The following is a 53,475-nucleotide window of genomic DNA, read 5'->3' as shown; positions in this document are numbered from 1 at the left end:
ACTCAGGCTACAAATAAAGGAGGGCAGTGCTTGGGTAAGCGGAGGTGTTCACGCTTACCAGAATTAGCGTTCACGTTTACCAGAATATGCAGATACCACAATCCATTCTTGATGAATATGTTCCTTACCAGAATGAGTATGAACACGTTAAAAATCCATTATTACTAACACCAGGTACTCCCTTTCAGCAGCTAATAATGTGGGACGAGCTTGAAATTAGAGAGCACACAACAGCGAATCATACAAATTCAGGTTTACAGTTAACTAATCTTCCTGCCGGAATTCATAGTTCACAAGATTTACGGCCAGTTGCTGTCGTTAATCCGTTATACATGCACCAGGCTACACGTGATAACCAGACAACCCGGGCAGAAGTTAATGTTGATGGCCGTTCTTCACTTGCCGAGCGCAAAAGAAAGCGCCAAAGGGAACTTCGCAAAGATCCCGCTTACGTCGAGCGCGAAAGGGAGCGCCGAAGGGAGCGCTACCAGACAGATCCCGTTTACGCCGAGCGTATAAGGGAGCGCGAAAGGGAGCGCCAAAGGGAGCGCTACCAGACAGATCCCGCTTACGCCGAGCGTAAAAGGGAGAACGAAAGGAAGCGCTACCTGACAGATCTCGCTTACGCCGAGGGACAAAAGATCTATAAAAAGATCTACCAAAGAATCAAAATACAAACCTCCAACAAGGAAGAAGCTAAAGAGCAGGCTGTGATCGCCAGAGCGCGTTATCTTCAGTCATTCCATTCAGCTAATGAAGTGGTTTAATGACTTAGGACACCTTGTTAAGCACAATAGTGCCATTGATGACGAGGTAGAAAGTGACAAAGCAGCGTAAGAATTATTCTCCGGAATTTAAGCGTAAAGCCATTGCTATTGTGGTTGAGCAGGCCAGGTGCAGGACAAAAGACATTGATCAAAGCACCTGTTTTATCCGGGCAAATTTCACTAACGTGGCGATCAGTGCATTGTTAAAATCATGCCCCACATGCATACGTTGCAGGGCAAAATGGTGGGCGACAACGGATGAGCCGTCCAGGCAATCATGAATATATTCAACCAATGCATCCACTGAGGGGTTAGTGGCCGCCAGTAGTGCCACCCTTTCCAGGGTGCCGAGGCGCTTTTGCACCCCTTTTTTCAGCAGGCTCCGGACGGTGACGGCAGAAATGGCCTGATGCTGTTGGTCATTGATAAATCGCAAATCGGCCAGGGCTGTTTTATGGTCATCCAGATAGTCCATCGCCTCCTGATAATGCCCGTGGCAAATCAGTGAATAGACCTCTTGCAAAAGCTGCTGTTCCGTTTCGTTTATCCTGAGTTTATAGGAAAGAGCCTCAATTTTCAGCGCCTCAAGGGGATACCCCATATCCTGTGGAATCGGGGTTTCACCATCAGGCAGTGTGGACAAATAGGGGTGGCCTGTTTGCAAAAGAAAGGATGTGGTATTGGCTCCCTCGGTCAATACAGGCAGATCGGAAGCCGTGATCAGATGATGAAACACCGGTTTTGGCAGGTCTGGCAGCAAACAGATGGCAACGGCTTTATGTTTGCTGAACTGTCCCAGCTGTGCCTCAACCTCTTCCGACTCAGAATCAATAATCACCAGTGTTTTGGCCATGCCCGGGTTATCAGGCAGTTCGTTGGGTATCTGGGATTTACCCGTCAAAATCAGCGTGGGTTTGCTCTCTTGGGTGACTTTTTGCAGGGCATCGATCCATCGACCTAGCAGCTGTTCTCTTCTGGGTAAAACGTCCTGATGCTTTAACCCATAAATGACATTCAAATGGATATGCCCTTGTCGGCACAAAGTACAGATTCTGCCCAGGGTTTTCGCCTGTAAGGGACTGTTTATGGGTGAGGCATTCAAGGCTTCTCTGATCCACTGTCGTTCATCCCGGTCGCATGTAAAAGTTCTGATGGTGCCAGGCTCCGGAAGCAGGCTGTTGGGTGGCAGGTGCAGGGGGATTTTTCGCAGGTTCAAACCATCAAAATCGGTGTACAACACCCGACCATCCGGTGATGTACTGTCAAATCGGTAGGGTTTTACCACCATGTAATGATCGCAATGGACAGTGTGTTGCTGGTGTTTTTCGGGCAGATCCAGAAATGAAAACACCACAGCAGGTTCTGGTACTCCATCATCGCACTGTACGATGGATAGTGTACTTTGCCCCATACGGAAACATTGCGGGAGGCGTCTGTCAGGATCAAAGCCGGGCAATAACAGCGCCAGCTTATTGAGCTCCACCCGCTTTAATCGTTCTGTTTTCAGCCCTTCAGCAGATTCCGGGTCGGCATTATTGTCTGATTGACCTGTTGCTTCCGACTGCCGGGTAGCGGTGGGTTGATGCCATGGGGGCGATAATCGCAGTTGAATTTTTGGAGCGCCCAATCCAACCAGCTGGTTGACCAGTTGTACGCTGACATTTTCATCACCCAGAGCGATAAAGCTGTGCGCTTGCTCCCTCTTCATGCAGAAAAAGGTGCCATACACCCCCACCTCTCCAAGCCACTGAAGCACCTGTTTTGCCCTATGGCGTAATGCCCGGCTACCGGATGAAACCGTCGACGATAAATCCATGGCCTGAATGAATGTACTGCCCAGAGGATTGTCTTTTTGGGCAAATAGGAATTGTCCCTGAGTAACTGTCTCTTTTTGCCACGGAGACACGGAGTCACAGAGGCAAAGATTTTTTCTTTTCTCCGTTTCTCCGTGACTCTGTGGCAAGGTTTTTTCTTTGCTGGCCAACATCGGAAGTGTGGAAGTTACTTCAGGACAGTTCCATAGAGGGGCAAACAGCTCCCCGACAGGTGAGCACCGGAATGTCCCGGAACCCGTTTTTGAGATGGCTGTTTCTTTATTCGGCCTATAAGCAATAACAGGCCTGAAGGCTGGCAAAACCGATGTTCTTAACTGCTGGATTCTTTTTTCACATTGGGCATCGGTGCTGTGTAAATTGAGAAAGAACAGCAGGTGATTCAGTCTCTCACGGACACAGGGCTTCTCTATGGCAACTTTGAGAAATGCCAGCTGCGCCCGCTCTGACGCCTGGGTAAATTCCAGGCAGTGCAGCGGCGTTTTATGACTGTTATCCATGGTTATCAAGGTTTCTGGTACACAGTTCATCATCTTGATGCTGCTGCTGATATACCCCCGTAAAACAGCAATATGCAGCGGTAACAATCCTTCTTTATTTTGTTCGAGCAAAGACTGTGCACCGGCACCGGAGGCAATGATCACATCAAGACTTCCGGATGTTTTAGCCCGTGCTGCATGGTGTAATACCGTGTCGCCATTATGATCTTTTGTACACAATGCATGTTTACCTTGCTCAGTGTTGAGCGCTTTACGGAGCAAAAGTGTATAATCTGACGCTCCCATCCGATGAACCAATGTCTTGCCTTCTTCGTCTGCCAACAAAAGACAGGCCGGATACTGCTCAATAAGCGACGGATGCCGGGCAACTAGACGTAGTAACTGTTCCGGATTTTTTTCCTCAATGGCCCGCTCAAAAGCAGCAGCAATGGGATGTTCAACACAGGGTAATTTCCGGACAGTTCGCTCAAGAGTGGCGGTTGTGATGAGAGGGCGCTCTGTTACTGTGCAATGGCTGGTACCAACACTAATACGAGAATTTACTGCAACCACGGTATCGGGTTTAGCGATATGAGACGGATCAGGAGACTCCAGTTTCCCATGGTTCGCAGAGGCAGATGATCTATCTGAATAAACTGGCTGGCATGGTGGAATCATATATCGATTATCCAGGGCATTGTGAGTTTTTATTACTATCGTTCCTGGTTTGCTTCTTCAGAGAGCAGACCATCCTGAAAGTTCTTGTTCCGATAAAATCTTTCAACTCCAAATGTTTGGATTAACTTGCAATAAGCCTTTTTTTTAATGTGTTTATTACAATGACAGACCCGGGCAGAGGGATAATCGCTCTTTCGTTTATCGGAACCGGCGGTGGTCTGAAACCATCAAAATTGCCTTAAGCGGAACTGGTCCCGACGTTGGTAGATGGCTGCGAACTCTCGGCAAAGTACTGGCTGACTCCGGTGGACTCTGGCCCTGATCCCGGAACGAAAGCCAGGCTATTATTTTGGTCAGATAAATCGTTGTGTTTACTTGGCTATTAAATCTCCGTACCCCCAAATCAGGGTACCGATGATACTTGCCAGCAGGATCACCCAGTCGCACTCACTGGCTGTTCTTTTTACTTTCCTTTCGGTGATGCTGGCATTGCCGATCTGTTCAGCCAGGTCCTTTAATTTCACGTCCCCTTCCCGGGGTAATTTATGGTTGGGTGCTTCAATCATCAGCTCGCGGCTTGGCAGTTTTTCACTTCTCTTTCTCAGGGTAATAAATGTCACCAACATGGCCCAGCAGACGACGACGGACCCTGATCGCTGGAAAAGTGCCTGATCATCATCGCGGGTTATGTCTGAAATCAGCGAAGCGGTCACTGTTGTTGCGGTGGCCAGCGTGCTGAGGATAAAGGTGCTATTCCACTTTTTATTGCGTTCCCACCAGTTATTATGCTTCAGGCAGGCAGGTTCTGCGCCTTCACGAGGTAATGCGTCGTTTTCCAGCCTTAAGGTGTGCATATTGATAATGTAGGCATCCCGATTATCCTGCCGGGATGAAGATGATGGGCCCGGGAGGGGGGCAGTCAGCCGATTCTGGCGCACAGCACTTTTATCATCCGCCATTTTTGACTGGGTTGAGGTTAAGCAGGAAAGGGAGGCAACGTGTTCTTTTCGTGCGGCAAAAGTTCGGTCATTAATCAATGCCTGGCCAGGATCTACGGTTTCATCTCTGAACGTTGACATGTTAACCGGTTCAAGAAGCTCTCTGGTACTTCTGCCATGGAACAGAGAATCTTTTGAACTTCGTGTTTTTTGGGCTTGATACCGACTGTCATCAAGTTGGCCGGTGTTAATATCATACGCAGGTCTGCTGATCGGTGTACTCATCATTACCCCCCTTGGCTAACCTATAAGTCGCTGAACTGGATAGAGACCTGCTAAGTGTAATTGCTTGTTGATGACTGGTTTTCAGTTATGCCGATTTTTTTACTCAGGCAGCAAGTTCGCCATTATCAAAAACCACCATGTCGCCGGGCTGAATAGGGTGCCAAGTCTCATTAATGGTTAACGGGTCAGTAGCTATTATAGAAACGATGTCGTTTTCTGTGGTTTCTTTGGCAAAATCCACCGTAATGTCGTCATCTTTGAGACTGGCCTGATTAAACGGCGCTCTGCGGGTTATCCAGTGCAACCGGGTACTGCAGTAGCAATAGAGATAGCGGGAGTCGCTCAGCAACATATTGAATACGCCCAGCCCACGCAGTTCGTCACAGAGCTGGCGGATAAAGCGTTGCAGCGTACTCACCCTTTTGGGTGGTTTGGGGAAGCGCTCACGCGCCTGGTCCATGATCCAGCAAAAAGCGTACTCACTGTCCGTGGTTCCCACCGGCAAGTAGTGTTTCAGGGGGAACTTCTTAATGCCTTTCAATTGGCCGTTGTGAGCAAAGGTCCAGTGTTTGCCCCAGAGTTCCCGGGTAAATGGGTGGGTGTTTTCCAGGGCAATTCTGCCTGCATTTGCCTGGCGGATATGACTGATCACGATGGTGCTTTTGATCGGGTAGCGGCAGACCAGGTTGGCAATTTCAGAATCACAGCTTGGGTTGGGATCACGAAATTCCCGTAACCCTTTGCCTTCATAGAACGCGATTCCCCAGCCATCACTGTGGGGGCCGGTCTTGCCCCCGCGCTGCATCAGGCCACGGAAGCTGAACACAATATCCGTAGGCGTGTTGGCGCTCATTCCAAGAAGTTCACACATTATTTGATAAATCGCGGTTAAGTTCAGGATTTCTGGTTTGAAGCAGGGCCCAGGGCGGGTTCTTTGCGTTGATGTTTAGCGTGGCTTGTGTTGGGCTTTTGCCTTTTGTCAGAAGCTGCTTTTTTTGCCTTGCCGACGGGTAATAACAAGCCTGCAATCACTGCAACACCAGCGGCAATTGCCACAGTCCGCCCCGTTCGCCACATGGCGTCAACTCCCAGGCTAAGGCCATCATAAAGGCTGATAAGGAAGGCCGGGCCAAGATAGCTCTGCTCAGGGTGAACAGTACCGGGCAGGAAAAACAGTACAGCAAAAGCCAGCATCAGAGGCCGCTTTAGCCGCGGATGCCAATTACCAACAATAAACCACAGGCTCAGCAGGCAGCCGAAGGCTCCTGCCAGGTAAACTGCCCAGCCCCAAAAATACTGCAATTCCGTCATTGACTCTCCAACAACCGCCATTGAACCAATGGCGGTTAATGTTATTTACCGCCATCCTTTGGTGTTGTCAGGAGGTGGCGCTGGTAGGTAGTTAACCAAATAACCAAGGGTGCATTTTGCATCAATTGACCACCATATGAAAACAGCCGCTGATGATAAAATGAAATTTAATAACCAAAGACCGAAAGAGGGTTGAAATCTCCACCACTGCCCATATCTCCTGACTATCAAAATACTCAATGTGTTGATTAACCTGGATTGAGGTTCTAATGGCAGTCGAAACGAAAAAAGAAACGCTGGGCTTTCAGACTGAGGTGAAACAGCTTCTGCACCTGATGATTCACTCTCTCTATTCCAATCGGGAGATTTTTTTACGGGAGCTGATCTCCAACGCTTCCGATGCTGCAGACAAGCTGCGTTACCTGGCACTCAAGAACAGTGAGTTGCTGGAACGTGACCCAAATCTTGACGTCAGGGTGGATTACGATAAGGACGCCAACACCGTCACCATCGCCGATAACGGCATTGGCATGAACCGTGACGATGTGATTACCCATCTGGGTACCATCGCCAAATCCGGTACTTCGGACTTCCTGAAAACACTGACCGGTGACCAGAAGAAAGATTCCCAGCTGATCGGTCAGTTTGGTGTTGGTTTCTATTCCGCATTTATTGTTGCTGACAAGGTGACCGTTGAAACCCGCAAGGTAGACACAGAAGAAGCCGTGCGCTGGGTGTCCGATGGTTCCGGTGAGTTTACCGTTGAGCCAATAACGAAGGACAAACGGGGTACCACCATTATTCTGCATCTGAAGCCTGAGGCTGAAGAGTATGCGGATGGCTGGCGCCTGCGTAATATCATCCGCAAATACTCTGACCATATCTCCATGCCAATCCTGATGCGCAAGGAAGAGATGCCAGCGACGGAGGAAGAAAACGAAGAAGAGAAAGACAAAGACAAAGCGCCCGAGTGGGAAACGGTGAATACGGCGAAAGCCCTGTGGACCCGTTCCCGCAGCGACATCACGGATGAAGAGTATAAAGAGTTTTACAAACACATCAGTCATGACCATACCGACCCACTCAAGTGGAGCCACAACCGGGTAGAAGGCAAGCTGGAATACAACAGCCTGCTTTATATTCCCGCCAAAGCTCCCTTTGACCTGTATAACCGTGATATGCAGAAAGGGTTGAAACTCTATGTTCAGCGTGTCTTTATCATGGATCAGGCAGAGGAATTCCTGCCCATGTACCTGCGCTTTATCAAGGGAGTGGTGGACTCTAACGATCTGTCCCTGAACGTTTCCCGGGAAATCCTTCAGAAAGACCCGGCCGTTGACAGCATGAAAACCGCGCTGACCAAACGAGTGCTGGATATGCTGGAGAAACTGGCTAAGAAAGAACCTGAACAATACGCCAGTTTCTGGCAAGAGTTTGGCCAGGTGCTCAAAGAGGGGCCAGCGGAAGATTATGCCAACCGTGAGCGGATTGCCAAACTTCTGCGCTTCTCATCCACTGAGAGCCAGGGACTTGAGCAGGATCAATCCCTGGAAGGCTACGTTTCCCGGATGAAAGAGGGTCAGGACAAGATCTACTACATTACCGCAGAGACGCCCAAAGCGGCGGCCAACAGCCCACATCTTGAGGTATTCCGCAAGAAAGGGCTGGAAGTTCTGCTGCTTTCTGACCGCGTCGATGAGTGGCTGATGTCCCATCTTTTCGAGTTTGACGGCAAATCGTTCGTGGATATTGGCCGTGGTGATCTCGATCTTGGTAAGCTGGACTCTGAAGAAGAGAAGCAGGCCCAGGAAGAGGCGGCTAAAGAGCATGAAGATCTGGTCAAGCGCATCAGTGATGTGCTGGGTGCTGATGTCGAATCGGTTCGGGTGACCCATCGCCTGACGGACTCTCCAGCCTGTCTGGTGGTTGGGCAGAACGATATGGGGATGCAGATGCGCCGCATTATGGAAGCTGCCGGCCAGAGCATGCCAGAATCCAAACCGATCTTTGAGATTAACCCGGAACACCCATTGATTGGCCGACTGGATAAAGAAGTGGACGAAGATCGCTTTGCCGACCTGACCCGGGTGGTATTTGATCAGGCCAGCCTGGCGGCGGGTGGTCAACTGGACGATCCGGCGGCTTATGTTCAGCGTCTTAACAAGCTGTTGCTGGAAATGGCTGTCTGAAAATAGTGGATTAAGCAGCAAAAAGGCGAAGTCATGACTTCGCCTTTTTTGACTATCAAGCGGATGACATGTTGACAATTTTGATGGGTCATCTCTGCCTGAATTTTCAAGATTCTAAATTCCTCCCAGTCCTCTTCAACTTGATACTTTCGAGTACATGCTTAGACATTTGAAATTGTTGAGGGGGGGATAATTTAGATCCCATCACCACCGGTTTTGGTGCTATTGCCGGTTTTTTGTCGCTTTTTATCACCTTCTTACCCGATAAAACAGCAGGAAGAGGGGGTGGTGGAGGAATTATACCAGGACCCACAGGAACCGTTTCAATTTGCTTTGGAGCAACCCCGGCAGGTTCCACGGACTGGGATTCTGACTTTCGTGGTTTGGACTCCAGAACCCTTTCCGTTCCTTCTGTTTCTTTTCTGCGTTCTTTCAGTCTTTCAAAAAGCTCTTCTGTAAATTCTTTATTTGATTTTTCGTGTTTTTTATTCTTTCCCTTTTGTTCAGCACTAATGTTGCGTTTAATCTGCGCCCATGTGTCAGGTTGTTTCATTATTGGTGGCGGCGGCGGTGCAGCGGGAGGGGTTGATGGTTTTTTGACAGAAAGTGCAATATTCGGCATGCTCTTATACGTTCGGGAGTAACTGCCGAATTTGGAGATATCTGAACTGGCAGGCATATAAATAGTATTTGCACAACAAGCTATTAAATGGTCTTTAAAGCTTCCTTTTTTAGGCTCAGTATTTTTATTTTCTGATTTATTCGCAATATGTAAAGCCTGGGTGATTTTCGATGCAGTTATCATGGCAACTTCTCCGTTCGAGTACTTAAGCTCTTCCATGGTTGATTGTTTTTATTGCGCCAATTTCTAATTCATTTAATTATTGGTCTTTTTAATGATTATTATAAATAAAACTTTTGGATAAGAAGGTGACTTACGATAGATATCCTGGCCCGGAAACATCATAATTAACTTCTTGCTAATGCCCTGAGCCCAGTGCTGTTACACTTCCTGCCTTGGGGGCGGATCCGGTAAATTTCCAGCAGCAGCGGTTATTTGCGATGATGATGAACTGTAATTCATTGATATGCAGGAAGTTTCAGACCGAATCCGGCTTTTTTGGCAAAGTCGTTGCCTTTCATGTCGATAAGTTGCTCTATCAGGGCAACTAAACTTTACAGGCAATGAAACCACTCAACCCTTCTGCCTCAACTCCTTCCACTATCAACTCTGAAAAGGAGGGGAGTGAAGCCCATACCGACCAGGCTGACCGGCTGCCCACGAATACAACCAAAACCCCACCTGTCACAAAACACATCCCCACAACCGAAAATGACGTTGGCTATGAAAGTCGCAGCACCTCCTTGTCCAGTCGCTCCGGGTCATCAGTCGAAGATACCGGAATACTCCTGACCCCAAGCTCTGAGGTTTCGGAAGATTCAGTTTTCTGGGAAAACAGTGACCACTCAATACTGAGCGAACAGGCTTCAATCACTAAAACACTTGGACACGGTGCCACTGCGATTGTTGACCTGGTCGAACAAATGGATGTTCATGGAATCTCTGAAAAGTTTGCCCTGAAAAGGCCAATAACAAACTCCCGTCACGAAGCGGCTATAGAGTCTCTGAATCGGGAAGCAGAGATAATGAAAAAAGTAGGCGACCATCCAAACATTGTAAATTGCTATGGTTTTGTGGAGGTCGATAACCGGTCAGGATTACTTTTTGAGTTCATAGATGGGCAAAATCTTCAAACGCTGACCATCACACTCATACACCAACTGAAAACTGGGATTATCACGCCTGACGAATTTTTTAATGCCTATGCCCATCTGCAAGAACAGCAACTGTTTGCCCTGGCGCATCTTGAAAAACAAGGCATTGTTCACTCTGATGTTAAACCATTTAACTGTATGTTTGACCAGAATACCCAAAGCGTTAAACAGCTGGACTTCGGACAAGCGGCAGTAGCCGGAGAAAGTTCGCATTTTGGCAGTGAGGATTTCGCCGCACCGGATACGTTCAAATTACTGCAAGACCTGAACGCACATATCCCGGCAAAAACAGCAGACGATGCGTTTGCTTATGGTCAAAGTCTCTACAGAGTTCTGAAAGAGCTGGAAACCGGAACAGCCGTCAGCTTCTGTCACGATGCCGAACTATGCACCTTTTTTCCCTCAGAGCGTCAAGCCCGGGCTCTGGCACTTTCCCACGCCATGCAGAGATACGAAACCGTAAAGCCTGATAACACTTACCATAAGGCCATACCCAATGATAAAAAAAGCCTGGAGCAACTGTGCTTGAGAGTAGCTTCGGTAAGCCATCCAAATATCCAGGATTTCAATACATTGACCCAAACGGCTGAGGCCTTAAAAAGCTACCTTGAGCCGATGGTTTGCTTAATCAATGATCTTTTACACCCAAACCCGTCATTACGCGTTCTCCCTTCCCAAGCATTGCATTATCAGTGGTTTGAAAAATGTATCTCCAGTGCTGAGGAAGCGAAAAAGACCCAGGTTTTCGCGGTTAACAACAGAGCATGAACTAGGAGGCTGTCCTAACGATTTTGATCGGTTGTGCCCTGGCATACACGGCCAGGCCACCCAATGAGGTTTCCCGGTATTTGGCCTGAAGATCCAACCCTGTCCGATACATGGTTTCAATGCAGCTGTCCAGCGACACCGCATGGTCACCATCGCCACGCATGGCCAGACGGGACGCAGTGATGGCCTTGATGGCGGCCATGCCATTGCGCTCAATGCAGGGAATCTGCACTAACCCTGCGATGGGGTCGCAGGTCATGCCCAGATGATGTTCCATGCCGATTTCAGCGGCATTCTCCACCTGTTCCATGGTGGCACCTTGAATGGCAGCCAACGCTGCGGCAGCCATTGAGCATGCAGAGCCTACTTCAGCCTGACAGCCCGCTTCGGCTCCGGAAATCGACGCATTCATCTTGATCAGCGAGCCAATGGCAGCGGCTGTGGCAATAAAATCACGAATTCCCTGCTGATTATTTCGCGAGATAAAGCGGGTGTAATAGGCCAGCGTCGCCGGGATAACGCCAGCAGCACCGTTGGTCGGAGCCGTGACCACACGGCCCCCGCAGGCATTTTCTTCGTTAACGGCCATGGCAAACAGGGTTACCCAGTCCATGATGGCAAAGTGATCCATCAGCATGGCTTCAGGGTTGCTGGTCAGCTTTTTATGCATATTCGCGGCACGGCGCTTCAGGCCACTGACCGGAAGGGTTCCTTCCATACGCAGGCCCCGTTCGATGCAGGCGTGCATGACTGCCCAAATGGCATCAATCCTGTCATTTACCAGGTCTCCATCACCCTGATGCCGGGCAACTTCATTGGCAATAGTCAACTGGGCAATGGTCAGGTTATGCTCATGGCAAAGGTCAAGAAGCTCTGCGGCGGTTCTGAAAGGATAAGGGATCTGACAGGAGTCTTCCGAGCTGTTGGCCGCCTCTGGCTGATTGTACCCATCGGCACAGACCACAAAGCCACCGCCAATGGAAAGATAAGACTTGTAATAAATCACCACACCATTGTTGTCGGAAGCGAAAATGCGCATGCCATTGGGGTGCTCAGGCAGCGTTTCTCCGTTATGGAAAATCAGATGCTTGTGGTAATCAAAGTCAATGGCGTGTTTACAGGCCAGCTTGAGGGCTTTATTGGTTTTGATATGTGCAAAAATCTGATCAGCTTCATCGGGATCAATAGTGTCCGGGCGATAACCGGCCAGGCCGAGCAGGGTGGCTTTATCGGTGCCATGGCCAACACCAGTGAGCGCCAGTGAGCCATAAAGACCAACACGAATGGATGAGATACTGGACAGGATGCCTTTTTCTTCAAGCTCGTTCAGAAAGCGGTGTCCTGCCCACATTGGACCCACTGTGTGTGAGCTGGATGGGCCAATGCCTGTTTTGAAAATATCAAAAATACTGAGCATAGTTTGCTGGTTCGGTAAAAAGGTTAAAGTAAGCGGCGGATTTCTGATGCCTGTCAGGGTATTGCTGCTTTGAAGCACATGGCTGTTTCGGGCACTTTTACCTGAAGTACCTGAAGAGTTCTTGTCCTATTGTGCCGTCATTTGTTTGGGACTGATATTGCGGGAGTGCCATCGGCTCTGCCGGTATTCCGAATGATGATTGTGACTGTTCCGGGGCCGCAGGGCCCCGGCGGGGGATCACATCAACTGGGAAGTAATAAAGCCAGTAATGGCAATCAAGCCCATCACCACGGTGAAGATGTTGGCCCTTGAGCGGTATTTGGCCATTGCTGGTACTTTATGGGTTGCGTATACCGGCAGGATGAACAGAATCATGGCCAGAATTGGGGCAACCAGTGATTCGATCATGCCCATGACGCTGACATTGGCATAAGCAACAGCCCATACTGACAAAGTGATAAAGACGATAACCCCTTTATCGATGGCTTTAAGGTTTACCTGCTTCCCCTGTGCCCTGGCACGATTAACGATCATGCCCTGCAGGCCTTCGCGGGTTCCCATGTAGTGCCCGAAAAAGGATGAAGAGATGGCAATAATCGCCACAACCTGAGCGAGCCAGGCAAAGATCTGGTTGTCAGTGCGCTCGGCAAAAATGGACAGAATTGGCAGGTTTGCAGCCTTGGCCTGAAGCAGCTCTGCTGGCGACAGGGTAAGAACGCAGCTGTAAACAAAGAACATGGTAAAACCGACCAGCATCATGGTGGTGCGCTTCAGTGTCTTGCTGGTCTGCTGTTCGGCGTTATCTCCCAGCTCGCTGCGATAGGTTGAGGCAAAAGAAGAGATGGCAGGAGAGTGGTTAAAGGCAAATACCAGCACCGGAATGGTCAGGAAAACGGTTTTCAGAAAGTCGCCAGCGGAAACAGAAACATCAAACTGGGCAGTATTCCACTGGGGAATCAGATACACAGAGGTCCCAAAAAGCACAATGATCAGCGGGTATACGATGGCATTGGTGACTTTCAGTACGGTCTTCTGACCGGCGACCATAACGCTGACCATGGCGGCCACAAGCACAAAGCTCAGGATTGCACGGTTTGGCTCTGCCATCCCCAGCTGATTAACCATCAGTGAATTGACAGTGTTGGTAATACCAATGCCATAGATCAGAAGGATAGGGTAGATGGAAGCAAAGTAGCCCAGAGTGATCAGGCTTCCAGCCTTTTGACCAAAATGTTCGGTAACGGTTTCGGTAATATCGGCCCGGGGATTTTTGGAGGACAGGCACAGGCGATTGAGACCGCGATGGGCCAAAAATGTCATGGGGCCGATAAGGATGGTCATCAGAATCAGGGGCCAGATGCCACCAAGACCTGCGTTAATGGGTAAAAATAGAACGCCGGCACCAATAGCTGTGCCAAACAGTGTCAGCATCCATTGTGTATCACGTTTCTCCCAACCGCCCGTCGAGGCATTATTTATAGCAATGGATTGAGTGAAGGTTTGTGACATTTTGTGTTATCCAGTCATTATTTAATGAGTTGCGCGGACTGTACAGAATTAATGCATTGTGTGTTTTGATGTATGTCAAAATGATTATTTTTGTTTTGTAGTGTGGTGGTGTGTTTTAGGGGCTTTATGATCTGATGTTCTACGTTATTGTCCGGCTCCCCCCGTCACCTTCATCAAGGCTACCGGGAGTTCGACGCTTGTAGCATCGCAGCAACTCTATATCCTTTCGGTATATACGGATTTAGAAGCGGGCAATTTCAGTTAAGCGACAGAATCTGGCAGATCAATAAAAGTGGAACTAATCTGTCTTCTAATTTATTGAAAATGACCAGCATGTTTCTGCAATGAAAGGGTTGTTATCTGTCGAGCAGTTTGATGCCTTTCTGGTGCCTCTGTCGGAGGAGTCACCGGGGGGAGAATACCTGAAAAGCAATCGTGAACTGTATCGTCCCCTGCGCAATGCCTACAACATCGCCCAAACCAGTCTGCAGAAACTCTCCCTGAATCCGGATCCCACAGAGCTGGATATTCTGGAGATCGAAAACCGGGAGAACTGGTTGCAATTGCGCACCCTGTTGCTGGAGGTTCTGGAGAAATCTTCCCGGGACCTGGAGTGCCTGGCATGGCTGGCCATGGCTCAGCTGTTTACCAGCCGTCCCTTTGCGCAACTGGCCCTGGTGATTCAGCTGATTGACCTCTGTATCAATCAATTTGGCGAGCAGATACAGCCTTTTCTGCCGGTGGAAAAGCTTCGCTCAGCAGACCCGGATAACGCCGGTATGGAGCGGGCTGAGGTTCAGGGGCGGGCCCTGAAGCTGCTGTTCGGTGAATCAGAGGACAGTTGCCAGATTGCCGTGCCCCTGCGCATGTTGCCCCTGGTCAGTGATATTGACTATGTCTGCTACCAGCATGAAGAGGCCAGCCGCAACGAGCTGAAACAGAAGGTTAAGATAGCGTTTTCATCTTCCCAGCAAAACGACACAGACGACATTAACGTTGTTGTTACGCAAATAAACGACATTCAGGATGTTCTTGATGGGCTTGATGCCCTGGATAAGACCCTGATAGAGCATTTCAAAAAAATAAATATGCCCGCGCCGGGCAGCCGGTTTCTGCGTCAGGCCCTGGAGGCCAACCTGCAGGCCATTGCTGACCTCACCGAGGGGTTGATTACCCCCTGGCCACCGGATGTTCGCAAGGCTGCCCGGGATAACCACGGTATCACAGATTTCCCCAGGGACACTGCCGAGCCAGACGCGAGTGTGCAGGAAACTGTCGTCCAGAATGAAACAGGCAACGCTGGCGAGCAGCAGGCCGCCGGGACTGATCCATCGTTTAACCGCAACCAGGCATTCCAGCAGCTCAGGCTGTTGTCCGATTATTTTCAGCGTACCGAACCTCAGAGTCCGGTGTCGTATTTATTGGAGAAAGCGATCCGCTGGGGATATACGCCGTTGCCTGAATTAATGAATGAGCTGCTGCAGGATAACAATAACCTTATGGGCCGGATTATGGAGTTAACCGGCATGAATACCAGCCATCAGGTCCCCATTCCCGGCCCCGGTGTAGCAGGGCTCAGCCATATTCCTGCGGTCCTGACCGAAACACTGGCCCCTGAGCAGGCCGCTGCGGAACCTGAGCCTCCGACATCACCACCTGACTATGCAGACAACGTAAGTCGTCAACAAGAGGTTATTACTGAACCTGTCCCTTCCGTTTCCGATCCCCCCGGAGGGCTCAATATCAGTAATCTGGATGACCTTGTGTAACCAGCACCGTTTCTGAGGAAAAAGTTATGGCCAATATGTACATGAAGCTGGGCGAAGCCACGAGTAAAGGTGATGCTACGGCTGAATATACCGGTGGAGACAGTGTCGCTGGCAAGGGCTGGTTTGCCATTCGCTCCTTCAACTGGGGTGCCGCCCGGTCGGTAAGTATGGATATTGGCAATGGTATGAATCGTGATGCCGGCATGGTGGCCATGAGTGAAATCACTGTCAGCAAGGAGATGGATGGTGCCTCGGAAAATATTCTCTCACGGATGTATGTGCCCGGGGATACAGGCGACACCGTTGATATTATTGTGACCAAGCCTGATCGCTCCGGTCAGGGGGCACAGGTTTACCTGCAGCTGCAGTTAACCAATGCCCGGATTGTCAATTACAGCCTCAGTGCGTCCGACGGTGCTACCCCGTTTGAGAGCATTGCCCTGGCCTACAGCAAGGTCAAGGTGAAACACTGGAATGAAGGCGAAGGCGGTAAGCTGGAACCTGGTGGCGATGTCACCTACGACCTGCCTACCGGCAAGGCGGAATCCCATTCCAGTAAAGGTTAGGGCCAGTTGAGGAATAACAGGGGCAAAGATTATGGCGTTGAATACACAGCATAAACGCATCAGTAAAAACCGGGTCAGCATTACCTACGATGTGGAAACCAACGGTGCCCTGGAAAAACGGGAGCTGCCTTTTGTGGTCGGGGTTATTGGTGAGTTTTCCGGCGATAAGCCGGACAGCCACAAAGAAGAAGTGGACTTCCGGAACTTCACTGATATCGATCAGGATAACTTTGACTCGGTCATGGCCACCATTGGTCCCCAGTTGAATTTGAAAGTGGCCAATAAACTGGCCAGTGCCGGTGATGAAGGCAGCGAGGATGATACTGAGTTTGCCGTCAACCTGTCGTTTGCCTCCATGAAAGACTTTGAGCCGGCCAATGTGGTCCAGCAGATTGAACCCCTGCGCAAACTGATGGCAGTACGGAATCAGCTGAGGGAGTTACTGGCCCATGCGGACCGTTCCCGGGATCTGGAGGCCCTGCTGAAGGAAGTACTGCAGAGTACCGATGCCCTGACCGGGCTATCCGGCGAGCTGGGTATTGATGCTAATGACCTCGGTGCCTCTGGTGATGCCGGTGAGGGTAAGGATTGAACCGGTCACCGGGAACAGCAGGAAACAGGAAAATGTGAGATTTTTTCCTTTTCCATAGAGGTCTTTGCAATCTCTGTGGTGCAAAACATGGTGAACTGATATGAGCGATGAACAGGCTGAGGCGTCTGCCACTGAGGCAACCCCGGAACTGGCAGAAAGCTTTCTGGACCGGGCCATAGCCGCTACCGGGCAAACGGCACCGGATACCACCAGGAATCTGCTGGCTACCCTGACCCGCCAGGCCCTGGAAGGGACGGTGGTCTGGAGCAAAAACCTGACCAAAACCATTGAAGAGGCGGTGGCGGCCCTGGACGATAAGATATCCCGGCAACTCAGTGAGGTACTGCATCAGGAGGGATTTCAGAAGCTGGAAGGCTCCTGGCGTGGTCTTAATAAGCTGATCCGTAACAGCGACCTGGGTTCCCGGTTGAAGGTCAGGGTGCTGGATATCACCCGGGATGAGTTACTGGAGCAGTTTGAAGAGGCCCCAGCTATTGACCGCAGTCGTCTGTTCAATATGGTTTATCAGCATGAGTTTGGTACCGCAGGGGGGGAACCTTACGGTGTCCTGCTGGCTGACTATACCTTCAGCCACAATGATGAAGATGTCGCTTTGCTGCGCTACCTGGGGGTGGTGGCTGCCGCTTCCCATTCACCCTTAATTGCCGCCGCATCGCCCGGACTGTTTGAATTTGATGATATCCGCAAGCTGGGGGCAGGCAGGCCGGTGGCCGCAGGGTTTGATGCTTCTGCCTACGCCAGCTGGAATGCCTTCCGGGACAGCGATGATGCCCGTTATGTTGCCCTGACCATGCCCCGGACCCTGGCCCGTTTGCCCTATGGCGAGGCTGCCAGTCCGGTCAGGGGGTTTAACTTCGAGGAGTTTCCCAAAGGCCGGGATGGTGTGCATCGGCCACGCTCCAACCGCGATTTCACCTGGAGTAATGCTGCCTATGATATGGGGCTGCTGATCAACAATGCCTTTACCGCTTTTGGCTGGTGCACCGCCATTCGTGGGCTGGAAAATGGTGGCAAGGTGGAGAACCTGCCCAATTACACCTATGTCTCTGAAGCCGGTGACCGGGTACAACAGTGTCCTACCGAAGTTAACCTGACCGATGAACGGGAAAAGGAGCTGTCGGACCTGGGGCTGCTGCCCATGGTGCATTACAAAAATGCCAACTACGCGGTGTTTATGGGCGCTCAGACCCTGAATCGGCCGAAGGAATATACCAATCCTGATGCCACGGCCAATGCGGCCATTTCGGCCCGGTTACCTTATATGATGGCCAGTTCCCGGATTGCCCACTATCTCAAGGTGATGGGCCGGGACAAAATCGGTTCGGCCATGGACCCGGTGGATGTGGAGAAAGACCTGTCCACCTGGATCGGTCTCTACACCAACCCCAACGCCGTGGGTAATGAAGCCCGGGCCAGAACGCCGCTGCGGGAAGCCAGAATAATGGTACAGGAACAGGCAGGCCGCCCCGGCTGTTATTCTGCCATCGCCTGGTTGCGCCCCTGGTTGCAGATGGAAGAGCTGACCACCTCTTTGCGGATGGTGGCCAATATTCCGGGCTAATGAATGGTTCGCTACAGGCCGAGGCACTGGTACAAAAACTGGTGGCCGCTATTGATGAAGAGGTGGCCGAACAGCTCTGTACTATCATTCAGCACCCTCGTTTTAAAGCACTGGAGTCATTGTGGCGTGGTCTGCTGTATATGATGGATGCGGTACCCGGTGTGGCTCCGGTACGGGTGCGGCTCCTGAGTATGAGCTGGGCTGAACTGTCCCATGATCTGAATTTAAGTACCAGTATACAGACGTCAGTGCTGTTCCGGCTGGTTAACCGGCAGGAGCTCAATACCCTTGGCGGCCATCCGTTTGGGCTGCTGGTGGTGGACCAGGCGATTACCACGGAGGTGGATGAGGTCACTGGTTACGATGATCTGTATACCCTGCAGCTGCTGGCGGAGCTGGGCCAGGAATCCCTCTGTCCGGTGGTGATGACAGTGTCAGAAAACTTTCTCGGCACCAGCGATATTGATGTCTGGACCGATCCGGAACGGGTTCAGCGTATTCTCAACAGTCAGGATTTTGCCGGTTGGCGTCGACTGCGCAGCCTGGGTTGCAGTCGTTTTCTCGGGCTGGCCTTTCCCAAAGTGCTGCTCAGGACACCCTGGCAGCACTGTTACCAGGGAATCCTTTTTAATGAGCACCCGGTATACGGCGTTGGCAGTGATTACCTGTGGGGCAATAGCGCTTTTGCCTTTGCTGGTAATGTCCTGCAGGAGTTTAACCGGATTCGCTGGTTTGGCTTCCTCAGGGTACCGGGTGAGCGGGGTGGGGCACTGGTGAAAAAACGTGCGACAGTGTCCGCCGCCGCCTGGCTGCGGCTCACTGACTCTCTGGAAGAGTTTTACAGCGGTCAGGGTTTTATCCCCCTGACCACCGTTTATCTCAGTGGCGATCTGGCCTTTTTCAGCAATTGCTCGCTCCATCAGTCCGGCTGGGAAGGCGATGATTTACGGATTATTAATATGTTGCAGACGACACTGATCGGCTGCCGTTTCGGGCACTATCTGAAAGTGCTGATCCGAGAGCATATTGGCAGCTACGATAGCGCCGTATCCTGCCAGCGGGAGCTGAACACCTGGCTGCAGGGCTACACCTCCAATGCCGATTACGCCGACGACTCGGTACTGGCCAGTTATCCATTGAAAAAATCCAGGGTGACGATTCATGGCAATGAGAGCCTGGGTATCTATTACTGTGAAGTTGAGCTGCAGCCCCAGTACCAGTTCGATGTCATTAACAGCAGTCTGCTATTGAAAACCGATACCAGCGAGTTGAGGGAGACGGAATGAGCGTCAGTCTGCTGGAGCTGTTGCTGGCCCGAGAGCCATCCGGTGAGCGCACCACAGACCTGCGCCTGTCGGTGCTGGAAAATATCCGGTTTCTGCTGGAATCCCGCCAGCCGCTGCTGGCTCCGGGTGATGATTATCCGCTCGCCCGGCGGTCGCTGCTGCGCTATGGCCTGTCGGTTGATCATCTCGGTCGCAGCTACTTTCAGGCCAGTCGGTTATCGCGAGAGATTGAGGTGCTGCTGCGGTATTACGAACCACGGCTCACGGAGGTTGTGGTGGAGATGGTGGCCCTCAATGAGCGGGTCAACAGTATCCGTTTTCATATTGAAGGCGTACTGGTGGATCGGCAGCAGCGGGTCCCGGTGGGTTTCGATTCAGTGTTGAACCTGACGGATGCCCGGGTGGATATTGTCAACACTGAGGAGTTGGGTATGGGGGTTATTTCGGGTCAAGAGGAGAACGGCATTGCCTGATTCATTGCTGGCCTGGTACGAACGGGAACTGACCCTGCTCTGGGAGGGGGCCCGGCACTTTGCCGAACAGCATCCCCAGCAGGCCCAGAGCCTCGGGATCAGCTATGACACGGTGGATGATCCCCATGTGGCCAGGGTGATGGAATCGTTTGCCCTGCTGACCGCCAGAATGGCACGTCAGGCAGCCCGGGAGTCCGGTAAGATTTCCATTGACCTGCTCCAGGTGGTTTTTCCCCTGTGTGTGCAGCCATTGCCTTCCGTCAGTATGATCCGGGTTGCTCCCGATATTGACCAGTCATCCGTGAAGACCCTGCCACAGGGCACCCGCTTCCGGGCTTATATCGATGATGATCGCTACTGCCAGTTCCGGACTACCCGCCAGCTGGAGCTTTGCCCGTTTGATATTGTCAGTACCCATATTGAGCGTCGCCCCTTTGGCCGGGACAACATTCCCTGCCCGGAACTGGCGGTGGCCATGCTCGGGCTGGATCTTGCCATGATTGATGAGTCCCGGCGATTCAATGAACTGGCGGATGACTACGGGCTGACCATCTATTTTCGGGGTACCGCCCGCCTGCAGACGCTGATGTATGACCTGCTATGCCGGGATCTGTGCAGGATTCTGCTGGTGGACCGGCAGGGCCGCTACCATGAGCTACCCCTGGCATCATTTGCACCGGTGGGTTTTGGCGAAGGCGACCGGCTGTTAAGCCAGGAACATACTTTTTTTTCTGACTACCAGATGGTGACTGAACTGCTCTCGCTGCCGGAGCTGTTTTTCGGGTTCCGGCTGAACGGGATCGGGACACAACTGCAACAGTTCGACAGCCGTGAGGTCAGCCTGCTGTTCTGCCTGGAAAATATGCCCGATGAAATGCTGCTGGGAGTAGACCAGCTTCGCTTTCTGCAGGGCTGCGCCCCTCTGGTCAACCTGTTTGACCATATTGCCGAACCGGTGGTGGTTGATCACCGGCAGCTGGACTATCCCCTGATCCCCGATAGCTATAGTCCCAATACGGTGGAGATCCAGGCGGTCACAGAGGTATTGGATATTACCGGTGAGCAGCCGGTGGTTCTGCCGCCGTTATATGGCCTGAAACATAACGACGGTGAGCATCACTGCTTCTGGCTGCACCGGCCGGTGGATGTGGATACCGGGCGTTATGGTCATCTGGAGATTAGCCACACGGATATGGACCCCGGCCGGAATCAGGTGATGGTGCTGTCTCCCCATGTGACTTGCAGCAACGGTAATCAGGTGCTGGACCTGCCGGCCAATCCCGGGCTTGAGTGTCTGGATAATATTATTCTGCCCACCGACGTCAGGCTGCTGATGCGGCCTACGGCACCCGTCGCTCGCAAGCTGGATATTCAGACCCGGCTCAATCTGCTGGTGCTGCTCAGCGAAAACATTGTCTCAATATTTCAGGCCCGGGACCCGGCCAGACAATTCCGTAACCTGTTGTCCATGTACGCGCAGCGGAAAACAACGACAGGGGTCGCCTGGCTGGAATCCATGTCAGCCATTCGGGTAGAGCCACAGGTGGCGCAGATTCGTATTGATGGCCACCAGTGCCTGTTGCAGGGCAGTGAAGTGGTGTTTGAGCTGGACCCGATCAAACTGAAACAATCCAGCATCATGATGTTCAGCAACCTGCTGGACTATCTGGCCGTTCGTTTTGCCGGCTTCCACAGTTTTATCCAGGTGGTCATTCAGCTGAAAGGGCATCAGGGAGAATATATTCGATGTACACGCCGTCATGGTTATCAGATCAATCGCTGATTACCTCCCTGCAGCAGGAACCCTGGCGCTGGCAGGCCGCCCAGGCCCTGCGGGTGCTGGGGCAGATTCCCCAGCCCATTGAACACCGTGGCGATGGTCTGGCGCAGGTGTCGCTGCGCTTTGCCTGTGATCCGGCTTATCGCTTTCCCTGTGGGGAATTGTACCAGGTGTGTCGAGTTGCCAGCGGCTGGCGTCTGCTATCTACCCAGCCGGCATTGCACGGTTATTACGGCACACTGCCTTATGTTTACCAGGATCTGGAAAAGCAGATGCGGCTGAGTGGAGGCCGGGAGGACACGCCTGAGAGCATATCAGGCTTTTTTTCCCTCTTTAATGACCAGATCCTCAGACACACCAGCCAGATTACCCTGGATTCCAGCCTGTCCGTGCTGTTTGAACAGAAACCGGGGAGTGCCCAGAGCCCGAGACAACGGCTGCTGGCACTGGGCGGATTGCCCTCACCGAAAACTATCCCGGTGAATAACCTGGTGCGCTACATCGCCGTTATTGGCCGGAAAACCTCCAACCTGAAATTACTGTCGTTAATCCTGGAGGACTATTTTTCGTTGAAATTCCGTCTGGAGTCACCCCCCCCGATGAGAATACCAGTGGCACCAGACTGTCGTACACAATTGCACTCCCGGGTGGGTTATCGCAGCCGTTGTGTGGGCCGGTTGGGAGCGAGCTGCCTGCTGGGCCATTCCGGCTATCTGCTGTATTCCTGCGTTTACGTGGTGATTGTGATCAATACCGGGGCAGAGTACCAGGCGATCACCCGGGACCGACAGCTGGCACCGGCCATTATGGAGATGTGCGGCATCTATTTTGCCAACCTGGTTCGCTTCCGACTGCAGATTAATTGCCCGCGTCACTGCCTGTCTGCACCGCAATTGTCTGCCAGACCGGCTATCCACACTGCCCGTCTTGGGCGTCTCAGCTGTCTGCTATCGAAATTGTATCCAGAGCAGAGAGTCACGGTGGATTTCCCGGAACATCAATCCAGTAAGTGGGGCAGCCGTTTTTTTTAAGCTGGAGTACAGCCAAGGAATTGTCTTTTAATAAGTTCCCGATTTCCGTTCACCCTGAGCTTGTCGAAGGGTCGTGCCACCGAACTTCGACAAGCTCAGTCCGAACGGAGTCAGGCAATGAAAATAGGGAAGTTATTTCCAGACAACTCCCAAGGGTTCGATTTATGCAACAGGTGGAACTGAAAACCCTGGTTGGTCATTTATCACCGGAGCTGCGCCAGGCTCTGGAAATGGCTGCCGGACTCTGTGTTCACCGTGGGCATCAGACGGTTGAACCGGATCACTGGCTGCTGCAACTGTTCCGGGAACCGGGCCGTGATATGGATCGGATTATCCATAGCCAGCAGCTGGCCCGGGAAGTGATCGTGGATGATCTGGAGCAACGGCTGGATCGACTTAACACAGGCTATCAGGCCACCCCGGCCCTGGCCCAAACCACGGTGAGCCTGATTCAGGATACCTGGCTGCTGGCGTCGGTGAATTTCCAGCAGAATACCATGACCTCTTACCACCTGATTCTGGCGCTATTGGCCAAAGATAGTTTTACCCTGACAGAGACCCAGTTCACCCGGGAGCTGGGGAAAATTTCCAGGGAAAAACTGCAAAGCCTGGCCCGGCAACCGGAAGTGCCGGATAAACAGGGAAGGGCACCGCCTGGCAGTCAGTCAGCACTGGATAAATACACCATCAATATGACCGATGCCGCCCGTGTGGCTCTGGAAGAATCCGGTTCATTAAGCAATAGGTCCCCCACCATTATTGGCCGTGACCGGGAAATACGGCAGATCATTGATATTCTCTGTCGTCACCGGCAGAACAATCCGATCCTGGTGGGCGATGCCGGCGTCGGTAAAACCGCTGTGGTGGAAGGGCTGGCCCAGCAGGTCGTGCTGGGTGATGTGCCGGAAACTATGCAGGGAGTGACAATTCTCAGTCTTGACCTGGGGTTGCTTCAGGCTGGTGCCAGTATTAAAGGGGAGTTTGAAAACCGGCTTAAGGATGTCATTAATGAAGTCAAGCAGTCCGATCATCCCATTGTTGTCTTTATTGATGAAGCCCATACCCTGGTGGGGGCCGGTGGTGCTGCCGGTCAGAATGATGCGGCGAATCTGCTGAAACCGGCCCTGGCGCGGGGGGAGTTTAAAACCATTGCGGCCACCACCTGGTCGGAATACAAACAATATTTTGACAAGGATGCGGCCCTGGCCCGCCGATTTCAGCCGGTGAAAATACTTGAGCCGGACGAAACCAGTGCCATCCGGATGACCCGTGGGATGGCCCGACTGCTGGAAAAACATCACCTGGTGCGTATTCATGAGGACGCGGTGCAGGCCGCTGTGCAACTGTCGATCCGCTACCTGCCTGAACGACAGTTACCCGATAAAGCCATCAGCCTGCTGGATACTGCCTGCTCCCGGGTGAGTCTTTCCCGCCATACCACCCCCGCTGAATTGCAGCGCCTGCGCCAGCATCAGCAGGCCCTGACCAGTGAACTCCGGGAGCTGCAACGAGACCGGGTGATCGGGGCAGCGGTGGCTGAACGCATTGCCCTGCTGGAGGAGGAAATAGCAACCGCAAAAACCGAGGGTGAGGTGCTGGAACAACGCTGGCGGCAGGAACAGGGGATAGTGGCAAAAATACTTCCCCTGTCGGCCCGGGTGGATCAGCAGTTGTTAACCAACGAGGTGCCGGTGGCAACAGAAGAGTTGAATAAACTCAGTGCGTTACAGCAGGAACTTGAGGCCTGCCGTAAGGATCGGCCGCTGGTGTTTGCCCGGGTGGATGCCGACAGCGTGGCGGAAGTGGTATCCGGTTGGACTGGCATTCCCGCAGGCGACATGCTCAGGGATGAAATTGAACGACTGATGTTGTTGGAACAGAACCTGTGCCAGCGGGTGGTTGGTCAGGACGATGCCATTTCAGGGATCAGCCAAAGTGTCCGTATTGGCCGGGCCGGATTATCAGATCCACGCAAGCCGGTGGGGGTTTTCCTGATGTGCGGTCCTTCTGGTGTGGGAAAAACAGAAACAGCCCTGGCCCTGGCCGATCAGCTCTACGGCGGTGAACAGAATCTGACCGTACTGAATATGACCGAGTTCAAGGAGGAACATAAAGTCTCAATGTTATTGGGAGCCCCGGCAGGTTATGTGGGCTATGGTGAAGGTGGTGTACTGACCGAAGCCGTACGACGATGTCCATATTCAGTATTGTTACTGGATGAAATGGAAAAAGCTCATCCCGGTGTCCACGATATTTTCTACCAGGTCTTTGATAAGGGCCGTGTGACGGACAGTGAGGGGCGGGAAGTGAATTTTTGCCAGACCATTATCATTATGACTGCCAATGCCGCTGACGGGTTAATCTGCGACCTGGTGGCTCAGTTTCAGCGGCAGGGTAAAGGTATTCCGGATAGGGATACCATTCTGGCGGCCATCAATGATGAACTGCTGCGCTATTTCAAACCGGCCTTTCTGGGCAGGGTAACCATTATTCCCTATCTGCCCCTGAGCGAACCTGATCTGACCAGAATCTGTCGTCTGGCCCTGGGGAGGATAGAGCACAACCTGGCCAGCCGATATGGTGCCAGTTTGCGTGTGGATGATGCCGTGGTTCAGCAGCTGGTGCAATGGCACAGCAATCCACAGATCGGTGCGCGGGCTATCGAGCAACAGATCAACAGGAACCTGATGCCGCAGCTGGCGGCGGAATGTCTGGCCTTTATGGCAGAGGGTAAACACATTGCTTCAGTTACCGTTGGGCTGGATAACCAGCGGATTGTTTATACCATTGGTTAGGCGTGAGTAAGGTACAGCCACCATGAGATTCACCGAATTGCTGGAACTGGGTCCCACCAGAAAGCTGATTAATATCAATGATTCACTCTTTGAGCAGCTGGTTGACGGCTGGACCCGGGAGATGGGCGAGAAAAAGCTGTTTGGCTATCAGAAAGCTACCCGTGTCGAACACTTTCAGGAAGCGGTTGATACTGTTTATACGACATTGGAAGGTGAACTCCAGACCACGGACCCCAGAAAAATACTGGCGCACCCCAAATGGAAAATCCTGGTGGGTTGTGCCAGTCGAAATTTTCCTGAACATCTGGCCGCTTACCAGCCATCGCCCGTGGAACAGACCAGGGTCAAGCGCATGATCCGCAATACCCTGGCAACCCGGATTATCACCAATAAAATTGATCTTCTGGACATTATCAAAAAAGACAAAACCGACCACTCCTGGACATTGGCGGAACTGGCGGTTTCCCGGCTCCGCTACGAGCTGCTGGCGGCCAGTGCCGCAAGGGTCCATGACCAGTATATGACGGAGGTGGATACGGACTGGACCACCTGGTATGAATGGAACTCCAACACGGTGGGGATGTACCAGGGCAGCACCTCGGTAGCACGCAGTGCCGGGAGCACCACCACCGGCTTTGGCAAGGGGATTATCGGGCTGGCCGAGGGCAGTGCACAAAGTGAGGCATCGGTATCGGCCGCTGGCAGTGCTGATTTGTCTGTTGAAAAGGAGTGGCAGCAGGGCCGGTTGAAACAATCCCTGAAAGGTAACCTGCAAGCCAGTGGTCAGGCCTCCGGTCATGCGTCTGGCGCAGCCCGAATGGATGAGCTGAGGGCCAGTGCGGCAGCAGGCATTGGCGCTGAGGCCAGTCTGCGGGCAGATATTGATTATGAACTGACCTACTCCTGTAAGGTCAAAGGAGAATACCTTCGTCGTCTGCTGGGTGGTGAGTTGGACATGGTAAAAGTCCACGCCAGTGGCAGTGCTGAAGTTCACGCCAGGGCCGGGGGCAGTGCAGGGACAACCGCAGGAGTGGTGAACAATTATCAGGAATCGGCTGTGGAGACCGACCTGATCGAAAATTCTACGTCAGCTACCCGGGGATTTCATGGACTTAAAGCCGATCTTGAAGGGGAGGTTTCCCTCGCTGTCGTGATGAATGGACAGGGCAGTGTGACCGTTGGCCAGATGGCGGAAGTGGAACTGGGTGGCGACCTGTTTGCCGGTGGTATTGCCGCGGGCAACCTGCAGTGCTTCGTCAATGGTCAGGGGGTAGGGATGGATATCGGGGGCAAACTGTTTGCCGGCTTTGAGTTTGGTTCTGAGCAGAAAGTAGCTTTGCAACACCCCGGCAGGGGGGTGAATATCTTTACCCTGCAGGCCAGGGAGTCGATGTCATTCGGGGTCGGCATAGCCGCAAAACTGGCAGCAAAGGCGTCCATCGATGAAGTCAGCTTTGACACCTCAGCCGGGGCCACGCTGGGGGTAGGTTCCAGTATCAGCGCCAGCTGCATCATTTCTCCCAGAGGCCTTCTGCTGGTCGGGTATGACGCCATTGCCATGCCGGCCCTGATGAAACTGGCAAAAACCATGAAGCACTACAACCCCGGTTCTGTGCATACCCGGCGGCTGATCACCTTTGCTCAATTTCTGAATGACAGGGCTTCAGATGCCGAGTTGAGTCAGGTCTATATGGACTGTCGTGGTCGTATGGTAGCCCTGGTCAGCAATCTTGACCTGGAGGCCGATGCGGTACAGAAACGGGCAGCACGGGTGCCCGGTTTTAATGGTTACGGGGATGTTATGGGGATCAATGAGATCAATGTCGTTGAGGGATTTGTCGGCAATGCCCAGTCGAAATATTTTCAATACGCCACGGAACAGATAACCAAGGATGACGGGACGGTATTGCAGAGTAAAACAGTCCGGGGAGAGCGTAAGAAACAGGTTGTGGCAGAGGATATGACGGCTCTTTTGCGGGCGGCAAAGGATTATGCCGGACTGAAAAAGACTCTGCAGACCGGGGAATGCATTGCTTTTGACGTTATTAAAAGGGATATCAAGACCGGGCAGCTTGCTTATGCCTGAATCTTTCGGACAGTTAGCCAATGAAAGACCTTGAGATACATGCCCGGCCTTTGACTGCCCGCTCGGAACAGGGAGATGAGTGGATTGTCTCAGAGCTGCACAGCAGCGAACAGCTGGATGACCTTTTTCAGCACCGCGCGGTGATTCTGGCCAGGAAACTGTCAGAAACTGCGTTGCTGGGGCAGCAAATCACGTTCTGCTATCAGCCCGGCAGGGGTTCAGACCGTGTCCGGCAGAGGTATTTTCATGGGTATTGTGTCCAGGTTCGCCAGGTAGGCCTGATGGCCAGTCGGGGCTACCTTCACTATGAATTGCTGGTTTCCCCCTGGTGCTGGTTTCTCCAGCAGCGGACCAATTGTCGTATTTTTCAACAAAAGAAGACCGGTGACATTATTACTTCGATCTGTCGTGAACATGATTTTCAATCGGATCTTCAGTTGAAAACCAACAACGACAGTCGCCTTGAGTACTGTGTTCAGTTCAATGAAAGTGACTGGGATTTTATCTGTCGGCTGATCGCTGCGCGGGGCTGGTTCTATTATTTCAGGCAGGATAATGGCCGACATCAGCTGGTTGTCGGAGAAACGAACCGGGTGTTCAGTGACTGCGGGGAGAGTGATATTGAATATTTTGTGGACAGTACCCGGCTGGAGCGGGCCATTACCCGCTGGGTCCACGGTTATTGGATGGTGGCGGGCTCGGTACAGTCAGCAGATTACAATATGACCACGGGGTGGCCAATATTGACTGATGAAGTCAAAAGCCAGCAAAGCATGCCCCATCGCCGACGGTTGCAGCAGTATTTTTACCCCGGCGCTTTTGCCAGCCGGGAACAGGGCGGGGCAGTGGTGGAGAAACGTCAGGAGGCGCTGGATACCCGGCTCAGTGAAGTGGAGGGAGAAAGTACCCTGACCGGGTTTGCGGCAGGGACAACCTTTGCCCTGAAACATCACCCGGACAGTCAGGAACAGCAACACTACCTGCTCAGGCTGGTCAATCATGTCATGGTGACGGCAGAAGACGGGCGCAGTTTGGAGTACAGCAACGGTTTTTCCTGTATTCCCCTGAAAACCCCCTGGCAAACCAGGCAGGCTGTAACAAAGCCGCCTATGCCCGGACTGCACAGTGCCACTGTCGTTGGGCCTGAAAAGGATGAAGTCTACCTGGATGAGTTTCACCGGATAAAAGTCCAGTTCCACTGGGACCGGGAGGGGCAGGCCAATCAGAATAGCTCCTGCTGGATAAGGGTTGCCCAGGTTCTGGCCGGGGATGGTTTTGGTTGCCAGTTTACCCCCAGGGTGGGTGATGAGGTGCTGGTAAGTTTTCTGGATCATGATCCGGACCGGCCTGTGGTTGTGGGCACAGTTTATAATGGTCAGCGACGTCAGCCCTACAAATCCGGTATGGAACAGGGGATAAAACTCAAATCATTGCCAAAAGGGGGAGCCGATAATTTCAGTGAGTTGCGCTTCAATTGCCACAAGGGTGAAGAACTGATGTATGTTCAGGCGGAAAAAGATCGTTCCATCCTGATCAAAAACGACAATAGCCGTGTGATCAAAGGTAAAGATACGACACTTGTGGAGAAAACATCGGAAAGAACCGTCAAGGAAAACGACAGCCATAAGATAGAGGGCGAGCAACTCACGGAAGTCACCGGGAATATCACCACCCGGACCCGGGCAGACTGCATGCTGGATACTGCCGGTAATTACCAGCAGAAAACGGATGGTAGCTACAGCCTTGAGGTTCGGGGTGCAACGGATACCCGAAGTACCGGCGATGTGAATATCACCAGCAAGGGAAGTATCTCAGAAAGCGCCACCGGCAGTCTTGATATGGATGCCGGCAATATCAGTGCCACAGGCAAAACCGCCATCAAGCTCAGTGTCGGGGCCAGCAGTATCAGCCTGTCTGGCAGTTCGGTGCAGATCAAATGTGGTCCCAGCACGGTCACCCTGTCACCATCGGGGGTAGAGATCTCGGGGGTACAGGTGAACATAGACGGCAAAGTTTCAGCAACGGTGAAGGGCGGGGTCAGCGCAGCGGTGGAAGGTGTTGTCAATGCTGAGCTTAAGGGCACGCTGGTTAATATCAAGGGCAACGGTATGACCGCTGTAAAAGCCGGGGCGATGGTCGATCTTTCCGGTGCCATTGTGAAAATTAATTGACTATGTTAGTGACCAAACCGAGCCTGAAAAAAATCCCTCAACCCCTGGCCACAGACATTCTACAGCGCTATGAACAGGATCGTGCTTTTCAGAAATGGGTAGATCCTTCCCTGACACCGGTGGCGTTTATCAATCGTCTGGCCGGGGAAACAATGCATCAGGAACTGGTCATCTTTCTGAGCCACAGTCTGCTGGCCGTTGAGTGTATCTGGTGGGGATATTTATGCATTGAAAAGGCCGGTATCCCGCTATCGGAAACGGAGCAGAAGGCACTCGATGTGGTCAGGCGATGGCTTCAGGAACCGATAGAAACTCATCGTCGTCTGGCAGACATCATGGCGCAACAGGCCGGGTTGGATAATGCCTGTGGCTGGCTGGCCCAGGGTGTGTTCTGGAGTGGCGGCAGCCTGACCCCGGTGAACGGGCCACAAAGTCCCGCTCCGCCCTGGCTTTATGCCCATGCGGTGGCCGGGGCTATCTGCCTGGCAGCAGTGCTGCCCGATGGCCGGAAAGGTAATAAACGTTACCGGCAGTTTATTGCCATGGGTATTGATATTGCCGATGGCGGCAAGGGGAGGTAATTATGGGGCCAGCAGCAAGGGCCGGGGATATGCATATCTGTCCGATGCAGACGCCTGCAGTCGTGCCTGTTCCCCATGTGGGCGGGCCAATTCTGCCACTGCCCTCAACGGTACTGATTGGCGGCCTGCCAGCTGCGACCCTGGGGCAGCCATGTATCTGTGCAGGTCCGCCAGATAGCATAGTAAAAGGCAGTTTGACGGTATTGATTAATGGTCGGCCTGCGGTACGTATGGGGGATACCACGGCTCATGGGGGAACGGTAATTTTGGGCTGGCCAACGGTTTTGATTGGGGGGTGAGCACCTTGATGGCGCTGGATATTGTCCGGTTCCCACCCCGGGAAACAGACCTCTTTTCAAATGGCTACCGAAATATGGCTGTTAATCGTCGTGCGAAATAAACCAAGGCAACTACACTTGATTGTCAAACGACCATATCAGATCGCTTATGCAACTTATGGTTCTCAGTATCCCCGCAGGGGAGACCCTTGGTTCACTGTCTTATGTTATTGATGGTGAAGTGCTGATTGGCCGGGGTCACCGTTGTCAGATTATTCTGCCTGATCGCCAGCAATCCATCGCTGAGTGTCACATCCGTATCTTCCGGGATGATAATCAATGGTACCTGGAAAATATGTCATCCGGTGAGCTGATGGTGAATACCACACCGATACAGCCCAGGCAGAGCAGGCATTATTTGTTGAGCGATGGCGATATGATCTACTGTGGCAATTACTGTCTGATGGCCAGTGATTTTTCTCCCTGGCAGAGGGACGGCATGGCATCCCTGGCCACTGAGCAAACGGATCTGGCGCTTGAGAATAACGGGCTGGAGTCTTCCCCTCAGAGTTGGGATTTTGAGGGCCCTTTGCCCGCGGAAGACACTATGTCCGTTGAAGAAGCTTCCCGGACAGAGCATCTTGATGATCCGTTTTTACCACCCGAGGCACAACGACAGGAATCTTCGCTATCTATCGGACCTGATGGCCCAGAGCTGCAAATTGAATCACCGTTTTCCGACTTCGTCGTTGATACGGCTGACACAGCCCCGATCAGCTGTCATCCAGTGCCGCTTATTGATGTTCTGGCCAGTGATGATGAAGAGAGTGAGTGGAGCATAAACCGGAATCTCAGAATGCTACCGGTGCCGCAGGCGGAAGCCATTGAACAGGATCCCCCCAATTTAACGGGAGCTGAGCCATCCGAACCGCATCAGCCTGAACTGTCGCAGGCAGAAGCATGGCAACTCTTGGAACTTATGCAACAGCCGGCAGTGCTGGATGCCATATTGGTGGCGGTTGATTTAATGATGGCTGACTTCTGTCCGGATAACCTCGAGCAGCTGTTATCTCCGATGAATTACCGGCAGGAGCCAGCTTCCGGGAGTGCAAAAGAAACATCAGAAACAGCCTGTGCCGACTTCTGGCAACAGTATCAGAATTTCTATCGCTGCCTGATGCATGGCAGACATTATCAGGCGCTGTTTCTTCAGCGGCTGAAAGAGGCGGTGAACCGGTAGGACTTGATTCAATGTATGCTATTTCAGGCTCATTTCTTCTCCTGCTGGCCCTGGTATTAACTGGCTGTTCTGGCAGCGAAGTTCGGCCAGAGCCTGAGACCATGCTATCGCTGGAGATCGTGGCAGACAGTGATAGCAATAACGGCACCGGTATGAACAGCGGTCAGCAGGTTGATGCGGCACCTTTACAGCTGCGCATGTATGAACTGCAAAGTGCCGAACTATTTGCCAATGCTGACTTCCTGGATATCTACCTGCAGGATGTGGCCATTCTCCAGGGGACGCTGGTCAAGAAACACCGGTTGCCCACGGTATGGCCGGATACCGGCAGCCAGCTGACCTTGCAGCTGGACAGGACAACACGGTTTATCGCTATTTTTGCCGAGTTTGCCAGTTATCAGTCAGCTATCTGGTGGGTGCTGGAATCCATTGTTCCTGCCAGTCAGAATTCGATGGTATTACAGATCAACGGTAACCATCTTCGTCTTGTTGGCAGGCTACCCCATGGATCATAGCGTTGACAGAGCCGTCTGGCTTGAGGGGATGTTTCTCAGCCCCCAGCATTTCCAGCAACAGGAGCGCTACCTGGAATGGTATAACCGGCAGTTGTTTAATATTTATGCGCCGGGCAAGGCTGGCTTTACCTCCCTGGGTATTGACAGTGAACAACTCCGGGCTGGCAAACTGTTTATTCGTGAAGCCAGCGGCCTGTTTCCCGATGGAACGCCTTTTCAACTGACGGTCTCACTGTCCATGGATCTGGACAGCAGCCATTGTGGCAGGACGGTCTATCTGGCCATTCCCCTGAATAAGCCCGGTTGTGTTAACACGGCACCGGAAGAGAAAAAGACGAGAGCAGTTCGATATATCAGTTCGGCTCACAGTGTTTATGATGGTACTGATCGCAAAAATGAACCGGTGCAGCTGGAACTGTCGCGTTTGAATCCCTGCCTTATGGCTGAGGGTGAGGCCCGGGATGACTATTCCACTCTGGCGATGGCCCATATTCAGGAATTTCATCCCGATGGTGAAGTGGTCCTGGACAGTACCTTTATTCCCCGCTGTCTTGATTACCGCGCCTCCCGCTACTTGCTTGAACAGGTCCAGAACCTTCGCGCCATGGTCAGACAACGGGCGTCATTTATTGCCACCCAGGTCGGGGTAGAAGGGCAGCAGAAAAGCTTTCAGACCCTGCAGATTGAGTATCTCTGGCTGCAGGCACTGAATCGACATGGTGCCTGGCTCAAACTGGTGGAAAAACAGTCAGGTATCTCAGCCTGCGAGCTTTACCGGATGTTGGCCATTATGGCTGCGGATCTGGCCACCTTTAACACGACACTGGCACCAGAATTTCCCGATTTTAATGAGCTGGATATTTATGGGTGCTTTGCGCCTGTGCTGTCCAGTTTGCTGCTCAATCTGCGTCAGGCCAGTAAGGACAAGGTGGTTGAGCTTGTCTGGGATACCCGGCTGTTTCAACTCCGTCGTTTACTGCGTACCAGGATTGATGACCGAACCCTGTTTAACGACGGCCGGTTTATTCTTTCTGTAGCCTCCAGCCTGAATCAGTCCCTTACCCGCACGGTATTTATCAATTCGGCCAAACTCTGTGGTCATAACCGTATTGCTGAACGGGTTCGCAATGCACTGACCGCAGTACCCATCACCGCCATGGCGGGGCCGCCCATTGAGCTGAGGGCAAAGGTTAACACGGTCTATTTCGAGATCGACACTGATAATGAACTGTGGCAGGAGATGGTGCGAACCCATGACCTGCTGGCCCTTCATGTGGATGAGCAGATGCCGGAAGACACCGTTATCAACTGTTTTGTAGTCAGGTAATAGTATGACATCGTCCAGTATTGGGTTTCAGGCTGTTGGGAATGAGTTAGTAGCGGATAGAGGATTAACTATCGCAGAAACTCAACAGGCAGCCCCGCAGGATGGCTCTGGTGCTGAGCTTCGTGACGAGAGTGGCCTGTTCGGTAATTTCAATATCAGCAGCAATACGCTTATCAACCTGTCGGCAGAACTGCTGGCTATTCTCAGCACGCTGTCACAGCAGCAGGAAGTCAGTAATCTGCCTGAGCTGCACCAGTATCTGGTCAGAAGTGTTAACGAACTTCATAACCGTGGGTTGCAAGCCGGATACCCCCCCAGAATGATGGAGAAAACCTGTTATGCGCTCTGTGCCGCCGTTGATGAGGAAATAATGAATACCGGCTGGGGGCAGTCGGGCTGCTGGGAAAATCATGCCCTGGTGGCGCAGCTTTTTCAGCAGCGCAATGCCGGTGAAGTATTTTTTGTCCTGCTGGAACAGGCGCGGCAGAATGTCCCCAAAATGATTGACTTTATTGAACTGCTTTATCTGCTCCTGCGACTGGGATTTTGCGGCCGTTATCAGCACACCGATAAACATGAGCTGGCAAAGCTTGCTGATAACATATTCACGGAAATCCGCGAGCACCAGAAACCCCGAGAGCATCAGACCATGGCCATTCTCAGCGCACCCTGGCGACCGCTGAAGGTGATCAGAGTCCGGCAATATCTGCCAATGGTTATCGCAATCCTGATGCTGTCGGGGGCGGTTACCCATTTCTGTATACAGTATATCAATCACACTTATACCGGGCTGTCTGAGTTGCAATTGCAGCAGGGGCAGGCAACACCTGTGCAGCTGTCTATTTTACGCAATCCCTCCGAATCTTCCGGGATCACAGTGGCAGGCCCTGATAAGAAGACCTGATACTTTTTTATATGACGTCATGACTAATCCGATCATTATTGTCGCATCGCTGTCGGTATTATTGCTGTCAATGGTCTGGTTTGCCCCCCTGGTCAGCGGTGAGTGGTTAAGCTGGCTTACCGCTGTCTGGCAGTGGGTGCTGTCGTTAATTATTGTGCTGGCCTGCTGTCTGATCCTATGGGTAGTGTTGCGTCGCCAGAAAGCTCGTGGCACCACCGGGCATGCTTTCGAAACAAGCTCTGATGACAGTTCTGCAAGCGGCGTTTCAGAACAGAATAAGGCGCAATATAAACAACAGTTAATGTATGACTGGAACCAGCTCTGGAAAATTCTGAACAGTCGCCATGGCAAAACGCCCTACACCCTGGCCTGGCTGGTGATGATTGGTACTGCAGGTTCCGGTAAATCCAGCTGGTTAATTAATGCCGGTTTTGAAAAGGTGGCCACGGCTTCCCCAAACCGGGTGTCCAGTATCGTATTCTGGCTGAGTGAGCATGCGGTTATCGTTGAACTGGTAGGGCAGTACTATACCCGTGATAAAGAACAGCTGGACGAATTTCTCCTTGATCACCTGCTGGTGCTAGTCCGCAAGAAACGTCCGAGAAGGCCCCTTAATGGCATTCTTGCTGCGCTCTCTACAGAACAGTTGCTTCTGCGTGATCCCAATGGCCTTCTGGAACAGGCCCGGCAGTTGCGGTGGCGGTTACTGTACATTAACCAGCGTTTTGCCAATACCCTCCCTGTCTGGATTTTGCTGACCCAGGCGGATCGGCTGAATGGTTTTATGGAGCTGATCCGTCGTATGAGCAGTCAACGGCAGATGTTGCCTTTTGGGTTTTACCTGAAGGAAGGTTACCATCCTGAACAGTTTCGTGAGGCTTTTGACCTGTGCCACACCGAGCTGTCTGATAAATTGTTTGATTGTCTCCACCCGGAAAAAGACAGTAATGCCCGTCAGGCACAGGTCCGTTATGTTCTGCAGTTCAGCCTGCTGGGTGAACGCCTGCATTTTTTCTGTGATGAGATTTTTCTGCCCCGTTATGGTGTCTCAACACTACAGCTGAAAGGTGTCTGGTTCAGCTCCTGTGGTCAGCATGGCAGTACGATCAACCTGCTGGCTAGGGAGATTGCCCGGTTGCACGGTTTCCGGGCCCAGCCTGTGCAGCCCCAGATCCCTGGCAACCAGAGCTATTTCAGTCAGCAGTTTTTCAATAGAATTCTGTTTAATGATATGGGGAATGTCAGGGAAGATTCCATGGCCAGAAAGTTTTGGCTGGCCCGTATCTATCTGGTGTCAGGGGCTCTTGTTGCCATTCTGGCTGTCGGGCTGAGCTTCTGCTGGTCACAGATAGAATACAATGAACAGCTGCTGGCGCAGCAGAAAATGATCATCAGGGATTACCGGTACTCCATGGAACAGCTGATGGTGTCCTTGAATCAGCCGAAGGCTCTCAACCAGCTGAAGGCTCTCAACCAGCTGAAGGCTCCAAACCAGCCGAAGGCTCCCGGGGATACCATCCCTGTCAGTGATGTGCTGCAACTGCTGGATGGTCTTCAGTTATTGCACCGTATGTACCGGCAGTCTTCCCGGTGGATGTATTATGGAGGACTTCTGGATTGGGAGACAGCGAATGATATCCAGGTTTTTTACCAGCAGCAGCTGCGACACTATCTGTTATCACCCCTGGCCCGGCATCTCCATGACCGTTTGCACAAAGCGTTGAGCCGGCACAGCAAAGGACTGTTTGATGACCTGCAATATTACCTGATGTTGCTTGATCCGAAAGTCCGCAATATCGAGCTGTTGCACCGTCATATCCGGAAATTGCTGCTGCACGATCCGGAGGGTGAGGCAGGCAGGCAGCTTGATAGTCTGCTGACGGATATCTGGCACCTTGAGGGTGACAGGATAACAGCAAGTATTCTCCCGGATCAGGCTTTGATAGAGCGGGCCCGTGAAGCATTGTCAACCAAGCCTCCGGAGCGGCTGGTATACGACCATCTTCGCCGGTTGCCACAATTCAGCGGTACACTGGATACCCGGGATCTGTTTGGTAATGAGTTCGGCACTCTGTTTACGGCTGAAGACGACAGTGGCAATACCAGGATTCCCAGGTTCTATACCAGGAATCTTTATAGCCGTCTGGATCTCTCGGCAAGCTCTCCGATGTTGAAACGGGAAATCATCAGCCTGAACCGGATTCAGAAAGGTGAATCAGAAATATCAGCCATTGAGCTGTCGCGGATCAGTCGACGGGTTCGGGAGTTTTATTTTCAGGATTATATCCGCACCTGGGATAATCTTATCCATCGTATCCGGTTGCAACCGGCCATCAGCCTTGACCAGATTGAGCAGCAAACCAAACTGCTGACCAGAGGGGGCGCGGCACTGCAGGCTCTGGTCAATATGATCACCAGTGAGACATCACTGGCCGAAGAGTCACCAGCCGCCAGTGCAAAGGTTCTGGGTCAGCAGCCCGGAGCAGTACCGCCTGCGGCTATTAAAGCCAACCGTATCCTGAATCAGGCTGCCCGATTGCTGCCAGCCGGGCAAGTGGGAAAAGTGTCCCCGGATAATCCAGCCATTGTCAACCAGGCCTTTGCCGAATACACCGGCTATGCAGCGGACCTGCAAAGTCGGCTCACCCCGGTTCTGGACCAGCTTTTGCAGGAGCTGCAGGACATTAACGGGCATTTTGATCCGGATTTTGCCCTGTATCAGCTGGCAGCAACGGTGATGGGCAATAAGCAGAATATTCTGCAGAGTCTCTGGCATCAGGCCGACAGTGATGATACCCGGGCCGGTCAATGGCTCAACCAGCTGGCGGGAGAGGTCTGGAGCCGTGCCATTGCTGGTGCTGCCCGTTATTGCCAAAGGCGGTGGCAACAGGAGATCTATCCTTTCTGGAGCCAGCATCTGTATTCTCGTTTTCCGTTGGTGACAGACGCGGGCAACGATATTCAGCTCAACGACTTTACTGCGTTCTTTAAGCCCGGTGGGCTGCTGGATGACTTTGCGGCTATCCTGAAACCATTTCTGCAGACGCAACCGGCGCGGCAACCGGGTGTCTGGCATTTAAAAACCGTCAAAGGCCAGCAGTTGCCGGTTAAAGGGATGCTGTTGCAGCAGATGAATCATGCCCAGCGTTTGCAACAGCAGCTGTTTAACCCTGACGGTACGCTTCAGGTTAATTACCGTTTGCGAATGCTTGCCTTGAGTAACCATGCTTCGGAATTTTCCCTCAGGGACAGCAATGGTCGTTTTGTTTATCGCCACGGCCCCATGATCTGGCAAAAACGACAGTGGCCGGGTCCTGAAGAAGAACAGATTAATGTGACTCTGAGTAATGATTCAGTGGTGCTGGCGCAACAACAGTACTCTGGGCCATGGGCCTGGCTGCGGTTTGTTTTTGACGGGCAGCAGTGGCAGAAAAATTATCATGTTGATCTGTTGTTCGGCAGCAAGGAATACCAGACGCGTCTGGAGCTTGAGTTGGAGCGCGGGGGGAACCCGTTCGGGCCGTCATTATATAACAGGATTAAGCTGCCCGGACGTATCATCAGGGCTGATATCTAGTGACTGGTGCATGGTTTCAATGAGTTTGACGTGTTGTCGTGCCTCCGCACTCCGTTCGTCCTGAGCCTGTCGAAGGACCCATAGGGCCTAAAGGCGGAAAATCCAGACTCTGATAGATCGTGCCAAGCACCCTTCGTCCGTACATCCTGAGCGGAGCCGAAGGACGCTCAGGCTGAACGGAGATTGTGCACGTCAAACTCATTGAAACCATGTACTATTGATTGGCTTAACTACTTTATATATGGATAGAAACCAGATCCTCAGGGTCCCGAGGCTGTTGCAAAACCCTGAGAAAAAATGATTACTGGTAACGTTCAAATACCAGGCAGGCGTTGGTTCCACCAAAGCCAAAGCTGTTGGACATAATCCGGTTCAGTTTTTGTTCGCGGGCTTCACCGGTCAGGATGGGCAGATTTTTAGCCGCTTCATCCAGGTTCTGGACATTAGCAGAAGCGGTGATGAAGTTGTGCTTCATCATCAGCAGGCAGTAGATGGCTTCCTGAACGCCAGCAGCACCCAGAGAGTGGCCGGACAGTGATTTGGTGGAGCTGATCACTGGCATCTGGTCGCCAAATACCTCAGTAAGCGCTTTCAACTCGGCCACATCACCAACCGGGGTGCTGGTGCCGTGAGTATTGATGTAATCAATAGGGGCGTTAATGGTTTCCATGGCCATGAGCATACAGCGTGCAGCGCCTTCACCAGACGGAGCTACCATGTCATAACCATCGGAAGTGGCACCATAGCCGGTGATTTCAGCGTAAATTCTGGCACCACGGGCTTTGGCGTGCTCCAGCTCTTCCACCACAATCATGCCGCCGCCACCGGCGATAACGAAGCCATCCCGGTCAGCATCATAGGCGCGGGAAGCCTGCTCAGGGGTGTCATTGTACCTGGTGCTCAGTGCCCCCATGGCATCGAACAGCCCGGTTTGCGTCCAGTGCTCTTCTTCACCACCACCGGCAAAGACGATGTCCTGCTTGCCCAGCTGGATCTGTTCAATGGCATTGCCAATGCAATGCGCGCTGGTGGCACAGGCAGAGGTGATTGAGTAGTTAACGCCCTTGATTTTAAACGGGGTGGCCAGGCAGGCCGAGACGGTACTGCCCATGGTGCGGGTAACCCGGTAGGGGCCGACGCGCTTGACACCTTTTTCTCTCATAATGTCTGCAGAGTCGACAATATTTTCTGACGAAGCTCCGCCAGAAGCCGCAATCAGTCCGGTACGGGGGTTGGAAACCAGGTCTTCAGTCAAACCCGCATCGTCAATGGCCTGTTTCATGGCAATATAGGCATAGGCAGCGGCGTTGCCCATGAAGCGCAGGGTTTTGCGGTCAATAAACTGTTCGAAATCGATGTCTACTGTGCCGGACACCTGGCTGCGGAAACCATGCTCCTTATAGCTTTCGTTGAAGCGAATACCGGAGCGCCCAAGTTTAAGGCTCTCGGCTACCTCATCCTGGGTGATACCCAGGCAGGATGTGATGCCAATCCCTGTAACTACAACACGTTTCATTGATGTCAACCTGAATAGCCTGTTTAAGTCAGAAAAAAACCAGAGTCAGATCCCGGCACTCCCTCCCGTCCAGCGGGCAAGAGGGAACAGGGGAATCAGAAAGCGTCAGTGTTCTGGAAAAGACCTACCCGCAGTCCTTCCGCGGTGTAAATTTCCCGGCCATCAACACTGACTGATCCATCAGCAATGCCCAGAACCAGTTTGCGTGCGATGATACGTTTAATATCAATACGGTATGTTACTTTTTTGCTGGTAGGCAGAATCTGGCCGGTAAATTTTACCTCGCCACTGCCAAGGGCGCGTCCCCGGCCGGGGTTGCCCATCCAGCCCAGGTAGAAACCAACCAGCTGCCACATGGCGTCGAGTCCGAGACAGCCGGGCATGACAGGGTCTCCCGGGAAGTGGCAGGAGAAGAACCAGAGGTCCGGATTGATATCCAGTTCTGCGATGATCTCGCCTTTGCCATAGGCTCCGCCCTGTTCAGAAATGCGAACGATGCGGTCAAGCATCAACATATCAGGGGCCGGTAGCTGAGCATTACCAGCACCAAAAAGCTCGCCCTGTGAACAGCGTAACAAATCTTCTTTGCTGAAAGCTTCTTGCTGGCTAACGGCTTCTTGTCTGAGGCCAGATTTCGATGGTTGCTTCATTCGTTTATTGGTTCCTGGAAGGTCCAGCACCTGCATGGTATCAGGCCAGTGATGACACCCTGGGAGTCTACTTCCCTGCCGATAAGGCATTCACATCAGGGGCCGATGACCCCGCTAAATCCTGACAGTCTTGCAAAATGCATTACTATCGTTCCGGTGATGAACTATACCATTGCTTTTTATCTGTCATAGTGCTGTTGGGCTCTTTGTAACAAAAAGACAACACTGAGCCACTGAAACAGTGGCCAATGATAAGGGGCATAGCATTTTATTACCAGAGAACTGATCAGCGTCAGGCCTTTTGCATCACTGGCGTTATTTGGCAAAGTACCGGCTAAGGCGAAAGAGTCTGTGAAGGCGTAAGGCTTGCATTGCTACACGGGAAGTAAAGGTAATACAGTCAGGAATGGTTTTCTAGCATTGTACAATCGTACAATATTGAGGAGGCTTACCTTGAATCGAAAAAAATTCAGTTTCTCGGACAGCCTCCTGGTAGCTATCTTCTGTGCAACACTTTTTACTGGTGTGATTAAATAAAGCTTTTACCGCAGACCTCAAGAGATGTTGATGCAGTTTTTGCGGATAAAACAGGATTAACTATATGACAGACAGGCCACATGGTACCGCAGCAAATGACGGTACCGGGGAGTATACAATCGCTGTTCTTGGCGGCGGCAGTTTTGGTACGGCTCTGGCTGATATCTCCGCCACCAATGGCCACAGGGTGAAGCTCTGGATGAGAGATCCAGAGCAGGTCAGGAGTATTAATGATGACCATGTGAATGCCAGGTATCTTCCCGAGTTCAGGATTCATCCTTCCGTTAGCGCAAGCACGGATCTGTCGGCGGTGGTCGCTGATGCTGATATCGTTTTTATTGCTATTCCCAGCAAATCTTTCCGGGAGGTGGTCAAAAAAACCAATGGACTGCTGTGTGGCAAGATAGTAATCAGTACCACGAAAGGTATCGAACCCGTTACCTTTGATCTGATGAGTCAGATTCTGCTGGAAGAGCTGGAAAATCCTCGTATCGGTGTCTTGAGCGGACCCAACCTGGCCGGTGAAATCATTGCCAAGGCTCTGACAGCCACGGTGATTGCCAGTGACGATGAAGACCTTTGCCAGATTATACAGTCGGTCTTGCACTGTGATTACTTCAGGGTTTACTCCAACACAGATGTTTATGGTGTTGAATTGGCAGGTGCTTTAAAGAATATTTATGCCATAGTCTCTGGCATGGGAGCGGCACTGGGCATGGGTGAGAATACCAAAAGTATGCTGATTACCCGGAGCCTTGCGGAGATGAGTCGCTTTGCGGTAACGCTTGGCGCTAATCCCATGACATTTCTGGGACTGGCCGGGGTGGGTGATCTTGTGGCTACCTGCACGTCTGACCTGAGTCGAAATTTCCGGGTTGGCTATGCCCTGGGGCAAGGCTGTTCGCTTGATCAAGCTGAGGCGAAACTGGGACAGGTGGCGGAAGGGGTGAACACCCTGAAGCAGGTAAAGCAAAAGGCCGATCAGCTGGGAGTTTATATGCCTCTGGTGGATGGTTTGTACAGCATTATTTTTGAGGGCAATGCCATTGGTGCGCTGGTTAAGGGAATGATGCTGCGGGAGCAGAAAACCGATGTGGAGTTTATGTCCACGCAGTAGCTGAATAATACCTTTTTTAGAGAATATGGGCTTAACAGACTATGGAGAGAAGCGTGATGGATGAGAAAGTGGTTAATAACCTTAAATCAGAGTCTCGTTGGTTGAGGCTGGTCTTTATGGTGGTTTTCGGCGTCGTGGCTTATCTTGCTGCTTTTCTGGTGATGCTGATGGCTATTGTTCAGGCGGTTCACGGGTTTATTATGAGCGAACCCAATGATCGTCTGTTAAAATTCAGTGCCGGAGTGAATCAGTACATTTACCAGATTGCCGGGTTCCTGACCTACAACTCTGATACAAAACCCTATCCATTCTCAGACTGGCCTGCCACTGGTGGAGACAGAGCGTCAGGCGATGATGAGAAAGAACTGAACGGATCGGATAATGATTAAATCATGAAACTTATCATTATGCGCCACGGTCAGGCATCATGGTCTGCCCCTTCGGATAAGGAAAGGGAGCTTACTGAGCAGGGTGTCCGTGAAGTCAGGGATACCGTTGCTTTATTGGCTGCTCAGCGGGTAGATTGTGTGCTTGCCAGCCCGTATCTTCGGGCTCAGCAAACGGCTCATGTCGCGGCAGAGGCGTTTGGGCTCAGGGTTGCAACGCTGGACGAGCTGGAGCCTGATGGTAACCCGGCAAAAGTGCTCGCCGCTCTCCCGGATTCCGGTGTAGTACTATTGGCCAGTCATATGCCCATAGTCGGTTATCTGACCGGTTTACTATGCGACGGAACCCCTAAGATTGGCCCTTCCTTCCAAACCGGCATGGCTCTGGTCCTGGAGGCGGATATTCTTGCTCCCGGAATGGGCAGGGTCATTGAGCGTATTATCCCTTAGCCTCAGAGACTATTGTTGCGCATAAGAACAGCCGTTTACTTTCAGAATTCCAGAGCATTTGCTCTGATTGTGGAAAATATTATTTTTCCCCTGTTTTCGGGCTTTAAGTCTGCCTCTTAAAGCCATTTATGGTTAATAGTTTTAAATTTCTGTCTACTCTGGTGATTTTTTAATGAACTTATTAATTGTCATCTAATCTAACCCTGCTCTGACCCCATGTTGAAGACATTTTATATAGGGAAAGGGTATTAGGGATAGTTAGGGAGTAAGTACGGTGGCGACAAGTTCTATAAGCCTCAGAGGCATTATTATCTGCTCAATAGCAGCATTGTTCTGTTCGTATCAATTCATGCTTCAGGGGGCACCATCGGTGATGGTGCCTCAGTTGATGTCGGCTTTCGATCTTGATGTGGCAGATATCGGCTGGTTAACCAGCAGTTTCCTCTGCTTTTATCTGCTGTTTCAGGTTCCGGGAGGCTACCTGGCAGATCATTGCAATGCCCGGCTATTGCTGGTGGTTTGCTGTGTATTTATGGCGATTGGCTGTTACTGGTTCAGCGTTTCTGAAACCCTGTTGTCAGCCAGTGCATCCCGGGCGTTTATGGGCGTGATGACCTCCCCGGTGATTGTGGTATGCATGAATCTGGCCAGTCGCTGGTTTCCCGAGCGTTATTTTCCAACCCTTGCGGGGGCTATTGAAGCGTTTGGTCTGGCCGGCGGTGGGCTTGGCCCACTGATACTGCCAAATCTTATGGAAGCCTATGGGTGGCAGGGTGCCATGCAGGCCGCCGCCATTTTTGGTGCTGTACTTGCTGCCCTGATTGCCGTGTTTGTGCAAAGTACGCCGCCGGTCTCCGTCAGTGATGCCAGGTTGCATGATGTGACGTGTGGGGGGGGGGCTGAGTCTGCCCCCAGCGAAAAGACGCCATTTGATCGGGCTTCTTTAATCCTGTGCTGTTTGTATGGTTTTGGCCTGTTTGCCGTCATCACCAGTTTTGCTGGTTTATGGGGGATCCCTTTCTTCTATGAGCGTTTTCCCGGCGAGCAGGAAGCGGTGGCTGATATGGTTGCTTTGATTTTTGTCGGTGCCGCTATTGGTGCTCCTCTGCTGGGCTGGCTGGCCTGCCTGGTTGGGTCAATGCGTAAAGTGATGGTGGTTTGCGCTATCGCTTCTCCTGTGTTGTTCAGTTTGCTGATCTTCTGCCCATGTTCCATGATGCTTATGGCCATGATCTGCTTTATGGCAGGGATCAGCAGTGTTGGCTATATGCTGGCATTCTCTGTGGTGAAAAGCATCAGTCCGCCGGAACGGATTGGCGTCCTGCTGGCGATTACCAATGGTTCCATGCTGCTGGCAGGTCCGGTTATGCAGCTGATTATCGGGTTTATCCTGGAAGGGCTCGGGCATGATGGCCTGGGTGCCTTGTCCATTGAGGACTACCAGCTGGCTTTTGTGCCGTTATTGCTTTGTCAGTTGATGGCTTTGATTGTCGCGATTTGTCTGAAAAAACAGTGATACATGCTACCCATTGCCGGTGGTTGGCGTTATTCTAGTTTGTTTTTTTCAACACTTTCGGTTGTTAAACCTTTGCAGGTGCGGATAGCTGGCAAAGGACTTCACCTCCTGGATGGATAATGCCGTTACTTAGATTCGAAAAGGTCAGCCTGGCTTATGGTGACCAACCCCTGCTGGATCATACCGAGTTTCAGATTCGAAAAGGTGAGAGAGTCTGCTTATTGGGCCGCAATGGCGCAGGCAAATCTACCTTGATGAAGCTGGTGTCTGGCACAATCCTGCCTGATGATGGCACCCTCTGGCGTAAGCCTGGTCTGAAGGTAGGGGTTTTGAATCAGGACCTTCCTGACCAGGATGAAAAGAAAGTTTATGATGTGGTCGCCTCAGGCCTTGAGGCGGTTGGTGAACTGATCAGTCGTTACCACACCCTATCCATGAATATCAGCACTGACGCGGATATGAAAGCACTGGAGAAAGTCCAGCAGCAGCTGGAGTCCGTGGATGGCTGGAGCCTCAGCCAGAAGGTGGATACGGTTATTCAGAAGCTGGGGCTTCCGGCGGAAAAACAGATGAAAGAACTGTCCGGTGGCTGGCGTCGGCGGGTGGAACTGGCCAGGGCGCTGGTGGGCGACCCTGATCTTCTGTTGCTGGATGAGCCTACGAACCATCTTGATATTATTGCCATTGACTGGCTTGAGAAACAGCTGAAAGATTTCTCCGGAGCCTTGCTGTTTATTACCCACGACCGATCATTTCTCCAGTCGCTGGCGACCCGCATTATTGAGCTGGATCGCGGGCAGCTCACCAGCTGGGAGTGTGACTATAAAACCTTCCTGGAGCGTAAAGCTCATGCTCTTGAAGTAGAGACTGAGCAAAATGCCCTGTTCGATAAAAAACTGGCGCAGGAAGAGGTGTGGATTCGCCAGGGGATTAAAGCTCGCCGTACCCGTAACGAAGGGCGGGTTCGGGACCTGAAAAAACTCCGGGAGGAGCGTCGTCAGCGCCGTGAGGTGCAGGGCAATGCCAGCTTTGGACTGGAGCAGGGCGAAGCGTCAGGCAAGCTGGTGCTGGAGGCCAAGCATATTGCCCAGTCGTTTGATCAGCATACCGTCATCAACGACTTCAATCTCCGGTTGATGCGCGGTGACAAGATTGGCTTGATTGGTGCCAACGGGGCAGGGAAGTCAACGCTGCTCAGTATCCTTCTGGGCAATCTCAAGCCGGAAGCGGGGTCTGTCAAAATGGGGACCAGGCTTGAGGTGGCTTATTTTGACCAGCTGCGTAATCAGCTGGACCTTGAAAAAACCGTGATTGATAACGTGGCTGAAGGTCGTGAGAGCATCACAATTAATGGCTCAAGCCGACATGTGATTGGCTACCTGGGAGACTTCCTGTTTCCACCCGGTCGTTGTCGTGTGCCGGTCAAGGCGCTCTCCGGTGGGGAGCGAAACCGATTGTTGCTTGCGCGTTTGTTCAGTAAACCCGCCAATTTGCTGGTAATGGACGAGCCTACCAACGACCTTGATGTTGAGACTCTGGAGCTTCTGGAATCCTTGCTGGTGGATTTCACTGGCACTATTCTGCTGGTCAGTCACGACCGGACATTCCTGGATAATGTGGTATCGAGTACTCTGGTGTTTGAACCAGGTGGTCATATCAGTGAGTATGTGGGTGGATTTGATGACTGGTTGCACCAGGGCGGTTCGATCTCCAGCCTGGTAGCGGAACCGCAGGTGGTGAAAAAAGAGGAAAAGGCGAAAGCGCCACCCAGTCAGCCTGAAGCCACCAGCAAGCCGGTGAAAAAGAAACTCAGCTACAAACTGCAGCGTGAGCTTGATGCTTTGCCGGAGGAGATTGAGGCACTTGAAGAAGAGCTGGGTCAGCTGGAAGCTCAAACCGCTGAGTCGAGTTTTTATCAGGGAGATCAGTCCGAAGTCCAGACTGTGCTTAACAGGCTGGCTGAGCTTAATGAGCTGATAGAACAGAAAATGGAACGGTGGGAAGAGTTGGATAATATGTAGGTATTCTCGGTCAGACTCCTAGTGCAGCTAAGCGTTATTACCCGTACACCACGTTCACCCTGAGCGGAGTCGAAGGGTGCTTGGCACGATCTATCAGAGTCCGGAGTTTCCGCCCTTCGACAAGCTCAGGACGAACGGTATGGGTAACAGCGCTTAGCTGCACTAGAGCCACAGATGTTGAATGTGGCTCTTTTGATAACAGGATTAACTGTTTTTACCGACTCTCACTGCCAGTACATCACAACCGGCACCATGAAGGATGCTGGTTGATGTAGAACCTAAAATCAGTGCCAGTCCATGACGGCCGTGGCTGCCAACCACAATCAGGTCAACGTCTGACTCTTCGGCAATCCGGTGAACCTCACGCTCGGGTCGGCCATAGACCACATGCTGTTCACCTTTCTTCAGCTGGATGGAATCGGCCAGGCGGGCGATGCGTTCTCTTGCCTGTTCGGTGATTTCATCCTGCAAGGTGGTGAGGTCGAGAGGTATATCGCTGCCATAGGCAACGCTGAGTGGCTCGACAACATGAACCATGGTCAGTCTCGCCTGGTGTTTTTCGGCAATGGATTTGGCTTTCTCGAGCACCTCATCGGCTTCGTCGGACAAATCGATCGCAACCAGAATATGCTTGTAGAGGCTCATAAGCTGTCTTCCTTCTTGAATAGATGCAAAAAGTGATCCGCCCTGTAACATCTGGATGGCCAGACCGCTGTCGCGATTCCTCAGGATCATCAATAAGATGGATTGAGGAGTTCATGGAGGGCATGAATGCTTCTAAAGTCATGGCATTTCCATTGTAAGGCCTATCCTGGTTTTATTCATCGTTTTATTAGCTGTCTGTCCGGTAATTTTCCATCAGCCATGATCCGGATTCGGAAGTGGCTATTTTCTGGATGAGTAATCTTGTGTAACTGTGTGACAAAGGTGGCATCTTCATGGTGTTTCAGGCTTGACTTTAAATACTAATTCACAGAAGGTAGGCACTAAATTCAAACAGTCGTATGAATTTGCTGGGATGCACTTGGTAAAGACCAGGGTCAAGTCAGGAAGTAAAGCAATAATAATCAGATAGCTGCCATAGTTCATGTAACACTCGCATCAGCCCTGTGAAAGGTTGGTCGCCGCAGTATGGTTAGCCTGTCTATCTTCAATCCGAAAGGAGAAGTTCATGATCTACCAGGGGAAGGCATTCAGGGTTTTGCCTGTGGAAGATGGTATCGCCGAACTGCAGTTCAATCTCGAAGGCGAAAGTGTCAATAAGTTCAGTCACTCTGCTATTGAGGATCTGGATGCTGCGCTGGAGGCCATCCGTGCTGACGAAACGGTTAAAGGCCTTATTCTCACCAGTGGTAAGGATGTATTTATCGTTGGTGCTGATATCAATGAATTCACCCAGACCTTCAAGCAGGATGATGAGACATTATTGGCCGGAGTGATGGCGGTCAATAAGGTCTTCTCCGGTTTTGAAGATCTTGACATACCAACAGTCGCTGCCGTGAATGGCATTGCCCTGGGAGGCGGTTTTGAGATCTGCCTGTGTGCCGATTACCGGGTTCTTTCCACAGCGGCCAAGGTTGGCTTGCCGGAAGTCAAGCTGGGTATCTATCCGGGCTGGGGTGGTACCGTCAGGTTGCCAAGGTTGATTGGTGCGGATAATGCCGTTGAGTGGATTGCCAGTGGCAAAGAGTATCGCCCCGATGCCGCGCTGAAAGCAGGAGCCGTTGATGCAGTGGTTGCGCCTGAGAAGCTGAAAGATTCCGCGGTAGCCCTGGTGCGTCGCTGCCTGGATGGTGAACTGGATTATCAGGCCAGAAAGCAGGAGAAGAAAGGCAAGCTGAAACTGCCGCCGATTGAATCGATGATGGTGTTTGAAACCTCATCTGCCGTGGTAAAACAGCAGGCCGGGCCACACATGCTGGCACCGATAGCGGCCGTCAAAACCATCCAGAAACATGCCTTCATGGACCGTGACAAGGCCCTTGAAGTAGAAGCCAAAGGGTTTCTTAAACTGGCCAAGTCTTCAGTGTGTAATGCCCTGGTTGGCCTGTTCCTGAACGATCAGTTCCTTAAGAAAAAAGCCAAAGAGTCCGCCAGTATTGCCGCTGAAACCAATAAGGCTGCGGTGTTGGGTGCGGGCATTATGGGTGGTGGTATCGCCTATCAGTCTGCCCTGAAAGGTACGCCCATCCTGATGAAAGATATCAATCAGGAAGGTCTGGACCTTGGTCTTTCCGAAGCCACCAAACTCCTCTCCAAGCGGGTTTCCCGGGGGCGGATGGATGCCGGCAAAATGGGCAGTGTACTGAATAAGATTGTACCTACGCTGTCCTATGGTGATTTCGAGGGCGTCGATGTTGTTGTTGAAGCCGTTGTGGAAAATCCCAAGGTCAAGAAAGCCGTTCTGGCCGACGTAGAAAACCAGGTGTCAGAGAACGCTGTTCTGACGTCCAACACCTCCACTATTTCCATCAATGAACTGGCCAGGGACCTGAAACGTCCGGAACAGTTCTGTGGCATGCACTTCTTTAACCCTGTTCATGCGATGCCATTGGTTGAGGTTATCCGTGGCGAGAAGACCAGTGATGCCACCGTAGCCACCGTGGTTGAGTACGCCCGCAAGATGGGTAAAACGCCGGTGGTGGTTAATGACTGCCCTGGGTTTATGGTGAACCGTGTCCTGTTCCCCTACTTTGGTGGCTTCGCTGGCTTGCTCCGTGATGGTGCCGATTTCCAGCAGGTGGATAAGGTCATGGAGCGCTTTGGCTGGCCAATGGGCCCTGCCTATCTTATGGATGTGGTGGGTATTGATACCGGTAACCATGGTCAAAGCGTCATGACTGACGGGTATCCGGATCGCATGAAGCGCGACTTCAAAACCGCTGTTGATGTGTTGTATGAAAACCAGCGCTATGGCCAGAAAAACGGTGCCGGTTTCTATAAGTACGAACAGGATAAAAAAGGCAAGCCGAAGAAGGTGGTCGATGAGGCGGTTTATGGCCTGTTCAGTGAGGTGTGTGCTGAGCAAAAACCTTTTGACGATGAGGAAATCATCGCCCGCATGATGGTCCCACTGTGCATGGAAACCGTTCGTACCCTGGAAGATGGCATTGTTGATTCCGTCGCTGAAGCGGATATGGCACTGATTATGGGTATTGGCTTCCCTCTCTTCCGTGGTGGTGCCCTGAAGTATATTGACACCATAGGTGTGGCGGAGTTTGTCGAGCTTGCCGACAAGTACGCTCATATCAGCCCACTGTATGCGCCCACTGACAAACTTCGGGAAATGGCTCGTGAAGGTAAGACCTTCTACGGTTGATGGGTCTGTCTTACGTTATTGAACCATTTTCAGGGACTATAAAAGAGAGAATATCATGAGCCTGAATCCAAGAGATGCTGTAATTGTTGACTACGGGCGTACCCCCATGGGTCGTTCCAAGGGCGGCATGTATCGTAATGTCCGTGCTGACAACCTGTCTGCCGAGTTGATTACCGGCGTACTTAACCGCAATCCTGAACTGAACCCGGCTGAGGTGGAAGATGTCATCTGGGGTTGCGTCAACCAGACCCTGGAGCAGGGTTGGAATATCGCCCGAATGGCATCGCTGATGTCACCCATTCCCAATACTTCCGCAGGCCAGACGGTCAGCCGTTTGTGCGGATCCTCCATGAGTGCCCTGCAGACAGCCGTTCAGGCAATTCAGACCAATAACGGTGATGTCTTTGTGGTCGGTGGTGTCGAGCACATGGGGCATGTGGGCATGATGCACGGGGTTGACCCGAATCCAAGGTTGTCCAAATACGGTGCCAAGGCTGCCGGTATGATGGGCCTGACCGCAGAAATGCTGGGCAGTATGCACGGCATCAGCCGCCAGGCACAGGATGAATTTGGTGCCCGGTCACACCAGCGGGCCTGGGCTGCCACCGAAGCGGGTAACTTCAAAGATGAAATTATCCCGATGCAGGGGCATGATGCAGACGGCAACCTTCGTCTTTTCACTCAGGACGAAACCATTCGTCCGGAAACAACGGTAGAAGCCCTGTCACAGCTTAAGCCTGCATTTAACCCCAAGGGGACAGTGACCGCAGGAACATCTTCACAGATTACCGATGGCGCTTCCTGTATGATCGTGATGTCTGCCCAGCGGGCCAAGGATCTTGGTCTGCAGCCCATGGCGGTGGTCAGGGCCATGGCAGTTGCCGGAGTTGACCCTTCCATTATGGGTTATGGACCGGTTCCCAGCAGTAAGAAAGCCCTCAAGCGTATCGGCCTGACCATTGATGATATTGATCATATCGAGCTGAATGAGGCGTTTGCTGCCCAGGCACTGCCCGTCCTGAAAGACCTTAAAGTGCTGGATAAGATGGAGGAAAAGGTTAACCTCAATGGTGGTGCCATTGCGCTCGGTCATCCCTTTGGCTGCTCCGGTGCCCGAATTTCCGGAACGCTGCTGAATGTGATGAAACAGAATGGCGGCACCCTGGGGCTGGCAACCATGTGTGTTGGTCTTGGTCAGGGTATCACTACCATTTTTGAAAGGGTTTGAACGGCGTTTTGAGGCGTCTGTTTTAATCACTTTCTATTACCATACATAAGCCCGGTTTTGTCCGGGCTTTTTTGGTCAACGGTCTAGTATGTGGTTTCAATGAGTTTGGCGGATTGTCGTGCCTCCGCACTCCGTTCGTCCTGAGTGCTGAGCTTGTCGAAGCATCGAAGGACCCATAGGGCCTAAAGGCGGAAACTCCGGACTCTGATAGATCGTACCAGGCACCCTTCGACTCCGCTCAGGGTGAGCGGAGATTGTACACGTCAAACTCATTGAAACCATGTACTAGTCTCCCACCCTCCCCTTGGGAATGCATACCGAACCTTTTTGCCAATGTAGAACCCCATTTTTCCTGTTTTATAAGATTCTTACGCAACCCCGTTGTAAGTAATTCAAACGGTTCTTTTAACTGCCTGAGTCTTGTCTATCCTTGCCTTATTTTGCGAGGTAATCACTATGATATTCCAACCTGCTGTTCAGTCCACAGGCGCACCCATGGCTTCTGGCTCCGTACCCGATCAGCCAACGGAAAGTGACGGGCTATTTGCCGGGTTTTTAAAGGTCGCCCCTTGGCGCGTTCCGATCCTGTTTTTGCGGTCGCTTCATCCCGGTTATATTCCTCCCGGGACGCAGCCGTCGGCGCAACCGGATGAAGGTCCGATCTTCACTTTTGGCAGCCCCGATGGGCAGGACAGTAGCTTTTTCCAAGGGGTTGAGCTGGGTGCCCGGCTGGTGTCGCCTTATACTGTGCTGCCAGCAGAGATCAGCACGATGCTGGAGGGCATTGTCACCCTGTCCGCAGCGACCCGGCTCAAGTATCTTTTGGGCGCTTTTGGGGCGACGAAAGGTTCGCTACCAGAGCAAAGCCGGGCAGACAGCCCGGTGGATGGCTCCCCAACAAACGACAAAGGAAGGAAAAAAAAGACATCGCAACAAGTACGACAACGGACCAGCCCACCAGCCATCGCCTCCGTCCGGACTGGCCCGCTACCGAAAGCCGCCGTGGCGCTGGGTGTCCTGTCCGGCCTGACCGCTGTGGGTGCACAAGTCGCAACACCAGAAGAGAATACAACGTCTGCACATACTGTAACTTCCGCCCCAGCCACAGAGCCTCAGGCGGCATGCGCTGTTAATCAATTCCGCTGTGACAACGGCCAATGCATTAGTAACAAATATCGATGTGATGGAAGTTCTGAAGATCCTGAGGTGGAATGTACTGATGGCTCCGATGAATATAACTGCACACAGGAGGAATGTAACAACTTAAAGCGTTTTATTTGTGATAACGGGCGGCAATGTTTTTCTGACAGCTCTCGATGCGATGGTTATTTCGAGTGTGATGATGACTCCGATGAAAAGAACTGCACAGAGGGTGAATGTAGCAACTTAGGGCGGTTTATTTGTAATAGCGGCGAATGTCTTCCTGCCTATTATGAATGTGATAGCGTTGAAGATTGTGATGATGGCTCGGATGAGCGGGCGGAGTTATGCAACCCTGTATCTTCCAGCCCTACGCCGCCAATAGTCACGGCCACACCCTCACCGGTGACAGAAACGATGGCGACGGCGTCGAACACTACCATGGAAGTTACCAACCTGCCGGGGGGTACCATTGCGCTGCCTGCCAGTGCGGCACCGCTGGCGAGTTCCCTGGGTACTGGTGCAATAGCCGGTATCGCCTTGGGGGCTTCTGCCTTTGTGCTGGCAGGTGTATGCATCTATCGTCATTGTTATCGCAGGTCATCCGCTGCCGATGACCCGCAGGAGCTGGTGACCATCAATACTGTGGGTCAGGCACAACAGGCGATTGGTCAACCGATAATAGAAGCCGCCAGGAGTGAGGCAAGAGAGAAACCTTTCGGTGAAGATACTGGCATATATGAATATGTTGATATTAGTAATTCCAGCAGAATGAGAACTGCTATAGATCATTACAAGGAGTCTAAGGTGTAAACCTTGTATCAGGGGACCCGTCGGCTGACTCATTTTGCAGTCCAGGTCCTATCCCCAGGCTTTTTCCTGTTTTATACGATTTTTGCGCTTTGCCCGTTGCGAATAATTCAAACGGTTCTTTTTGATGCCTGAGTCTTGTCTATCCTTGCTTCATTTTGCGAGGTAATAACTATGATATCCCAACCTGCTGTTCAGTCCACAGGCGCACCCATGGCTTCTGGCTCCGTACCCGATCAGCCAACGGAAAGTGACGGGCTATTTGCCGGGTTTTTAACGGTCG

The 53,475-nt window shown here is 52.0% G+C and carries 39 protein-coding genes; 29 read left to right on the top strand and 10 right to left on the bottom strand.

The window, feature by feature from the left end:
- The first annotated feature begins 332 nt into the window (after positions 1-332).
- Complete coding sequence (locus ACO6UY_RS16085; RefSeq protein ID WP_422490580.1) at positions 333-767, top strand: hypothetical protein; 435 nt, start codon at positions 333-335, stop codon at positions 765-767.
- Between the two features lie 148 nt (positions 768-915).
- On the opposite strand, the gene ACO6UY_RS16080 is transcribed toward ACO6UY_RS16085, so the two are convergent.
- The 4 genes from ACO6UY_RS16080 to ACO6UY_RS16065 all read right to left on the bottom strand — a co-directional run bounded on the left by ACO6UY_RS16080 (position 916) and on the right by ACO6UY_RS16065 (position 6,311).
- Entirely contained in the window at positions 916-3,756 is a 2,841-nt protein-coding gene (locus tag ACO6UY_RS16080; protein WP_422448111.1) for a hypothetical protein, read from the bottom strand.
- A 371-nt stretch (positions 3,757-4,127) separates the two neighbouring features.
- Positions 4,128-4,835: a hypothetical protein gene (locus tag ACO6UY_RS16075; protein WP_422490578.1), complete on the bottom strand. Its 708-nt coding sequence runs from the start codon at positions 4,833-4,835 to the stop codon at positions 4,128-4,130.
- Between the two features lie 247 nt (positions 4,836-5,082).
- Positions 5,083-5,850 (bottom strand): class II glutamine amidotransferase, encoded by a 768-nt coding sequence (locus ACO6UY_RS16070; RefSeq protein ID WP_422448107.1) that lies wholly within the window; start codon positions 5,848-5,850, stop codon positions 5,083-5,085.
- A gap of 23 nt (positions 5,851-5,873) precedes the next feature.
- Positions 5,874-6,311, bottom strand: a complete 438-nt coding sequence (locus ACO6UY_RS16065) for a hypothetical protein (RefSeq protein ID WP_422490577.1) — start codon at positions 6,309-6,311, stop codon at positions 5,874-5,876.
- A 248-nt stretch (positions 6,312-6,559) separates the two neighbouring features.
- Between ACO6UY_RS16065 and htpG the strand changes: the two genes are divergently transcribed.
- Positions 6,560-8,479: a molecular chaperone HtpG gene (gene htpG, locus ACO6UY_RS16060; protein WP_422490575.1), complete on the top strand. Its 1,920-nt coding sequence runs from the start codon at positions 6,560-6,562 to the stop codon at positions 8,477-8,479.
- Positions 8,480-8,585: 106 nt separating this feature from the next.
- Here the strand turns inward: htpG and ACO6UY_RS16055 are convergent, their stop codons facing one another.
- The gene (locus ACO6UY_RS16055) at positions 8,586-9,320 is read right to left on the bottom strand and encodes a hypothetical protein (RefSeq protein WP_422448101.1); all 735 of its coding nucleotides are present in this window, start codon (positions 9,318-9,320) and stop codon (positions 8,586-8,588) included.
- A gap of 344 nt (positions 9,321-9,664) precedes the next feature.
- Here ACO6UY_RS16055 and ACO6UY_RS16050 point away from each other — a divergent pair, with 344 nt between their 5' ends.
- Positions 9,665-11,023 (top strand): protein kinase domain-containing protein, encoded by a 1,359-nt coding sequence (locus tag ACO6UY_RS16050; RefSeq protein WP_422448099.1) that lies wholly within the window; start codon positions 9,665-9,667, stop codon positions 11,021-11,023.
- Between the two features lies 1 nt (position 11,024).
- Here the strand turns inward: ACO6UY_RS16050 and ACO6UY_RS16045 are convergent, their stop codons facing one another.
- Both ACO6UY_RS16045 and ACO6UY_RS16040 read right to left on the bottom strand, forming a co-directional pair.
- Complete coding sequence (locus tag ACO6UY_RS16045; protein ID WP_422448097.1) at positions 11,025-12,440, bottom strand: L-serine ammonia-lyase; 1,416 nt, start codon at positions 12,438-12,440, stop codon at positions 11,025-11,027.
- A gap of 237 nt (positions 12,441-12,677) precedes the next feature.
- Positions 12,678-13,949 carry an aromatic amino acid transport family protein gene (locus ACO6UY_RS16040; protein WP_422448095.1) on the bottom strand — a complete coding sequence of 424 codons (1,272 nt, stop codon included), beginning with the start codon at positions 13,947-13,949 and terminating at the stop codon, positions 12,678-12,680.
- Between the two features lie 344 nt (positions 13,950-14,293).
- Here ACO6UY_RS16040 and ACO6UY_RS16035 point away from each other — a divergent pair, with 344 nt between their 5' ends.
- The 18 genes from ACO6UY_RS16035 (at position 14,294) to ACO6UY_RS15950 (ending at position 38,502) form a co-directional block, all read left to right on the top strand.
- Positions 14,294-15,718 (top strand): ImpA family type VI secretion system protein, encoded by a 1,425-nt coding sequence (locus ACO6UY_RS16035; RefSeq protein ID WP_422448093.1) that lies wholly within the window; start codon positions 14,294-14,296, stop codon positions 15,716-15,718.
- Between the two features lie 26 nt (positions 15,719-15,744).
- Complete coding sequence (locus tag ACO6UY_RS16030) at positions 15,745-16,284, top strand: Hcp family type VI secretion system effector (protein ID WP_422448091.1); 540 nt, start codon at positions 15,745-15,747, stop codon at positions 16,282-16,284.
- 31 nt (positions 16,285-16,315) lie between these two features.
- Positions 16,316-16,876: a type VI secretion system contractile sheath small subunit gene (gene tssB / locus ACO6UY_RS16025; RefSeq protein ID WP_422448089.1), complete on the top strand. Its 561-nt coding sequence runs from the start codon at positions 16,316-16,318 to the stop codon at positions 16,874-16,876.
- A gap of 100 nt (positions 16,877-16,976) precedes the next feature.
- Positions 16,977-18,458 carry a type VI secretion system contractile sheath large subunit gene (gene tssC, locus ACO6UY_RS16020; protein ID WP_422448087.1) on the top strand — a complete coding sequence of 494 codons (1,482 nt, stop codon included), beginning with the start codon at positions 16,977-16,979 and terminating at the stop codon, positions 18,456-18,458.
- The gene (locus ACO6UY_RS16015; protein WP_422448085.1) at positions 18,458-19,744 is read left to right on the top strand and encodes a type VI secretion system contractile sheath domain-containing protein; all 1,287 of its coding nucleotides are present in this window, start codon (positions 18,458-18,460) and stop codon (positions 19,742-19,744) included. Before tssC ends, ACO6UY_RS16015 begins: the two co-directional genes overlap by 1 nt.
- A complete protein-coding gene (gene tssE / locus ACO6UY_RS16010; RefSeq protein WP_422448083.1) occupies positions 19,741-20,217 on the top strand; it encodes a type VI secretion system baseplate subunit TssE in 477 nt (158 codons plus the stop codon). Before ACO6UY_RS16015 ends, tssE begins: the two co-directional genes overlap by 4 nt.
- Positions 20,210-22,000 carry a type VI secretion system baseplate subunit TssF gene (gene tssF, locus ACO6UY_RS16005; protein ID WP_422448081.1) on the top strand — a complete coding sequence of 597 codons (1,791 nt, stop codon included), beginning with the start codon at positions 20,210-20,212 and terminating at the stop codon, positions 21,998-22,000. The genes tssE and tssF overlap by 8 nt, the downstream gene beginning before the upstream one ends.
- Positions 21,964-23,028, top strand: coding sequence for a type VI secretion system baseplate subunit TssG (locus tag ACO6UY_RS16000; RefSeq protein WP_422459740.1), 1,065 nt, complete (start codon positions 21,964-21,966; stop codon positions 23,026-23,028). Before tssF ends, ACO6UY_RS16000 begins: the two co-directional genes overlap by 37 nt.
- 164 nt (positions 23,029-23,192) lie before the next feature.
- Complete coding sequence (gene tssH, locus ACO6UY_RS15995; protein ID WP_422490574.1) at positions 23,193-25,823, top strand: type VI secretion system ATPase TssH; 2,631 nt, start codon at positions 23,193-23,195, stop codon at positions 25,821-25,823.
- A gap of 22 nt (positions 25,824-25,845) precedes the next feature.
- Positions 25,846-27,909 (top strand): hypothetical protein, encoded by a 2,064-nt coding sequence (locus ACO6UY_RS15990; protein WP_422490572.1) that lies wholly within the window; start codon positions 25,846-25,848, stop codon positions 27,907-27,909.
- Between the two features lie 20 nt (positions 27,910-27,929).
- The gene (locus tag ACO6UY_RS15985) at positions 27,930-30,080 is read left to right on the top strand and encodes a type VI secretion system Vgr family protein (RefSeq protein WP_422448073.1); all 2,151 of its coding nucleotides are present in this window, start codon (positions 27,930-27,932) and stop codon (positions 30,078-30,080) included.
- 8 nt (positions 30,081-30,088) lie between these two features.
- Entirely contained in the window at positions 30,089-30,661 is a 573-nt protein-coding gene (locus ACO6UY_RS15980; RefSeq protein ID WP_422490570.1) for a DUF6931 family protein, read from the top strand.
- Positions 30,662-30,663: 2 nt separating this feature from the next.
- Complete coding sequence (locus ACO6UY_RS15975) at positions 30,664-30,960, top strand: PAAR domain-containing protein (RefSeq protein ID WP_422467256.1); 297 nt, start codon at positions 30,664-30,666, stop codon at positions 30,958-30,960.
- A 148-nt stretch (positions 30,961-31,108) separates the two neighbouring features.
- Positions 31,109-32,179, top strand: a complete 1,071-nt coding sequence (locus ACO6UY_RS15970; RefSeq protein WP_422467254.1) for an FHA domain-containing protein — start codon at positions 31,109-31,111, stop codon at positions 32,177-32,179.
- Between the two features lie 11 nt (positions 32,180-32,190).
- A complete protein-coding gene (gene tssJ / locus ACO6UY_RS15965; protein WP_422448065.1) occupies positions 32,191-32,694 on the top strand; it encodes a type VI secretion system lipoprotein TssJ in 504 nt (167 codons plus the stop codon).
- Entirely contained in the window at positions 32,684-34,021 is a 1,338-nt protein-coding gene (gene tssK, locus ACO6UY_RS15960; protein ID WP_422448063.1) for a type VI secretion system baseplate subunit TssK, read from the top strand. The genes tssJ and tssK overlap by 11 nt, the downstream gene beginning before the upstream one ends.
- Positions 34,022-34,025: 4 nt before the next feature.
- Positions 34,026-34,925 (top strand): type IVB secretion system protein IcmH/DotU, encoded by a 900-nt coding sequence (icmH, locus tag ACO6UY_RS15955; RefSeq protein ID WP_422448061.1) that lies wholly within the window; start codon positions 34,026-34,028, stop codon positions 34,923-34,925.
- A 19-nt stretch (positions 34,926-34,944) separates the two neighbouring features.
- The gene (locus ACO6UY_RS15950) at positions 34,945-38,502 is read left to right on the top strand and encodes a type VI secretion protein IcmF/TssM N-terminal domain-containing protein (protein WP_422490568.1); all 3,558 of its coding nucleotides are present in this window, start codon (positions 34,945-34,947) and stop codon (positions 38,500-38,502) included.
- Positions 38,503-38,803: 301 nt separating this feature from the next.
- Here the strand turns inward: ACO6UY_RS15950 and fabB are convergent, their stop codons facing one another.
- Complete coding sequence (gene fabB, locus ACO6UY_RS15945) at positions 38,804-40,018, bottom strand: beta-ketoacyl-ACP synthase I (RefSeq protein ID WP_422490566.1); 1,215 nt, start codon at positions 40,016-40,018, stop codon at positions 38,804-38,806.
- A 95-nt stretch (positions 40,019-40,113) separates the two neighbouring features.
- Complete coding sequence (gene fabA / locus ACO6UY_RS15940) at positions 40,114-40,668, bottom strand: 3-hydroxyacyl-[acyl-carrier-protein] dehydratase FabA (RefSeq protein ID WP_209201228.1); 555 nt, start codon at positions 40,666-40,668, stop codon at positions 40,114-40,116.
- A 601-nt stretch (positions 40,669-41,269) separates the two neighbouring features.
- On the opposite strand from fabA, the gene ACO6UY_RS15935 reads away from it, so the two are divergent.
- The 5 genes from ACO6UY_RS15935 to ACO6UY_RS15915 all read left to right on the top strand — a co-directional run bounded on the left by ACO6UY_RS15935 (position 41,270) and on the right by ACO6UY_RS15915 (position 46,695).
- Positions 41,270-42,322, top strand: coding sequence for an NAD(P)H-dependent glycerol-3-phosphate dehydrogenase (locus ACO6UY_RS15935; RefSeq protein WP_422490565.1), 1,053 nt, complete (start codon positions 41,270-41,272; stop codon positions 42,320-42,322).
- A gap of 41 nt (positions 42,323-42,363) precedes the next feature.
- Positions 42,364-42,711 carry a DUF4389 domain-containing protein gene (locus ACO6UY_RS15930; protein WP_422490563.1) on the top strand — a complete coding sequence of 116 codons (348 nt, stop codon included), beginning with the start codon at positions 42,364-42,366 and terminating at the stop codon, positions 42,709-42,711.
- 3 nt (positions 42,712-42,714) lie between these two features.
- Positions 42,715-43,158: a phosphohistidine phosphatase SixA gene (gene sixA, locus ACO6UY_RS15925; RefSeq protein ID WP_422490561.1), complete on the top strand. Its 444-nt coding sequence runs from the start codon at positions 42,715-42,717 to the stop codon at positions 43,156-43,158.
- A gap of 274 nt (positions 43,159-43,432) precedes the next feature.
- Positions 43,433-44,674 (top strand): MFS transporter, encoded by a 1,242-nt coding sequence (locus ACO6UY_RS15920; RefSeq protein ID WP_422467250.1) that lies wholly within the window; start codon positions 43,433-43,435, stop codon positions 44,672-44,674.
- A 119-nt stretch (positions 44,675-44,793) separates the two neighbouring features.
- Entirely contained in the window at positions 44,794-46,695 is a 1,902-nt protein-coding gene (locus ACO6UY_RS15915) for an ATP-binding cassette domain-containing protein (protein WP_422467248.1), read from the top strand.
- Positions 46,696-46,899: 204 nt separating this feature from the next.
- Here ACO6UY_RS15915 and ACO6UY_RS15910 read toward each other — a convergent pair whose 3' ends face one another.
- Positions 46,900-47,340 (bottom strand): universal stress protein, encoded by a 441-nt coding sequence (locus ACO6UY_RS15910; RefSeq protein WP_269674173.1) that lies wholly within the window; start codon positions 47,338-47,340, stop codon positions 46,900-46,902.
- Positions 47,341-47,866: 526 nt separating this feature from the next.
- On the opposite strand from ACO6UY_RS15910, the gene fadB reads away from it, so the two are divergent.
- The 3 genes from fadB (at position 47,867) to ACO6UY_RS15895 (ending at position 53,195) form a co-directional block, all read left to right on the top strand.
- Positions 47,867-50,014, top strand: coding sequence for a fatty acid oxidation complex subunit alpha FadB (fadB, locus tag ACO6UY_RS15905; RefSeq protein ID WP_422448044.1), 2,148 nt, complete (start codon positions 47,867-47,869; stop codon positions 50,012-50,014).
- A 55-nt stretch (positions 50,015-50,069) separates the two neighbouring features.
- Positions 50,070-51,242 carry an acetyl-CoA C-acyltransferase FadA gene (gene fadA / locus ACO6UY_RS15900; RefSeq protein WP_422448042.1) on the top strand — a complete coding sequence of 391 codons (1,173 nt, stop codon included), beginning with the start codon at positions 50,070-50,072 and terminating at the stop codon, positions 51,240-51,242.
- Positions 51,243-51,737: 495 nt separating this feature from the next.
- Positions 51,738-53,195, top strand: coding sequence for an LDL receptor domain-containing protein (locus ACO6UY_RS15895; RefSeq protein ID WP_422459723.1), 1,458 nt, complete (start codon positions 51,738-51,740; stop codon positions 53,193-53,195).
- The last annotated feature ends 280 nt before the right edge of the window (positions 53,196-53,475 follow it).

The sequence above is a fragment of the Endozoicomonas sp. ALE010 genome, assembly GCF_049310165.1.
GTDB lineage: Bacteria > Pseudomonadota > Gammaproteobacteria > Pseudomonadales > Endozoicomonadaceae > Endozoicomonas.
The sequence above is the reverse complement of the archived record's forward strand: the minus strand, read 5'-3'. Positions and strand labels throughout refer to the sequence as shown.

Bases quoted from the DNA above. Each gene is read 5' to 3' on its own strand.
- tssH (WP_422490574.1), top strand. From the start codon at position 23,193: ATGCAACAGGTGGAACTGAAAACCCTGGTTGGTCATTTATCACCGGAG.
- ACO6UY_RS15985 (WP_422448073.1), top strand. From the start codon at position 27,930: ATGAAAGACCTTGAGATACATGCCCGGCCTTTGACTGCCCGCTCGGAA.
- ACO6UY_RS16040 (WP_422448095.1), bottom strand. From the start codon at position 13,949: ATGTCACAAACCTTCACTCAATCCATTGCTATAAATAATGCCTCGACG.
- ACO6UY_RS15975 (WP_422467256.1), top strand. From the start codon at position 30,664: ATGGGGCCAGCAGCAAGGGCCGGGGATATGCATATCTGTCCGATGCAG.
- ACO6UY_RS15910 (WP_269674173.1), bottom strand. From the start codon at position 47,340: ATGAGCCTCTACAAGCATATTCTGGTTGCGATCGATTTGTCCGACGAA.
- ACO6UY_RS15930 (WP_422490563.1), top strand. From the start codon at position 42,364: ATGGAGAGAAGCGTGATGGATGAGAAAGTGGTTAATAACCTTAAATCA.
- sixA (WP_422490561.1), top strand. From the start codon at position 42,715: ATGAAACTTATCATTATGCGCCACGGTCAGGCATCATGGTCTGCCCCT.
- tssK (WP_422448063.1), top strand. From the start codon at position 32,684: ATGGATCATAGCGTTGACAGAGCCGTCTGGCTTGAGGGGATGTTTCTC.
- ACO6UY_RS16050 (WP_422448099.1), top strand. From the start codon at position 9,665: ATGAAACCACTCAACCCTTCTGCCTCAACTCCTTCCACTATCAACTCT.
- fadA (WP_422448042.1), top strand. From the start codon at position 50,070: ATGAGCCTGAATCCAAGAGATGCTGTAATTGTTGACTACGGGCGTACC.
- fadB (WP_422448044.1), top strand. From the start codon at position 47,867: ATGATCTACCAGGGGAAGGCATTCAGGGTTTTGCCTGTGGAAGATGGT.
- ACO6UY_RS15990 (WP_422490572.1), top strand. From the start codon at position 25,846: ATGAGATTCACCGAATTGCTGGAACTGGGTCCCACCAGAAAGCTGATT.
- fabA (WP_209201228.1), bottom strand. From the start codon at position 40,668: ATGAAGCAACCATCGAAATCTGGCCTCAGACAAGAAGCCGTTAGCCAG.
- ACO6UY_RS15935 (WP_422490565.1), top strand. From the start codon at position 41,270: ATGACAGACAGGCCACATGGTACCGCAGCAAATGACGGTACCGGGGAG.
- ACO6UY_RS16035 (WP_422448093.1), top strand. From the start codon at position 14,294: ATGAAAGGGTTGTTATCTGTCGAGCAGTTTGATGCCTTTCTGGTGCCT.
- ACO6UY_RS15915 (WP_422467248.1), top strand. From the start codon at position 44,794: ATGCCGTTACTTAGATTCGAAAAGGTCAGCCTGGCTTATGGTGACCAA.
- ACO6UY_RS16065 (WP_422490577.1), bottom strand. From the start codon at position 6,311: ATGGCGGTTGTTGGAGAGTCAATGACGGAATTGCAGTATTTTTGGGGC.
- ACO6UY_RS16045 (WP_422448097.1), bottom strand. From the start codon at position 12,440: ATGCTCAGTATTTTTGATATTTTCAAAACAGGCATTGGCCCATCCAGC.
- ACO6UY_RS16030 (WP_422448091.1), top strand. From the start codon at position 15,745: ATGGCCAATATGTACATGAAGCTGGGCGAAGCCACGAGTAAAGGTGAT.
- tssE (WP_422448083.1), top strand. From the start codon at position 19,741: ATGAGCGTCAGTCTGCTGGAGCTGTTGCTGGCCCGAGAGCCATCCGGT.
- ACO6UY_RS15970 (WP_422467254.1), top strand. From the start codon at position 31,109: ATGCAACTTATGGTTCTCAGTATCCCCGCAGGGGAGACCCTTGGTTCA.
- ACO6UY_RS15895 (WP_422459723.1), top strand. From the start codon at position 51,738: ATGGCTTCTGGCTCCGTACCCGATCAGCCAACGGAAAGTGACGGGCTA.
- icmH (WP_422448061.1), top strand. From the start codon at position 34,026: ATGACATCGTCCAGTATTGGGTTTCAGGCTGTTGGGAATGAGTTAGTA.
- ACO6UY_RS16055 (WP_422448101.1), bottom strand. From the start codon at position 9,320: ATGGAAGAGCTTAAGTACTCGAACGGAGAAGTTGCCATGATAACTGCA.
- ACO6UY_RS16070 (WP_422448107.1), bottom strand. From the start codon at position 5,850: ATGTGTGAACTTCTTGGAATGAGCGCCAACACGCCTACGGATATTGTG.
- ACO6UY_RS16015 (WP_422448085.1), top strand. From the start codon at position 18,458: ATGAATGGTTCGCTACAGGCCGAGGCACTGGTACAAAAACTGGTGGCC.
- ACO6UY_RS16080 (WP_422448111.1), bottom strand. From the start codon at position 3,756: ATGATTCCACCATGCCAGCCAGTTTATTCAGATAGATCATCTGCCTCT.
- tssC (WP_422448087.1), top strand. From the start codon at position 16,977: ATGAGCGATGAACAGGCTGAGGCGTCTGCCACTGAGGCAACCCCGGAA.
- ACO6UY_RS16000 (WP_422459740.1), top strand. From the start codon at position 21,964: ATGTACACGCCGTCATGGTTATCAGATCAATCGCTGATTACCTCCCTG.
- ACO6UY_RS16075 (WP_422490578.1), bottom strand. From the start codon at position 4,835: ATGTCAACGTTCAGAGATGAAACCGTAGATCCTGGCCAGGCATTGATT.
- htpG (WP_422490575.1), top strand. From the start codon at position 6,560: ATGGCAGTCGAAACGAAAAAAGAAACGCTGGGCTTTCAGACTGAGGTG.
- ACO6UY_RS16085 (WP_422490580.1), top strand. From the start codon at position 333: ATGCACCAGGCTACACGTGATAACCAGACAACCCGGGCAGAAGTTAAT.
- ACO6UY_RS15950 (WP_422490568.1), top strand. From the start codon at position 34,945: ATGACTAATCCGATCATTATTGTCGCATCGCTGTCGGTATTATTGCTG.
- tssB (WP_422448089.1), top strand. From the start codon at position 16,316: ATGGCGTTGAATACACAGCATAAACGCATCAGTAAAAACCGGGTCAGC.
- fabB (WP_422490566.1), bottom strand. From the start codon at position 40,018: ATGAAACGTGTTGTAGTTACAGGGATTGGCATCACATCCTGCCTGGGT.
- tssJ (WP_422448065.1), top strand. From the start codon at position 32,191: ATGTATGCTATTTCAGGCTCATTTCTTCTCCTGCTGGCCCTGGTATTA.